The sequence below is a fragment of the Nocardia sp. BMG111209 genome (genome assembly GCF_000381925.1).
In the GTDB taxonomy this organism is placed as follows: domain Bacteria; phylum Actinomycetota; class Actinomycetes; order Mycobacteriales; family Mycobacteriaceae; genus Nocardia.
Map to the genome: position 1 here is coordinate 55826 of NZ_KB907310.1, position 57444 is coordinate 113269.

At 69.6% G+C, this 57444-nt stretch carries 53 protein-coding genes (2 of these 53 only partly in view); 32 read left to right on the forward strand and 21 right to left on the reverse strand.

Features of this window, described 5'->3' with window-relative positions:
• The 3 genes from G361_RS50605 to mtnK all read left to right on the forward strand — a co-directional run.
• Nucleotides 1–1671, forward strand: partial view of a sugar ABC transporter ATP-binding protein gene (locus G361_RS50605; protein ID WP_019932497.1) — the 3' portion only. 162 nt of this gene lie to the left of the window's left edge; only the last 1671 of its 1833 coding nucleotides appear in the window; its start codon lies off the left edge, out of view; its stop codon occupies nucleotides 1669–1671.
• A 64-nt stretch (nucleotides 1672–1735) separates the two neighbouring features.
• Nucleotides 1736–2767: an ABC transporter permease gene (locus G361_RS0138570; RefSeq protein WP_026344029.1), complete on the forward strand. Its 1032-nt coding sequence runs from the start codon at nucleotides 1736–1738 to the stop codon at nucleotides 2765–2767.
• Nucleotides 2764–3951, forward strand: a complete 1188-nt coding sequence (gene mtnK, locus G361_RS0138575; RefSeq protein WP_019932499.1) for an S-methyl-5-thioribose kinase — start codon at nucleotides 2764–2766, stop codon at nucleotides 3949–3951. The genes G361_RS0138570 and mtnK overlap by 4 nt, the downstream gene beginning before the upstream one ends.
• Before the next feature lie 58 nt (nucleotides 3952–4009).
• Here mtnK and G361_RS0138580 read toward each other — a convergent pair whose 3' ends face one another.
• Entirely contained in the window at nucleotides 4010–4486 is a 477-nt protein-coding gene (locus tag G361_RS0138580) for a DUF1772 domain-containing protein (protein ID WP_019932500.1), read from the reverse strand.
• Between the two features lie 243 nt (nucleotides 4487–4729).
• On the opposite strand from G361_RS0138580, the gene G361_RS0138585 reads away from it, so the two are divergent.
• Nucleotides 4730–5611 (forward strand): xanthine dehydrogenase family protein subunit M, encoded by an 882-nt coding sequence (locus G361_RS0138585; RefSeq protein ID WP_026344030.1) that lies wholly within the window; start codon nucleotides 4730–4732, stop codon nucleotides 5609–5611.
• On the forward strand, nucleotides 5608–8322 hold the full coding sequence (locus tag G361_RS0138590) for a molybdopterin cofactor-binding domain-containing protein (RefSeq protein WP_019932502.1): 2715 nt from the start codon (nucleotides 5608–5610) through the stop codon (nucleotides 8320–8322). Before G361_RS0138585 ends, G361_RS0138590 begins: the two co-directional genes overlap by 4 nt.
• A 24-nt stretch (nucleotides 8323–8346) precedes the next feature.
• On the opposite strand, the gene G361_RS0138595 is transcribed toward G361_RS0138590, so the two are convergent.
• Complete coding sequence (locus G361_RS0138595; protein ID WP_019932503.1) at nucleotides 8347–9561, reverse strand: lipase family protein; 1215 nt, start codon at nucleotides 9559–9561, stop codon at nucleotides 8347–8349.
• A gap of 559 nt (nucleotides 9562–10120) precedes the next feature.
• Here G361_RS0138595 and aceA point away from each other — a divergent pair.
• The 6 genes from aceA to G361_RS0138630 all read left to right on the forward strand — a co-directional run bounded on the left by aceA (nucleotide 10121) and on the right by G361_RS0138630 (nucleotide 18602).
• Nucleotides 10121–11407, forward strand: coding sequence for an isocitrate lyase (aceA, locus tag G361_RS0138600; RefSeq protein ID WP_019932504.1), 1287 nt, complete (start codon nucleotides 10121–10123; stop codon nucleotides 11405–11407).
• 153 nt (nucleotides 11408–11560) lie between these two features.
• Nucleotides 11561–12433: a 3-hydroxybutyryl-CoA dehydrogenase gene (locus tag G361_RS0138605; RefSeq protein ID WP_019932505.1), complete on the forward strand. Its 873-nt coding sequence runs from the start codon at nucleotides 11561–11563 to the stop codon at nucleotides 12431–12433.
• A gap of 46 nt (nucleotides 12434–12479) precedes the next feature.
• On the forward strand, nucleotides 12480–14795 hold the full coding sequence (metE, locus tag G361_RS0138610) for a 5-methyltetrahydropteroyltriglutamate--homocysteine S-methyltransferase (RefSeq protein WP_019932506.1): 2316 nt from the start codon (nucleotides 12480–12482) through the stop codon (nucleotides 14793–14795).
• Between the two features lie 202 nt (nucleotides 14796–14997).
• Entirely contained in the window at nucleotides 14998–15849 is an 852-nt protein-coding gene (locus G361_RS0138620; RefSeq protein ID WP_019932508.1) for an inositol monophosphatase family protein, read from the forward strand.
• Entirely contained in the window at nucleotides 15849–17108 is a 1260-nt protein-coding gene (locus tag G361_RS0138625) for a hypothetical protein (RefSeq protein WP_019932509.1), read from the forward strand. Before G361_RS0138620 ends, G361_RS0138625 begins: the two co-directional genes overlap by 1 nt.
• 114 nt (nucleotides 17109–17222) lie before the next feature.
• Entirely contained in the window at nucleotides 17223–18602 is a 1380-nt protein-coding gene (locus G361_RS0138630) for a glutamine synthetase family protein (protein WP_231387236.1), read from the forward strand.
• Between the two features lie 28 nt (nucleotides 18603–18630).
• Here G361_RS0138630 and G361_RS0138635 read toward each other — a convergent pair whose 3' ends face one another.
• The gene (locus G361_RS0138635) at nucleotides 18631–19683 is read right to left on the reverse strand and encodes an NAD(P)-dependent alcohol dehydrogenase (RefSeq protein ID WP_019932511.1); all 1053 of its coding nucleotides are present in this window, start codon (nucleotides 19681–19683) and stop codon (nucleotides 18631–18633) included.
• A 168-nt stretch (nucleotides 19684–19851) separates the two neighbouring features.
• On the opposite strand from G361_RS0138635, the gene G361_RS0138640 reads away from it, so the two are divergent.
• On the forward strand, nucleotides 19852–21291 hold the full coding sequence (locus tag G361_RS0138640) for a DUF1254 domain-containing protein (protein WP_019932512.1): 1440 nt from the start codon (nucleotides 19852–19854) through the stop codon (nucleotides 21289–21291).
• A gap of 131 nt (nucleotides 21292–21422) precedes the next feature.
• Nucleotides 21423–22544 carry a S1C family serine protease gene (locus G361_RS0138645; RefSeq protein WP_019932513.1) on the forward strand — a complete coding sequence of 374 codons (1122 nt, stop codon included), beginning with the start codon at nucleotides 21423–21425 and terminating at the stop codon, nucleotides 22542–22544.
• Nucleotides 22545–22551: 7 nt separating this feature from the next.
• Here G361_RS0138645 and G361_RS0138650 read toward each other — a convergent pair whose 3' ends face one another.
• From G361_RS0138650 to G361_RS0138690, 9 genes are all read right to left on the reverse strand, one after another.
• The gene (locus G361_RS0138650; protein WP_019932514.1) at nucleotides 22552–23127 is read right to left on the reverse strand and encodes a vitamin K epoxide reductase family protein; all 576 of its coding nucleotides are present in this window, start codon (nucleotides 23125–23127) and stop codon (nucleotides 22552–22554) included.
• A 3-nt stretch (nucleotides 23128–23130) separates the two neighbouring features.
• Nucleotides 23131–23913: a thioredoxin domain-containing protein gene (locus tag G361_RS0138655; protein ID WP_231387237.1), complete on the reverse strand. Its 783-nt coding sequence runs from the start codon at nucleotides 23911–23913 to the stop codon at nucleotides 23131–23133.
• Nucleotides 23914–24098: 185 nt separating this feature from the next.
• Entirely contained in the window at nucleotides 24099–24962 is an 864-nt protein-coding gene (locus G361_RS0138660; RefSeq protein WP_026344032.1) for a PPK2 family polyphosphate kinase, read from the reverse strand.
• A 219-nt stretch (nucleotides 24963–25181) separates the two neighbouring features.
• The gene (locus G361_RS0138665) at nucleotides 25182–25907 is read right to left on the reverse strand and encodes an ESX secretion-associated protein EspG (protein ID WP_019932517.1); all 726 of its coding nucleotides are present in this window, start codon (nucleotides 25905–25907) and stop codon (nucleotides 25182–25184) included.
• Nucleotides 25904–26494, reverse strand: coding sequence for a hypothetical protein (locus tag G361_RS0138670; protein WP_019932518.1), 591 nt, complete (start codon nucleotides 26492–26494; stop codon nucleotides 25904–25906). The genes G361_RS0138665 and G361_RS0138670 overlap by 4 nt, the downstream gene beginning before the upstream one ends.
• Nucleotides 26495–26555: 61 nt before the next feature.
• The gene (locus G361_RS0138675; RefSeq protein WP_019932519.1) at nucleotides 26556–26951 is read right to left on the reverse strand and encodes a hypothetical protein; all 396 of its coding nucleotides are present in this window, start codon (nucleotides 26949–26951) and stop codon (nucleotides 26556–26558) included.
• A 113-nt stretch (nucleotides 26952–27064) separates the two neighbouring features.
• Entirely contained in the window at nucleotides 27065–28306 is a 1242-nt protein-coding gene (locus G361_RS0138680) for a trans-acting enoyl reductase family protein (RefSeq protein WP_019932520.1), read from the reverse strand.
• Between the two features lie 76 nt (nucleotides 28307–28382).
• A complete protein-coding gene (locus tag G361_RS0138685; protein WP_019932521.1) occupies nucleotides 28383–29798 on the reverse strand; it encodes an AarF/ABC1/UbiB kinase family protein in 1416 nt (471 codons plus the stop codon).
• A 106-nt stretch (nucleotides 29799–29904) separates the two neighbouring features.
• Nucleotides 29905–30606, reverse strand: coding sequence for a TetR/AcrR family transcriptional regulator (locus G361_RS0138690; protein ID WP_019932522.1), 702 nt, complete (start codon nucleotides 30604–30606; stop codon nucleotides 29905–29907).
• Nucleotides 30607–30780: 174 nt separating this feature from the next.
• Between G361_RS0138690 and G361_RS0138695 the strand changes: the two genes are divergently transcribed.
• The 5 genes from G361_RS0138695 (at nucleotide 30781) to G361_RS0138715 (ending at nucleotide 35060) form a co-directional block, all read left to right on the forward strand.
• A complete protein-coding gene (locus G361_RS0138695) occupies nucleotides 30781–32160 on the forward strand; it encodes a DUF445 family protein (protein ID WP_081635811.1) in 1380 nt (459 codons plus the stop codon).
• 101 nt (nucleotides 32161–32261) lie between these two features.
• Nucleotides 32262–32765, forward strand: coding sequence for a helix-turn-helix domain-containing protein (locus G361_RS0138700; RefSeq protein ID WP_019932524.1), 504 nt, complete (start codon nucleotides 32262–32264; stop codon nucleotides 32763–32765).
• Nucleotides 32762–33523, forward strand: coding sequence for a hypothetical protein (locus G361_RS0138705; RefSeq protein ID WP_019932525.1), 762 nt, complete (start codon nucleotides 32762–32764; stop codon nucleotides 33521–33523). Before G361_RS0138700 ends, G361_RS0138705 begins: the two co-directional genes overlap by 4 nt.
• Before the next feature lie 79 nt (nucleotides 33524–33602).
• Entirely contained in the window at nucleotides 33603–33896 is a 294-nt protein-coding gene (locus tag G361_RS0138710; RefSeq protein ID WP_019932526.1) for a DUF2516 family protein, read from the forward strand.
• Nucleotides 33897–34052: 156 nt separating this feature from the next.
• A complete protein-coding gene (locus G361_RS0138715; RefSeq protein ID WP_052173004.1) occupies nucleotides 34053–35060 on the forward strand; it encodes an alpha/beta fold hydrolase in 1008 nt (335 codons plus the stop codon).
• A 157-nt stretch (nucleotides 35061–35217) separates the two neighbouring features.
• Here G361_RS0138715 and purU read toward each other — a convergent pair whose 3' ends face one another.
• Nucleotides 35218–36108 carry a formyltetrahydrofolate deformylase gene (gene purU, locus G361_RS0138720; RefSeq protein WP_019932528.1) on the reverse strand — a complete coding sequence of 297 codons (891 nt, stop codon included), beginning with the start codon at nucleotides 36106–36108 and terminating at the stop codon, nucleotides 35218–35220.
• Between the two features lie 24 nt (nucleotides 36109–36132).
• Nucleotides 36133–36684: a GNAT family N-acetyltransferase gene (locus G361_RS0138725; RefSeq protein ID WP_019932529.1), complete on the reverse strand. Its 552-nt coding sequence runs from the start codon at nucleotides 36682–36684 to the stop codon at nucleotides 36133–36135.
• A 122-nt stretch (nucleotides 36685–36806) separates the two neighbouring features.
• On the opposite strand from G361_RS0138725, the gene deoC reads away from it, so the two are divergent.
• Nucleotides 36807–37469, forward strand: a complete 663-nt coding sequence (gene deoC / locus G361_RS0138730; RefSeq protein ID WP_369798059.1) for a deoxyribose-phosphate aldolase — start codon at nucleotides 36807–36809, stop codon at nucleotides 37467–37469.
• A 7-nt stretch (nucleotides 37470–37476) separates the two neighbouring features.
• Here deoC and G361_RS0138735 read toward each other — a convergent pair whose 3' ends face one another.
• Nucleotides 37477–38232, reverse strand: a complete 756-nt coding sequence (locus G361_RS0138735; RefSeq protein ID WP_231387238.1) for a DUF2993 domain-containing protein — start codon at nucleotides 38230–38232, stop codon at nucleotides 37477–37479.
• 121 nt (nucleotides 38233–38353) lie between these two features.
• On the opposite strand from G361_RS0138735, the gene G361_RS0138740 reads away from it, so the two are divergent.
• Nucleotides 38354–38962 carry a hypothetical protein gene (locus G361_RS0138740; protein ID WP_019932532.1) on the forward strand — a complete coding sequence of 203 codons (609 nt, stop codon included), beginning with the start codon at nucleotides 38354–38356 and terminating at the stop codon, nucleotides 38960–38962.
• On the opposite strand, the gene G361_RS0138745 is transcribed toward G361_RS0138740, so the two are convergent.
• The 3 genes from G361_RS0138745 to G361_RS0138755 all read right to left on the reverse strand — a co-directional run bounded on the left by G361_RS0138745 (nucleotide 38936) and on the right by G361_RS0138755 (nucleotide 40864).
• A complete protein-coding gene (locus G361_RS0138745) occupies nucleotides 38936–39760 on the reverse strand; it encodes a hypothetical protein (protein ID WP_052173028.1) in 825 nt (274 codons plus the stop codon). The two genes, G361_RS0138740 and G361_RS0138745, sit on opposite strands and share 27 nt — an antisense overlap.
• Nucleotides 39757–40275 carry a DUF2505 domain-containing protein gene (locus G361_RS0138750; protein ID WP_019932534.1) on the reverse strand — a complete coding sequence of 173 codons (519 nt, stop codon included), beginning with the start codon at nucleotides 40273–40275 and terminating at the stop codon, nucleotides 39757–39759. The genes G361_RS0138745 and G361_RS0138750 overlap by 4 nt, the downstream gene beginning before the upstream one ends.
• Nucleotides 40276–40372: 97 nt before the next feature.
• A complete protein-coding gene (locus G361_RS0138755) occupies nucleotides 40373–40864 on the reverse strand; it encodes a DUF2505 domain-containing protein (RefSeq protein ID WP_019932535.1) in 492 nt (163 codons plus the stop codon).
• Nucleotides 40865–40905: 41 nt separating this feature from the next.
• On the opposite strand from G361_RS0138755, the gene G361_RS0138760 reads away from it, so the two are divergent.
• Both G361_RS0138760 and G361_RS46205 read left to right on the forward strand, forming a co-directional pair.
• Nucleotides 40906–41997, forward strand: a complete 1092-nt coding sequence (locus G361_RS0138760; protein ID WP_019932536.1) for a UDP-N-acetylmuramate dehydrogenase — start codon at nucleotides 40906–40908, stop codon at nucleotides 41995–41997.
• Between the two features lie 65 nt (nucleotides 41998–42062).
• On the forward strand, nucleotides 42063–43316 hold the full coding sequence (locus G361_RS46205) for an Ig-like domain-containing protein (protein WP_036496580.1): 1254 nt from the start codon (nucleotides 42063–42065) through the stop codon (nucleotides 43314–43316).
• A 58-nt stretch (nucleotides 43317–43374) separates the two neighbouring features.
• Here the strand turns inward: G361_RS46205 and G361_RS0138770 are convergent, their stop codons facing one another.
• The gene (locus G361_RS0138770) at nucleotides 43375–44223 is read right to left on the reverse strand and encodes an LLM class flavin-dependent oxidoreductase (RefSeq protein WP_019932538.1); all 849 of its coding nucleotides are present in this window, start codon (nucleotides 44221–44223) and stop codon (nucleotides 43375–43377) included.
• A 58-nt stretch (nucleotides 44224–44281) separates the two neighbouring features.
• A complete protein-coding gene (locus tag G361_RS0138775; RefSeq protein ID WP_019932539.1) occupies nucleotides 44282–45016 on the reverse strand; it encodes an SDR family NAD(P)-dependent oxidoreductase in 735 nt (244 codons plus the stop codon).
• 83 nt (nucleotides 45017–45099) lie between these two features.
• On the opposite strand from G361_RS0138775, the gene G361_RS0138780 reads away from it, so the two are divergent.
• The 10 genes from G361_RS0138780 (at nucleotide 45100) to G361_RS0138825 (ending at nucleotide 56768) form a co-directional block, all read left to right on the forward strand.
• Nucleotides 45100–45930, forward strand: coding sequence for an alpha/beta fold hydrolase (locus G361_RS0138780; protein WP_019932540.1), 831 nt, complete (start codon nucleotides 45100–45102; stop codon nucleotides 45928–45930).
• A 525-nt stretch (nucleotides 45931–46455) separates the two neighbouring features.
• Nucleotides 46456–47802: a D-inositol-3-phosphate glycosyltransferase gene (gene mshA / locus G361_RS0138785; protein ID WP_026344039.1), complete on the forward strand. Its 1347-nt coding sequence runs from the start codon at nucleotides 46456–46458 to the stop codon at nucleotides 47800–47802.
• Nucleotides 47802–48323, forward strand: coding sequence for a YbjN domain-containing protein (locus tag G361_RS0138790; RefSeq protein WP_019932542.1), 522 nt, complete (start codon nucleotides 47802–47804; stop codon nucleotides 48321–48323). The genes mshA and G361_RS0138790 overlap by 1 nt, the downstream gene beginning before the upstream one ends.
• Nucleotides 48324–48362: 39 nt before the next feature.
• A complete protein-coding gene (locus G361_RS0138795) occupies nucleotides 48363–49034 on the forward strand; it encodes a nitroreductase family protein (protein WP_019932543.1) in 672 nt (223 codons plus the stop codon).
• 122 nt (nucleotides 49035–49156) lie between these two features.
• Nucleotides 49157–50044: an ROK family protein gene (locus G361_RS0138800; protein ID WP_019932544.1), complete on the forward strand. Its 888-nt coding sequence runs from the start codon at nucleotides 49157–49159 to the stop codon at nucleotides 50042–50044.
• Between the two features lie 259 nt (nucleotides 50045–50303).
• Complete coding sequence (locus tag G361_RS0138805; protein ID WP_019932545.1) at nucleotides 50304–51041, forward strand: phosphoglyceromutase; 738 nt, start codon at nucleotides 50304–50306, stop codon at nucleotides 51039–51041.
• A 258-nt stretch (nucleotides 51042–51299) separates the two neighbouring features.
• A complete protein-coding gene (locus tag G361_RS0138810; protein WP_231387239.1) occupies nucleotides 51300–52046 on the forward strand; it encodes a S1 family peptidase in 747 nt (248 codons plus the stop codon).
• A gap of 266 nt (nucleotides 52047–52312) precedes the next feature.
• Complete coding sequence (locus tag G361_RS0138815) at nucleotides 52313–54379, forward strand: CocE/NonD family hydrolase (protein WP_026344041.1); 2067 nt, start codon at nucleotides 52313–52315, stop codon at nucleotides 54377–54379.
• Nucleotides 54380–54825: 446 nt separating this feature from the next.
• Nucleotides 54826–56082, forward strand: a complete 1257-nt coding sequence (locus G361_RS0138820) for a cell wall metabolism sensor histidine kinase WalK (protein ID WP_019932548.1) — start codon at nucleotides 54826–54828, stop codon at nucleotides 56080–56082.
• Entirely contained in the window at nucleotides 56079–56768 is a 690-nt protein-coding gene (locus tag G361_RS0138825; protein ID WP_019932549.1) for a response regulator transcription factor, read from the forward strand. The genes G361_RS0138820 and G361_RS0138825 overlap by 4 nt, the downstream gene beginning before the upstream one ends.
• 127 nt (nucleotides 56769–56895) lie before the next feature.
• On the opposite strand, the gene G361_RS0138830 is transcribed toward G361_RS0138825, so the two are convergent.
• Nucleotides 56896–57444, reverse strand: the 3' portion of a protein-coding gene (locus tag G361_RS0138830; RefSeq protein WP_019932550.1) for an NADPH-dependent FMN reductase. Its footprint extends 9 nt past the window's final position; the window shows 549 of its 558 coding nt (coding positions 10–558); its start codon lies beyond the right edge, outside the window — the gene reads right to left on this strand; its stop codon occupies nucleotides 56896–56898.

The window sequence follows — 57444 nt, forward strand, 5'->3', positions numbered from 1 at the left end:
TCCGGGGTGTATCCGGAACACACCGGGCAGGTGGCGATCGACGGCGCGCCGGTCGAACTGCGCAGTCCCGCGGCGGCCCGGAAGCTGGGTGTGCAGACCGTGCACCAGCACATCGCCGACGGTGTGGTGCCCGGCCTGTCGGTCGCCGAGAACCTGGTGTTCGAGCAGATCGCCGCCGGACGCGGCAACCCCTGGCTGGACACCCGCCGTGTGCTGCGCCGCGCCCGTGCGATCTCGGCCGTCCTCGATCTGGGCTGGGACGAGCGCACACTGCGCCGCGACGTCGCCGAGCTCGGCATCTCCGACCAGCAATTGCTGCTGCTGGCCCGCGCGTTGTCGACCCGGCCCCGGCTGCTGATCCTGGACGAGCCCACGGCCGCGTTGTCGGCGGCCGAGGCGCGGCGACTGTTCGCGATCGTCGACCGGATGCGCGCCGAAGGCATTGCGGTGCTGTATGTTTCGCACCGGCTCGGTGAACTCGACGCACTGGCCGACCGGCTGGTGGTGCTGCGCGACGGCCGTCTGGTCGCCGAGCAGCCCCGGCCGTTCGACTGGGACAGCGCACTGCGCGCGATGCTGGCGACTCGCGCGGTCGATCCGGAACACGGGGGCGAGTCGGCGGCCGCGAATTCGGCCGGAGCACCTGCGGTGGCGGCGGCCGGGTCGGCCGACTCTCGCGCGGAGTCGGCCTCGGCGCGGACCGCTGCGACCAGGTCCGCGGGTCGGGCGCGAACCGCTGCGGATGCTGCGAAAGAGGCTGCGGGACAGTCGGATTCGGGGCAGTCGGCTGCCGCGTCGACCGCCGGTGCCGGATCCGCGGATCGGCAGGATTCGGCGCGAGTATACGCGGAGCCGACCGCGGCGGAGACGGAAGCCGAAGCCGCACAGGTGGTTTCGCGGCTCGCCGAGGTGGTGCGGCCGGAATCGGCGGGGCCGGGTGGCGGGCCGGTGGTGGTGTCGTTGCGTGGGGTGCCGTTGTTGCCGGGGCGAGCACCACAGGATCTCGACCTTCGCGGGGGCGAGGTGACCGGTGTCGTCGGGTTGCTGGGGGCGGGGAAAACCGAGTTGGCGCGCGGGCTGTTCGGGGCGGACCCGTTCGGTGCGGGGACGCTGGAGTTGGCCGGAAAGCGTTATCGGCCAAGGCATCCCGCCGACGCCATCGCGCGTGGTGTCCATCTGGTGCCGGAGGATCGGCATGTCGATGCGCTGATCCCGGATTGGTCGATCGCGGAGAATCTTTCGCTGCCGTTCCTGCGGGCGTTGTCCGATGTGTTCGGGCTGATCCGGCGGGGACGGGAGCGGGAGCTCGGCAGCCGGACCATCGCGCGGCTCGGCATCGTGGCGCCTGGGGAGGCGAGTCTCATCGAGGAGTTGTCCGGGGGTAATCAGCAGAAGGTGGTGGTCGGCCGCTGGCTGGCGCATCCGCCGCGGGTGCTGATCCTGGACGAACCGTTCCGCGGGGTCGACATCGGCGCGCGGCGCGACATCGGACGGCAGGCCCGGCAATTGGCCGCCGGCGGTGCGGCGGTGCTGTTGCTGTCCGCCGATGTGGACGAGGTGCTGGAGGTGGCCGATCGGGTGATCGTGCTGGCCGACGGCGAGATCCGTTCCGACGGTTACGACATCGCCGGCGAACAGGTGATCGCCGCACTCGCGGGGTCCGCCGTGTGAGTGAGACATGCTGCCGCGCAGCCGAATCCGTGCCACCATCCGCCATCCACCCGAAAGTTCCGCGATGACCGCCACCGAACTCCCCGTACCCGCCACCACCGCCGCGCCGGCGCCGGGACGGATGCGCGACCTGGTGATCAAGTACGGCTTCATCGTGGTGACGCTGGCGCTGTTCGCCTATTTCAGCGCCAGCGAACCGGCCTTCCGGAATTCGGCGACACTGCTGGACATCCTGCGCTACGTCTCGGTCGCCGCGCTGCTCGGACTCGGCGTGACCGTGACGCTGGCCGTGGGCGGTATGGACATGTCGGTCGGCGCGGTCGCCGGGCTCGCGGTCTCGGTCGCGGCGAAGATGATGGTGGTCTACAACCAGGTCGGCGCGATCGCGATTCTGGTCGTGCTGGCCGCGGGTGCGCTTGCCGGACTGGGCAATGCGCTGCTGATCGTGGCGCTGAAGGTGCCGGACATGCTGGCCACGCTCGGCACCATGTTCGTCATCCAGGGCCTGAAACTCATTGTGGTGGACGGGCAGTCGATCTCGCCGGGCATGACGCTGCCCGGCGGCCGCACCGCGCCGGGTCGGTTCACCGCCGGCTTCCTGAAGATCGATCGGGGCAGCGTCGCCGGAATTCCGGTGTCGGTGCTGATCTTCCTGGTGCTGACCGTCGCGGCCTGGGTGTTCCTGGCCCGGACGCGATGGGGGCGGGTGCTGTACGCGATCGGCGCGAATCCGAAGGCGGCGCGGCTGGCCGGAATTCGGGTCGGCCTGTATCGGTCGCTGGCGTATGTGCTGTCCGGGGTGCTGGCCTCGATCGGCGGGCTGATCCTGGCCGCCCGGATCGGGCAGGGTGACGTGTCCGCCGGTACCTCACAGCTGCTGGAGGCGGTGGCGGTCGCGCTGGTCGGCACCTCGGTGCTCGGTCGCGGCAAGCCGAACGCGTGGGGTACGGCGCTCGGCGCGGTGCTGATCGGCATCATCTCCTCGGGGCTCACCATCGCCGGATTGCCCTACTACACCCAGGATGTCGTCGAGGGCGCGGTGCTGATCATCGCGCTGGTGTTCAGTTTCACCCTGTCGCGAGGAAGACGCTCATGAGCCACCGCATTCTCGAAACCGCCGACATCCCCGGCTATCTGCGGGAGCGCGGACACTGGGACGGATCCGGCGCGGTCGCGGTGCACGAGGTGTCCGACGGCAATCTGAATCGGGTGTTCATCGCCACCGGCGCCGGTTGGAGTCTCGCGGTGAAACAGGCGCTGCCCTGGGTGCGGGTGGCCGGACCCTCGTGGCCGTTGAGCCCGGCGCGCGCCGACGCCGAGGCGCGCGCCTACCGCGCGGTGGCGGCGGTGGCGCCGGAGACGATCCCGGTGGTCCACGGCTACGATCCCGGCGACTACGTCCTGGTCATGGAGGACATGTCGGATCTGCGGGTGCTGCGTACCGTGCTCAACGCGGGCGGCGGCTACGGCGGCGCGTCCGATGCGATCGGCCTGTTCGTGGCCCGATTGTCCTTCGCCACCAGCGATTTCGGCATGTCGTCGGCGGAACGCAAAGCGCTGCTGGCGGAATCGGTGAATCCCGAACTCTGCAAGATCACCGAGGATGTGGTGCTGTCCGAGCCCTATCTCGAGCACGAGCACAACCATCGGCATCCCGACCTCGCCGATCTGGCCGCGGCCTACCGCGCCGATCCGGCGCTGCGCACCGAGATCGCCGACCTGCGTCACCTGTTCATGTCCGGTGCGCAGGCGCTGCTGCACGGCGATCTGCACACCGGCAGCATCATGGTCGGCAGCCGGGCCGGTGCGGAGGTGGTCCGGGTGTTCGATCCGGAGTTCTCCTACGTCGGCCCGATCGGCTTCGATCTCGGGTTGTACTGGGGAAATCTGGTGGCGGCGGAATTCCGTGCCCGGTACCTCGGCGCCGTCGGCGACCATGCCGGGCAGTTGGCCCGCAGCTGGGACGCCTTCGAGACGGAGTTCCGCCGGCTGTGGCCGCAGCGCGCCGACACCTTCTTCGACGACGCCTACCTGGACCGGTTCCTGCGCCGGGTGTGGGCCGATTCGCTCGGGTTCGCCGGTGCGGAACTGATCCGCCGCATCATCGGTTACGCCCATCTCACCGACCTGGACACCCTGCCCGACGCGACCGCCGCACGGCACGCGCTGCTGGTCGGCCGGGAATTGGTCCTGCGCCGTACCGAACTCGGCACCCCGGCCGAGGTGCGGATCGTGCTCGACGACCTGGCCCCGAGCGTCATCGCCGCGACCCGGCCGTAACGATGTTCCGCTGGTCGTCGGCCCGGATTCCACTGCGGTTTCACGACTTCCGGTGATTTCAGAGCAGGGCCAGGGCGGCGAGGAGACCGGCCAGGGCGATGGCTTGCAGGCCGACCCGGAAACCGAGGATGCTGTCCCACTTGTCCTGCAGGGCACGGGCATTCGCGGGAATGACGCCGGTGCGCGCCGCCTCCTTCTGGACGGTGTTGACCGGCTTGGCCACGCGAGCGTAGAACGCCAGCCAGGACAGCAGCGCGACGAGCGCGATACCGGCGCCGATCGCCGCACCGGTGTGCCCGGCGGCGATCGCCAGTACGAGGGTGACCGCGGTGCCGACGACGCCGCCGATACCGAACGGTGGCATCCGGCGGTCGCCGTAGTAGTGGCCCCAACCGGCCACCCGGGTCAGGGTGGCATCGTCGAGTTTCCGGTACGACGAGCGCATGATCAGCGCCGCGCAGGCATCGGTGCCGTAGATGACGGCATTCGCGAGGACGGCGACGGAAGCGGCGATCTGGCCGAGGGTGGTGAGCATGTGCGTCTCCCTTTATGCTCGTATATCTAGCAGCGCTAGTTGATATAGCGACTGTAGGCCAGGATCGTCGCGATGTCTAGCGCTGCTAGCTTTTCGCGCCGGGCAGGTAACGCCGACGCAACGTGCCGGGGTGTTCCGCAACCTCGGCGCAACTAACGCCTTCTAAGGTGGGAATCGGTACCGGGCCGGTCGAACCGGCCGATGGCCGAATCGGTCGTGGTTGCGGCGGAAGCGGGTGGTCACATGGATCTCGATACGATCCGCGAGGTGATCGTGGCCCGGGAGCGCGCCGATCTCGAAGCGCTGGGCCCGAATTCGGCCGTGCTGGCCGGCGGCACCTGGCTGTTCTCGGAGCCACAGGATCGGCTGGACCGGCTGGTGGACATCACCGCCCTGGACTGGCCCGCCCTCGTCGTCACTCCCGCCGGCCTGGAAATCGCGGCGACCTGCACGCTCGCCGAATTCGACGCGGCGGCCGGCGTGCGGGAGGCGACTCCGGCGATGTCGGGGGTTGTGGGTGGTGCCGGGTCGGTGGCGTTGCCTGCGGAATGGGTTGCGGTTCGGTTGTTTTCGCAGGCTTGCCGGGCGTTGGTGGCGTCGTACAAGATTCGGCGTGCGGCGACGGTCGGGGGCAATGTGTGCTTGGGGTTGCCCGCCGGCGCGGTGCTGGCCGCGCTGGTGGCGCTGGACGGGACCGCGGTGGTGTGGCTGCCGGACGGTGGGGAGCGTTCGATTCCGCTGGCGCGGTTCGTCATCGGGCCGGGGCGGACGGTGTTGCGGCCGGGGGAGGTGGTGCGGTCGATTCGGCTCGACGACGCGAAACTGCGCTCTCGCACGGCCTTCCGGAAGGTGGCGCTCGCGCCGCTGGGCCGTTCCGGTGCGGTGGTGATGGGGCGCCGGGATGCGGACGGTCGCTGCGCGATCACGCTCAGTGCGGCGACGGTCCGGCCGACGGTGCTGGAATTCGGTGCGGTGCCGGAGGATAGCGAATTGGTGGCTACTGTGCTCGGGCTGGATCGCGGTGTCTGGTTCGACGATCCGCACGGGACGCCCGCCTGGCGGCGGCACGTCTGCACGGTGCTCGGTCGCGAGGTGCTGGCCGAATTGCGGGAGGTGCGGTCGTGAAGTTCGAGGTGGACGGTCACGCGATCGACGCACAGCCGCGACCCGGGCAGTGCCTGCGCACGCTGTTGCGCGAGCACGGGCGGTTCGCGGTCAAGAAGGGTTGCGACGCGGGCGATTGCGGTGCGTGCACGGTGCTCGTCGACGGAACGGCGATGCACGCCTGCCTGTATCCCGCGTACCGGGTCGAGGGGCGGGTCGTGACGACCGCCGCGGGGCTCGGAACGGTGGCGGATCCGCATCCGGTGCAGCGCCGGTTCGCCGAGGCGGGGGCGTTCCAGTGCGGATTCTGCACCGCCGGGATGGTGGTCACCGCAAGCGAACTCGATCGCGACGGGGTCACCGCGGCGGAGTTGCCGGATCGGCTCAAGGGAAATCTGTGCCGCTGCACGGGATATCGGCCGATCGCCGCGGCCGTGCTGGGTGTGGACGACGAACCGGCGCAGCCGGCCGGGCCCCGGGCGCTGCGGATCGTCACGGGCACCGAGCCGTTCACGTTGGACACCGAGCCGGCCGCGCCGGAGCCGGGACCGGATCACGATGTGGACGGGCCGCCGGCGGCGGTCCTGCATCTGGCGGTGCGCACCAGCCCGTATCCACACGCCCGGATCGTCTCGATCGATACCGCGGCGGCCGAGGCGATTCCGGGCGTGTGCGCGGTGCTCACCGCCGACGACAGTCCCGCCTTCACCTTCTCGACCGCGCGGCACCAATTGCGGGAGGACGATCCGGACGACACCGTGATCCTCGATCGGGTGGTGCGTTTCGCCGGGCAGCGGGTGGCGGCCGTGGTGGCCGAGACGCTCGATATCGCCCGCGCCGCCTGCCGTGCGCTGCGGATCGAGTACGAGCAGTTGCCCGCGGTCTTCGATCCCGAGGCGGCGTTGCGCGCGGAGGCGCCGAAACTGCACGGGGACAAGCCCGTTGCGTCCCGCATCGCCGATACCGGCCGCAATCTGGTCGCGGAGGTGCACGGCCGCACGGGCGATCTCGAGGCCGGGTCGGCCGCGGCCGCGGCGGTGGTCACGGGGGTGTGGCGGACCCCGCGGGTGCAGCACGTCCATCTGGAGACGCACGGCAGTATCGGCTGGATCGACGACACCGGCCGGCTGGTGATCCGCACCAGTACCCAGGTGCCGTTCCTGGTGCGCGACGAACTGTGCCGGGTGTTCGCGTTGCCCCGCAACCGGATCCGGGTGCTGGCCGCGCGCGTCGGTGGTGGTTTCGGCGCCAAACAGGAGATGCTGACCGAGGATCTGGTGGCGCTGGCGGTGCTGCGCACCGGAGCGCCGGTGCAGTACGAGTTCACCCGATCCGATCAGTTCACTTCCGCGCCCTGCCGGCATCCGATGCGGGTGGCGGTGACGGCCGGGGCCGACGCCGACGGCCGGTTGACCGCGCTCGCGGTCGACGTCCTCTCCGATGCCGGGGCCTACGGAAATCACAGTGCCGGAGTGCTTTTCCATTCGGTCAGTGAATCGGTCGCGCTGTATCGCTGCCCCAACAAGCGCATCGACGGGCGGGCGGTCTACACCAACAATCTGCCGTCGGGCGCGTTCCGGGGTTACGGCCTGGGTCAGGTCGGCTTCGCGCTGGAATCCGCGATGGACGAACTGGCGCGGCGGCTGGGCATCGATCCGTTCGAATTCCGCCGGCGCAACGTGGTCGTGCCCGGTGACGACCTGATCGGCGGATTCTGCACGCCGGACGACGATCTCGGTTTCGGCAGTTACGGTCTGGACCAGTGCCTGGATCTGGCCGAGGCGGCGCTGCGCCGGGGCAACGGGGTACGGCCGCCGGCCGGACGCTGGCGGATCGGCGAGGGGATGGCCGCCGCCATGATCGCCACCATCCCGCCGCGCGGGCACCGGGCCACCGCCGAGGCGGTGCTGCTCTGCGACGGCGATTACGAGATCCGGGTGGGCACAGCCGAATTCGGCAACGGCAGCACCACCGTACATGCTCGGCTGGCCGCCGCCGCGCTGCACACCGACGTGTCCCGGATCCGGTTGCGGCACGCCGACACCGATGTCACCGAACACGACACCGGCGCCTTCGGTTCCACCGGAATCGTGGTGGCGGGCAAGGCGGTGCACACCGCGTGCACCCGCCTGGAGCGGCAGATCCTCGCCCGCGCGGCCGCTCTCAGCGACCGGGACGGCACCCTCGCGGCCGAGGGGGTGTACTGCGGGGATCGGCTGCTCACCGCGGGTGAGCTTCTCGCTGCCGGACCGTTGCGCGCCACCGCGGAACACGACGGCAGTCCGCGCTCGGTGTCGTTCAATGTGCACGCCGTGCGGGTCGCGGTGCACGCCGACACCGGTGTGGTCCGGATCCTGCAATCCGTGCAGGCCGCCGACGCGGGCACCGTCCTCGATGCGCGGCAGTGCCGCGGTCAGGTCGAAGGTGGTGCGGCGCAGGCGATCGGCAGCGCGCTGTACGAGGACATGCGGGTGGAGAACGGGGTGGTCGGCGCGAAGACGTTGCGCCACTACCACATTCCGCAGCTCGCGGACCTGCCGATCACCGAGGTGCTGTTCGCCGACACCACCGACGCGCTCGGCCCGCTCGGCGCCAAGTCGATGAGCGAATCCCCCTACAACCCGGTCGCTCCCGCACTGGCCAACGCCGTGCGGGACGCGATCGGGGTGCGGCCGTACGAACTACCGATGACCGCGGACCGGATCTGGTCGCTGCTCGACGAGAAGGCTTGACGCACAAGCAATCCGAGTCGCCGCTCAGCGGAACAGGTTGCGCACGAACGGAACCGAGTCGACCAGGGAGGCGTTGACGGTACCGCTGTGATCGGTCGGATAGGTCCTGGCCGTGACCGGCTGGCCGTTGGCGGTCAGCACGGCGATGAAGCGCAGGGTCTCCGGGGTCAGCACGTCGGTGTCCTGCAGGCCCTGACCCAGGAACAGCGGCCGGTCGTAACCGGTTTCGGGCAGGCCCAGATAGTCGTGCAGCAGGTTGTGCGCGTCGGGGAGATCGGCGAGGGGGCGAGCGAGGAGGTCGCCGCCGATCACCTTGCGGTCGTGCAGTTCCTGCTCCAGCGGGAGCAGGCATTCGTCGTGCGCGCGGTCGACCCAGTACCGGCCGGTGTCCGAGAGGTACGAGTCGATGTTCAGGTTCGGGAAGCTGGTGCGCAGGCCGTTGAGGATGTAGAGCGCGTAGGCGGTGATCCCGGCGGGCAGCGCCACCGGCGGCACGCCGGGGCCGAGCGCGGTCACCACGTCCTCGATGTAGGCCGGGGTGCCGGTCGCGACCGCGCCGCGGTAGTCGAGTCCGGGGCCGCCGTACTCGGTGGCGTAGCGCGCCGTGGTCACGGCCGCGCCGGCGCCCTGGGACTGGCCGACGACCACCCAGCGGTGCGACAGCGTGTCCCATGCACCGGTCGCGGCCTGTACCGCGTCGACCACGTTGTGGGCCTCGACCCGGCCGTTGAGGTACGGATGGTCGCCCCCGGTGCCGAGCCCGGCGTAGTCGGCGGCCACGATCGCGTAGCCCTGCTTCAGCCAGGCGCCGAGATAGGCCCAGTCCCGGTCCACCGCACCCGGCCCGGCGATGCTGTAGGCGCATTCGTCGGCCAGGCCGATGGTCCCGTGCGCCCAGGCGATCACCGGCCAGCCGCCGGCCGGGGCCTCGCCGGGCGGGAAGTAGATCGCCGCGCTCGCCACGGTCGGCGCGTCACCCGCGGTGGTGGTGCGGTAGAGGAAGCGATGCGCGTCGACCGAACCCGGCAGGGTCGCCGCGGCCGACAACGGCAGGATCTCGGTCAGCGTGCCGGTGTCGGCTGCCGCCGGTGTCCCGGTGGCAGCGGCCGACAGCGCTCCGGTGCCGGCCGCCGAAGCGGTGCCCGGGTCGGCCACGGCCGTGGGCGGCAGCGTCGAGACTCCGGTGGCCAGCAGCGCCGCGGCCGCGAGCGCGGTCGCGGCGGTCGACAGTTTCCGCATCGTTCTCCTTCGTGCACGGGTTTCCGGCTCAGTATCGCCTGCCGCGCGGCAGAACCGGACCAATCGGTCCCCCGTGCCGCCGGAGGGGCTTGCGCACCGGGTTAGAATTGTGCGCAGAGCACAATCCAGGGGAGATCAATCGTGGCGTGGCGCACAGTCCGAATGGAACGAACAGCCTGTGAACGTCCTCACATCGCCGATCCGCGACGTCGAAAAACGGCCACCGCGGACGGTCACGAAAACAGTACGACCGTTACGCAAAACCGCACGTCAGGGCTACCGGCGGGTAGATTTGAGGCGGGCAAGCATTCCGCAAATTTCACAGAATTGGCAATCGGGCCGTCAAAGCTAGCTCGTATTCACACTTGTAACAGGTAGACGGCCATTTTTTCCTGTGCCATCGTGTGGAAGTACAACAGAAGGGCCTAGCAAGCCTGCAAATTGCCGCTCCAGCAGAGTCCGGACCCAGGGCAGCGCCGCCGCGCCGACCGCCCAGCAACCGCATCGTTCGGCGGTCGTGAGATTCGGACATGGGGCACGACGAGAAGTAGGAGTCACGATGTCGAACGTCGGCACCCCCAAGACCGCTGCGGAAATCCAGAAGGATTGGGACACCAACCCGCGGTGGAAGGGCATCACCCGCAACTACACGCCCGAACAGGTCGTGAAGCTGCAGGGTTCGGTCGTCGAGGAGCACACATTGGCTCGCCGCGGCGCCGAGATCCTGTGGGAGCAGGTCAACAACGAGGACTACATCAACGCGCTCGGTGCACTCACCGGCAATATGGCCGTGCAGCAGGTGCGCGCCGGCCTGAAGGCCATCTACCTCTCGGGCTGGCAGGTCGCCGGTGACGCGAACCTGTCCGGTCACACCTACCCGGACCAGTCCCTGTACCCGGCCAACTCGGTGCCCTCCGTGGTCCGCCGGATCAACAACGCGCTGCTGCGCGCCGACGAGATCGCCCGCGTCGAGGGCGACAACTCGGTCGACAACTGGCTGGTCCCGATCGTGGCCGACGGTGAGGCCGGTTTCGGTGGCGCGCTGAACGTCTACGAGCTGCAGAAGGCCATGATCGCCGCGGGCGCCGCCGGCACCCACTGGGAGGATCAGCTGGCCTCGGAGAAGAAGTGCGGCCACCTCGGTGGCAAGGTGCTGATCCCGACCTCGCAGCACATCCGCACCCTGACTTCCGCCCGCCTGGCCGCGGACGTGGCCGGCACCCCGACCGTGGTGATCGCCCGTACCGACGCCGAGGCGGCGACCCTGATCACCTCCGATGTGGACGAGCGCGACCAGGAGTTCATCTCCGGCGAGCGTACCGCGGAGGGCTTCTACCACCTGCGCAACGGCATCGAGCCCTGCATCGCCCGCGCCAAGGCCTACGCGCCGTACTCCGACCTGATCTGGATGGAGACCGGCACCCCGGACCTGGAGCTGGCCCGCAAGTTCGCCGAGTCGGTCAAGAGCGAGTTCCCCGATCAGCTGCTGTCCTACAACTGCTCGCCGTCGTTCAACTGGAAGCAGCACCTGGACGACGCGACCATCGCGAAGTTCCAGCGTGAGCTGGGCGCCATGGGCTTCAAGTTCCAGTTCATCACCCTGGCCGGCTTCCACGCGCTGAACTACAGCATGTTCGACCTGGCCTACGGCTACGCCCGCGAGGGCATGTCCGCCTACGTCGAGCTGCAGGAGCGCGAGTTCGCCGCCGAGGAGCGCGGGTACACCGCCACCAAGCATCAGCGTGAGGTCGGCGCCGGGTACTTCGACACCATCGCCACCACCGTGGATCCGAACACCTCGACCGCGGCGCTGAAGGGCTCGACCGAAGAAGGCCAGTTCCACTGAGAATGCGGTTGTCCCGTTTCGCATCCGGGATATCCGCGGTCGCCCCTCGCGGGCGGCAGGCTCGGGCCGGGATCCAGCTGCACACCTGGATCCCGGCCCTTGCCACTACCACCGAAAACCGCCGCCACCAATGAGAATCACCCAGGAGCGGACATGAGCGAGAAGATTCAGCGCGTCGGCATCGTCGGCGCCGGACAGATGGGCGCCGGCATCGCGGAGGTCTGCGCCCGGGCGCACGTGGATGTGCTCGTGTTCGAACCCACCCGGGAACTGGCCGCCGCGGGCCGGGCCCGGATCCTGCGGTCGCTGGACCGCGGGGTGTCCAGCGGCAAGATCACCGAGCGGGAGCGCGAGCAGACCGCCTGGCGGCTGCGTTTCACCTCCGATATCGGCGACTTCGCCGACCGCCAGCTGGTGGTCGAGGCGGTCGTGGAGAACGAGGAGGTGAAGACCTCGATCTTCGCCCAGCTGGACAAGGTGGTGACCGATCCGGACGCGGTGCTCGCGTCCAACACCTCCTCGATCCCGATCATGAAGATCGCGGTGGCCACCGCCAACCCCGAGCGCGTGGTCGGCATGCACTTCTTCAATCCCGTGCCGGTGCTGCCCCTGGTCGAGCTGGTCACCACGCTGAAGACCAGTGCCGCCGTGTCGGAGCGCGCGGAAGCGTTCGCCGCCACCGTGCTCGGCAAGCAGGTGGTGCGCTCGGCCGACCGGTCCGGATTCGTGGTGAACGCGCTGCTGGTGCCGTACCTGCTGTCGGCGATCCGGATGGTCGAATCCGGCTTCGCCACCAAGGAGGACGTCGACAAGGCCATGGTGCTCGGCTGTGCCCATCCGATGGGCCCGCTGGCGCTGACCGATCTGGTCGGCCTCGACACCGTGAAATCCATCGCCGACTCGATGTATGCCGAGTTCAAGGAACCGCTGTACTCGGCGCCGCCGCTGCTCATGCGCATGGTCGAGGCGGGACTGCTCGGCAAGAAGGCCGGCGCCGGCTTCTACCAGTACTCGAACAACCGCTAGTCGCTGTATCGGGCTGAAACCCGCTGCCGGAGAAGGAGTTCCGCTCATGGTCAACGTCGCGGACGGGTTCGGGTCCAGCATCCTCGGTTATCCGAGGATCGGGCCGCACCGGGAACTCAAGCGCGCGCTGGAGGCGTACTGGCACGGCGAACTGTCGCGGGAGAAGCTGCTGGCGACCGGCCGGGAGATCCAGGACACGCAGTTCGCGGAACTGCACGCGGCCGGGCTCACCCAGGTGCCGGGCAATACGTTCTCCTTCTACGACCATGTGCTCGACAACGCGCTGTTGTTCGGCGCGGTGCCGAAGCGGTTCGAACCGTACCGTGACGATCTGCATCCGCTGGACTTCTACTTCCTGATGGCGCGCGGCCGGCCCGATCTGCCGCCGCTGGAACTGGTCCGGCTGTTCGACTCCACGTACCACTACCGGCAGCCGGAGCTGGACGCCGACACCGAGTTCTCGCTGCATCCCGAGGCGCTGCTCGACGAATTCGATCGGGCCATGGCCCAGGGCATCGAATTGCGGCCGGTGGTACTGGGACCGGTGTCGCTGCTGCTGCTGTCGAAGGCGGGCCGGGTGCCCGGCGAGACCGAATTCGACCGGCTGGCGCTGCTGGACCGGCTGCTACCGGTCTACGAACAGCTGCTGGAGATCCTGGCCAAGCGCGGATCGACCTGTGTGCAGCTGGACGAGCCCTGCTTCACCAGCGACCGCACCCCGGCCGAACTCACGGCGTTCGAGGCTGCGTACCAACGACTTTCGACTGCGCCGCTACGGCCGCGGATCCTGGTCACCGGTCAGTACGGCGATTTCGGTGAGGCGGTGCGCATCCTGGCCGGAACCTCGGTGGAGGCCATCGGTCTCGATCTCGCGGCGCACCGGATCCGGCCGGAGGAGCTGGCCCGGATTCCCGGGATCCGGCGGAAGCGGTTGTACGCGGGCGTGATCAGCGGCACCAACGTGTGGCGCGCGGATCGCTATGTCACCCTGCAGTATCTGCACGAGCTGTCCCAGGTGTGCCCGGATCTGGTGGTGTCCACCGGATCCACGCTGTTGCACGTGCCCTACGACCTGCTCGTCGAATACGATATCGACGGCCATGTGGCCGATCGCCTGGCCTTCGCGAAACAAAAAGTGCTGGAAGTGGTTTCGCTTGCAAAGGCGCTGACCGAGGGCCCGTCGCAGGGCTGGCGGCAGCGGCCGCGCGAGGTGCACTTCAAGCAGAAACACGCTGTGCGGCAACGGGTCTACGCGGTCACCCCGCAGATGCGCGAGCGTGAACCGTACGAGCAGCGCCGTCTCGCGCAGCGCGAACGCCTCGACCTGCCGCTGGTGCCCGCCACCACGCTCGGCTCCTTCCCGCAGACCGATACGATCCGGCAGGCCCGCTACGAACTGGGCGAAGGCCGGTTGTCGCTGGAGGAGTACCGCAAGCGGATCGAGGCCGAGATCGAATCGACCATCCGGTTGCAGGAGGACATCGGCCTGGACGTCCTCGTGCACGGCGAGCACGAGCGCAACGACATGGTCCAGTATTTCGCGGAACTGCTGGACGGCTTCGCCACCACCCACTTCGGCTGGGTGCAGGTGTACGGCTCGCGCTGCGTGCGCCCGCCGATCCTGTTCGGCGATGTGGCCAGGCCGCAGCCGATGACCGTGGACTGGATCACCTACGCGCAGTCGCTGACCGCCAAACCGGTGAAGGGCATCGTGACCGGCCCGGTGACGATGGTGGCCCGCTCGTTCGTGCGGCAGGACCAGCCGCTGCACGAGACCGCCGACCAGGTGGCCCTGGCCATCCGCGACGAACTGGCCGATCTGGAACGAGCCGGTGTGGCGATCATCCAGGTCGACGAGCCGTCGATCCGGGAACTGCTGCCCCTGCGCACCGGCGGCCGCCACGAATACCTGCGCTGGGCGGTGAACGCCTTCCGCCTCGCCACCTCCGGCGTGCGCGCGGACACCCAGATCCACACGCACATCGCCTATTCCGGCCGCGCCGAGATCGTCCGCGCGATCGAGGAACTCGACGCCGACGTCACCGCGATCGTCGCCACCCGCTCCATCGAATGGGTGCTGAACGCCTTGAACGACGATGCCGCCGGCGGCCACGGCCTCTCCCACGGCGTGGGACCCGGTGTGTACGAAAGCCGTTCGGCCCGCATCCCCGACATCGACGAACTCGACGAACTCCTCACCGCCGCCGCCGCGGCCATCACCCCCCACCGCCTCTGGGCCAACCCCGACGGCGGCCTGAAAACCCGCCACTACTGGCAACTGGAACCCTCCCTCCGCAACCTGGTCGCCGCCGCCCGCCGCGTCCGCCGCCGCACCGAACAAACGAATCCCGCCACGGTCTGAAACCCCGCCCCGGACAAATCGGATTCATGCGGCGGCGCATCGCATTCGAACATTCCGGTCGGTTCGAATGCGATTTCCGGATCGACGTGTCATCGGTAATGGGCTGCCTCCCGGCGTTGTGATGTAATCGTCGCGGGGCTGCGTCACAGGTCGGTGTTGTGGCTCCGGCTGTCCGCGCATTGCTGATCGCAGGAGGGGTGGCATGACCGACACCGAGGCGCTGTGGGACATGCTGGACGACCGGCTGCTGCCGTTGTTCCGGCAATATCGTCGGAATTTGTCCGATCTGCGTGTCGACACCAAAGCCGACGACACGCTTCTCTCCGAAGCGGATATCGCGGTGCAAACGGCGATCATCGATACGATTTCGCACCTTTTCCCGGGTTCCGAGTTCGTCGCCGAGGAAGACGATTGGACGGCGCCGACCAGTGGCGACCCGACCTGGATCGTCGACCCGATCGATGGCACAGCGGAATTCGTGGTACCCGGGCGGCGCGAGTTCTGCAGCGTCGTGTGCCGGGTCGACCGCGGAATACCTTCTGCCGCATATGTGCTCGCCCCCGAGCTCGGTACCGGAGGAACGCCGATCTCGATCCACTGGGCGGAGGGGGTGACCGTCGACGGGCAACCGGCGCCGCCGCTTCCGGCTGCAGACCGGCCGGGCCGGGCATCCGTCACTCGCAGTGCCGATGTGCCCGCGCGTCGCTTCGAGAGCGAACTCGCGGACATCGGCTGCCGGATGAAGGTGCGCACCACATCCCAGACGCTCGACATGGTGCGTACCTGCATAGATCTCACCGCCTGGACCGGGGAGTCGCAGGAGCGGTTCGACCTGTTCTACCGAACCGACCAGAAGATCTGGGACGGTGCGGCAGGCATCGGCCTGAGTCTCGCCATGGGGCGATCGGCCACGGACGGTCGCGGTGCGGCCCTCGTGCCTCTGAGCGAGGAATTCTTGAATCTCCGGGAACCGGTGCTCGCCGAAACCGTCTCGGGCGCCGAGGGTTGCGTCCGGTGGTTCACCGAGCTACTCGCGGAGTCCCGGAGTATCTGATGCCGCACAGCGTCATGGTGGATGTCACGACATTCATCAGTGCAGAAGAATTCCTGTTGTCGCAGAATCGGAGTCGGGGCATTCGGCCGCGCGACCCCTTCTCCGAGCAGTGTTACGCGGAATTGGTGCAATCCCTCATCTATTTCGACGAGGTTCTCGTTCCGCATCCGACCCTGCTGAATCCGGTACCTGCGGACTACGGTGAGCAGCCCCGTATTCTGCGGCACCTCTTCGATCTGTACATCGCCAGGCCACTGGTGATCGGTGACAGCGACAAACCGTTGCTCGCCGAAGCCGAGGCGTCCGCGGTGGAGACGTTGCAGACGAACGGCGTCCAAACGCTGTTGCAGTTCGTGGATCGCACCCGGCGTGCCGACCTCGAGATACAGCAGTACGGCGGCGGTCAGCGGCTGCTGCCCAAGATCGTGAAATGGTCCGACTACCAAGCCGGAAACATTCGGAGCCGGACTCACCACGGTGCGCGGATCAGCGGTCCCGACGGAGTCGAAGACGATCTCTTCGGGAAATGGGCACGAGCTTCGTCCTTCGCACTCGAGGGCCGGTTGCGGAGTCTCATACCGGACAGCGAGCAACAGTTGTGGTTCATCGCGACCCTGGTGCGGTCGCTGCGCTACTCGGCGCGGGCCAAGGTGAAAAATGTGGCGTACACGCCGCATCCGCTGCGCCGGGACTTCTCGGTGATGTTCGACCTGTTCGATGACGGCGCTCCGGAGAACACCATCGAGGACGTCATCTCGGCGATACGCGGCATCCCGGGTGAGATAAACCGGGTGGCCGACGCACGTCCGGATCGTCCGCTGCAACTTCGTGTCCAGGAGTTGCCGCTCCTGGGCGGCAGATTGTGGAGCCAGGCGGAGCGCGAACGATACGACGACGAACGTTGGCTGCAGTTGATATGTGGCCGGATCGATGAATACCGTTCTCGCGCAGCAGATTTCCGGAGCGTGCTGTCGATGGCCGACTCCGAGGAGGATATCCGCCGGCTCGAGATCGACGTTCTCGGTGTGCGCAACCAACTGCTGCGGAAGCTGGGTCTCGAGTCTGCGCAGGTGAACGAGACCGAGACGGCGTTGCTGGATACGACCGCTTCGATCGCCAAGGCCGGATTCGGGATGCCCACCGAGGTGCCGGTGACGCAATTGCTGAAGCTCGCGTACGTTGCGCTGCGGCGATACAAGGGGTCGTTGGGCACCCCGCATCAAAAATTCCTGTATCGCGAATTCGTTCGCGGCGTGTAGCCGCACCTCTCCGCGAAAGTTCTTCCCGCTGTCGTGGGTCTCGGCGACGAATGCTGTGTGTCCGGGATCAGGTAGCGATGTGGAGGCGGCGGGTTGAACGGGATGGGGCAGGGGTTGACCGCGGGGGGTCGGGAGCGGTGGCGGCGGCGGGCCGAGGGGGTCGTGGGGGAGTTGCGGGAGCGGGGGGTGGTGGCGGTGGCGGTGACGTGGGTCGATACCGGGGGGATCGTTCGGGTGAAAACTGTTCCGGTGCAGCGGTTTCCGCATGTGGCGGCGTGGGGGATCGGGGCCTCGCCGGTGTTCGATGTATTTCTGGCCGATGACAGCATCGTGGCGGGGCGGTATGCGGGTGGGCCGGTGGGGGATCTGCGGTTGCATCCGGATCCGGATCGGGTGGTGACGTTGGCGGCGATGCCGGGGTGGGCGTGGGCGCCGGCGGATCGGTACGACCAGGACGGGGGTGCGCATCCGCACGATGCGCGGTTGTTGTTGCGGCGGCTGGTGGCGGAGCTGGCGGAGGAGGGGTGGTCGGTGCGGGCGGGGTTCGAGGTGGAGTGGGTGCTGGGGCGGCCTGCCGCCGACGATCGGTTCGTGCCGGTGACGACCGCGCCGGCGTACGGGATGGCTCGGGTGGTGGGGCTGGCGGATTATCTGCGGGATGTGATGGCCGCGCTGGGGGACAGTGGGGTATCCGTGGATCAGGTGCATCCGGAGTATTCGGCGGGGCAGTTCGAATTGTCCTTTGCCGCAACGGATCCGGTGGAGGCCGCGGATACCCTGGTGGTGGCGCGGGAGACGGTGCGGGCGGTGAGTGCGGCGTACGATATGCGGGTTTCGTTCGCGCCCAAGGTGGTTCACGATGCGGTCGGGAACGGTGGGCATGTGCACCTGAGTCTGTGGCGAGGTGGGATCAATGCCATGTCGGGGGGTGCGGGGCCGTTCGGGCTGACCGAGGCGGGGGAGTGCTTCACCGGTGGTGTGCTCGGGCATCTGCCTGCGCTCATGGCGGTCGGATGTTCTTCTGTCGCAAGTTATCTGCGGTTGGAGCCGTCGCACTGGGCCGGGATGTTCGCGTGCTGGGGGCGGGAGAATCGGGAGGCGGCGGTGCGGTATGTCGGTGGGTGCCCGGGTGAGCGGGAGCGGGCGGCGAATGTCGAGGTCAAATGCTTCGATGCCACGGCCAATCCGTATCTGATGCTGGCCGGAGTGCTCGCCGCCGGTGCGGCGGGGCTGCGGGATGCGGTGCGGTTGCCCGCGCCGGTCGACATCGATCCCGGCGCGCTGACCCCGGCGCAGCGCGCCGCCGCCGGGATCGACGCGCTGCCGGGCACTCTCGCCGAGGCCGTTGCCGCCTTCGAGGCGGATGCCGTGCTGGGCAAGGCCTTCGGGGCGGGGCTCGTCGACACCATCGCCACGGTGCGCCGCGGTGAGATCGCCGCCCTCGCGGGCCTCGGTCCGGCGGAGATCATCGCTCGCACCCGGTGGCGATATTGAGCGCGGGCCGAATCCGCCGGCGTGGAGGTCAGAAAGTGGCCGCGTCGATGACGAAGCGGTAGCGGACGTCGCTGGCGACCACCCGGTCGTAGGCCTCGTCGATGCGGTCGGCGGAGATGGTCTCGATTTCGGCGCCGATGCCGTGTTCGGCGCAGAAGTTCAGCATCTCCTGGGTTTCCGCGATGCTGCCGATCGTGGATCCGGCCAGGGAGCGGCGATTGTTGGAGAGGGTGAACGGCTGAACCGTGAGGTCGCTGTCGGGCAGGCCGAGCACGACCAGGGTGCCGTCGGTCTTCAGCAGGCGCATGTAGTTGTTGATCGGCAGGTCGGCGGCGACCGTGTTCAGGATCAGGTCGAAGTGGTTGCGCAGGTCCCTGAAGGTCCGCCGCTCGCTGGTCGCGTAGTAGTGCTGCGCGCCGAAGCGGCGGCCGTCCTCCTGTTTGCGCAGCGATTGGCTGAGCACGGTGACCTCGGCGCCCATCGCCGCCGCGAGTTTCACGCCGACGTGGCCGAGGCCGCCCATACCGACCACGGCGACCCGCGTGCCGGGACCGGCATTCCAGTGCCGCAGTGGCGAATACAGGGTGATGCCGGCGCACAGCAGGGGTGCGGCCACGTCCAGGCCGAGCTTGTCCGGGATCGTGACCACGAAGTTCTCGGTCACCACCACCTGGGAGGAGTAGCCGCCGAGGGTGTGGCCGCCGGCCTGCAGTTCCTCGGGGACGGCGCCGTTGTAGGTCATGGTGTTGCCGTTGGCGCAGTACTGTTCCTCGCCGGCGAGGCAGAATTCGCAGCGGCCGCAGGAGTCGACCATGACGCCGACGCCGACCCGGTCGCCCACCTGGTGCCGGGTGACCGCCGAGCCGACCGCGGCGACGATGCCGGCGATCTCGTGGCCGGGTACACAGGGGTAGCGGGTGCCGTGCCATTCGTTGCGCGCGGTGTGGATATCGGAGTGACAGACGCCGGAGTACCGGATATCGATGAGTACATCGTGCGGGAGCAGGTCCCGGCGCTGGATCGTCGTCTTCTCGAAGCGACCGTCGGATGAGCCGACGGCGTACGCGGCAGCAGTACTCATGGCACCATGCCTACCGCCGCGGGAATTCGGACGCAAGTGCCACAACGGCCACGAATCGGGGCCGGTGATGTTGCCGGTCGCCGCGCTGCGTCGGTGCCGGATCGGGCCCCCGGTTTCCGGTTAGCTGTACGGTGGCGGCCGCGGGGCCGGGATCCGGGAGGAGCAGGCATGCAGCACAGTGGTTTCGGCTCGGCGCTGTCGCGCCGTTCGTTGTTCGGCGTCGGCGCGGTCCTGGCGGCAGGTGCGGGACTCGCCGCCTGCGGGGATGCCGAGAAGAAGAACGCACCCCTCATGACCGGCAACAGTTCCGCCGCCGCGACCGGCGCCCCCACCGCCGCCGATCCGGTGTCCGTCGCGGCCGACGCCTATATCTTCGGCTATCCGCTGGTGCTGATGGATGTCACCCGCGAGCAGAGCGGCACCCCGAACGCCCTCTTCCACGCCCGTACCCTGCCGACCGCCGCCGATCACGCGGTGGTGCGGATGAACCTGGACACCCTCTACACCAGCGCGTGGCTGGATCTCCGGCCGGAGCCGATGATGTTGCAGGTGCCGGACATGGGCCCGGACCGGTACTGGCTGATGCAGCTGATGGATGCCTGGACCAATACCGTGCACAATCCGAGCAACCTGAAACCGCAAGTGCGGCAAGGACAATCGTCGTTCACCTATGCCATCGTCGGGCCCGGCTGGTCGGGTGTGCTGCCGGCCGACGTGACTCGGCTGGACATGCCCACGGCCACCGCTTGGCTGATCGGCCGCACCCAGGTGAACGGCCCGGACGATCTCGACGCCGTGCACGCCCTGCAGGATCGGATCGTGCTGGCGCCCGCGAGCGCCTGGACCGCGGGCCGGGTCGTGCCCGCCACCGGCGCCCTCATGGCCGCCGGTACACCGCCGCCGAAGGTGGTGGCGGGTATGAACAGTCGCACCTTCTTCGATCGGATGTGCACGGTGCTCGCCGCGAATCCGCCTGCGGCAGCGGACGATGTCGTGATGAAGCGGTTCGCCGCGATCGGCGTCCGCCCGGGCGGCACGGTCGCGGGTCAGCCGGTCGACGCTCTCGATCAGGGCGTCGCGGCGGCGCAGAAACGGTTGCAGGAGTTCCACGATCCGAAGGGCAAGAACGAGAACGGCTGGATCTTCGCCACCGATGTGGGCAGCTACGGCACCGATTACGACCTGCGGGCCCATACCGCGAAGGTCGGCCTCGGCGCCAACCTGGCCGAGGATGCGGTGTACCCCAGCACATTCGGCGTCGCCGACGCCAACGGCACCCCGCGGCGCTACCGGATCCGGTTCGACCGGGACCAGTTGCCGCCGGTGGATGCGTTCTGGTCGGTCACCGCCTACGGATCCGACAACTATCTGGTGAACAATCCGGCCGGGATCTATGCCGTCGGCCATCTGATTCCGGTCGCACCCGGCCCGGACGGGCGGGTGACCATCGCGGTGCAGCACGAGGATCCGGGTCCGGACGTCGCGCCGGGGCACTGGCTGCCGATCCCGGCGGCCGGTACCTTCTCGCTCAGCATGCGCCTGTACGCGCCGAAATCCGCAGCGCTGGACGGAAGCTGGCAACCGCCCGCGCTCACGCCGGTGAACTGACCGCCGCCGGTCGTGCGGCAAATCGGCGTAACACAGCAGTAAACAGTATTGCGCGAACGGCCGGACTCGGGGCACGTTGGAAGGTACATCCATTCGCCGAGCCCGACCGGCGCAGACCCGCGGGAGTGGCCATGTACCAGCCACGGTACGACGAGCGACGGTTCACCGGTGAATCCGAGCGGGTGGGCCGCACGGCCCGGACCGCCGCCGCGCTGCTGGTCGTGGTGCTGGCGCTGGCCGCATTTCTCGGTTATCGCGGAGAGTTTCCGAGCTGGGCCGGTCAGTCCCGGGGCGCCTCCGCCGCGCTGTACGGGCCGCCGTTGCCGCCGATGGACGCCACCGCCGTCGCGCACACCGTCGAACCGGAACTGGTGAACGTCGATGTGCAACTGCGGCCCAGCGGGGTCGCCGCGGCGGGGACCGGCATCGTGCTCACCGACGACGGGCAGGTCCTGACCAGCCATCACGTGGTCAAGGGCGCCGACAGCATCACCGTCGGCGATCTGGGTACCGGCACCGAGTTCCCGGCCACCGTGATCGGCTACGACTCCGACGCCGATATCGCGCTGCTGTCGCTGACCGGCGCGCACGGGCTGCCGGTGGCCCGGATCGGCAGTTCCGGGGTGCTGCGGCTCGGTGACGAACTGGTGGCGATCGGCAACGCGGGCGGCACCGGGAGCCCGACCGCGTTCCCGGGTTCGGTCACCGCGCTGGACTCCTCGATCGTGGCGCGCAACGCCACCGATATGTCCCGCAAGGCGCTGACCGGCCTGATCGAGGTGGCGGCGCCGGTGATGGCCGGGCAGTCCGGCGGCGCGCTGGTCGACCGCTACGGCGCGGTGGTGGGGGTGGTGACCGCGGCCTCCGGGGAACTGTCCCGGGTCTCCGGCCGGGGTAGCGGCTACGCGGTGCCGATCGATACGGCCATGAACGTGGTGCGGCAGATCCGGTCGGGCACGCCCACCGACGCGGTCCACGTCGGCCCGACCGCGACGCTGGGCGTGGTCACCTCGGACAGTCCGGCCGGGGCCCGCGTCGACGTCAGCCTGTACGGGCAGCCGGCCTTCGCCGCCGGGGTGTCCGAGGGCGAGGTGATCACCGGGATCGACGGCCGGGTGGTGGGTTCGGTGCAGGCGCTGCGGGCGGCGCTGAACATGTGCCGACCGGCCGATACCGTGCATCTGGATCTGACCGGGCCCACCGGCGCCCGCCGGACGGTGGCCGTCGTGCTGGCCGCGGGCCCGCCCAGCTGAGCCGGGATCAGAACAACGAGGTCCAGTAGTCCTGGAAGCGCAGGAACACCAGCAGCAGCACCACGGCGTAGAACACCACCACGACCGTCCAGCGCCATTCGGCGATGATCCGCAGCGGGCCCCGGGCATCACCCCAGAGCTGGTCCGTGACCACCGCGAGCAGCGCCGGGGTCACCACCCAGACCACCATGCAGTACGGGCACAGCGCGTTGATGCGGTAGAGGCTCTGGAAGATGAGCCAGCAGATGAAGCCGACGCCGAGCGCCAGGCCGATCCACAGCCCGCCCCAGATCCAGCTCGGCAGGCCCAGTCCGGCGACCGCGAGTACCGCGAGGGTGACCGCCACCGAGAATCCCACCACGCCGATCAGCGGGTTCGGGAAGCCGAAGGCCGCGGCCTGATGGGTGGCCATCACCGAACCGCAGGACAGGATCGGATTGATACTGCACGACGGCTTGTAGCTCGGATCCATGAACAGTTTGAATCGCTCGTACGTCAGGGTGACGGCGGCGATCCAGCCCAGTAACGAGCCGATCAGCAGAATCCACGCGGATCGCGTGGGTGCGGCGACAGTGCCGGCCATCGCTTACTTGGCCGCCGCTTCGATGGTGGCCCGCAGGCCGCCGTTCTGCATCAACTCGGCCGAGGTGCCGATCTGCTTGTCGTTCACGAAGACCGTGGGCGTGGCCTGGATGCCGCTGTTCAGTACGTCCTTGGTGATCTTCTGTACGTAGGCGTCGAACTTGTGGTCGGTGATGCACTGCGCGGTGGCCGGATCGGTGTAGCCGGCGTCCTGCGCGATCTGGACCAGGGTTTCGTCGGTGAGGCCGGTGCCGTTCTCCGGCGGCTGCTTCTGGTACATCGTGATCAGCCAGGGCAGGAACTTCGAGGGATCGGCGTCGGCCAGGCAGTAGGCGGTACTGGCCGCGCGCGAGGAGTACCGGGTGCCGGAGGACATCTTGTCGAGGAAGGCGATGATGTTGTACTCGACGGCCGCGGTGCCGTTGTTCACCTCGTCCTCGATCACCTGACCGTTGGCCGCCTCGAACGCCTTGCACGCCGGGCACTGCAGATCGGCGACCACGCGCACGGTGACCTTGGCGCCGGGCTTGCCGATCCGGATGGAGCCGTTGTCGGTGATCGCGCCGCCGATGCCGCCGGCGGACTGCGGGGCGGTGACCGCGGGGGTGGGACCGGCGTCGTTGCTCTTCGACTTGTGCATCGCGATGCCGATGCCGATACCGGCGATGAGCGCGATCAGCACGACCGCGACCGCCACCTGGACGGCGATGGTGCGTGAACGGTTGGGCCCCCGCACTGCCGCCAGCGAGTTCTTCCCACGCGGATTGTTGCTCACCGTTGCGTTCACCACGCCTTCCTGTGCTCACCGGACCACTGGGTAGCGCCCGGGCCGATCCTACGGGCTCGGCATCGGTTGGTCGCGGACGCGCCCCGGGCACATCATGGTTGCCCAACCTGAGAGAACACGCAGAACAGACCCGGAGACGGGTGAGTGTGGCGGCCCGCGCCGCAGCGGATCCGGCGGGGCCCGAATCAGCTCTTGCGCAGGCGCTTGCGCTGCTCCTCGACGTCGAAGTGGGCGGCGGGCCAGTCGAGCTTCAGCGTCTGCAGGGCGTCGATGAGCAGTTCGGTGACCGCCAGCCGGGCGTACCACTTGCTGTCGGCCGGTATCGCGTACCAGGGCGCGTACTCGGTATCGGTGAGATCGAAGACCTCCTGGTACGCCTCCTGATAGGCGGCCACGTGGGCGCGTTCGTCGATATCGCTCGGGCTGAACTTCCAGTGCTTCTCGGGCCGGTCCAGCCGCTGTTCGAGCCGCCTGCGCTGTTCCTCGAGCGAGATCAGCAGTGCGACCTTCACGATCGTGGTGCCGCTCTCGGCGGCCTTGCGCTCGAAGGCGTTGATCTCGGCGAAGCGCTTGCGCCACATATCCGGCGGCACCAGGTCGTGCACCCGGACGACCAGCACATCCTCGTAGTGCGAGCGATCGAACACGCCGAGCTGTCCGGGCCGGGGCAACTGCCGGCGAACTCGCCAGAGGTAGTGGTGGCGGCGCTCCTCGGCGGTGGGTACGCCGAAGGCGGCGTGATCGACGCCCTGCGGATCGACCGAACCGATCACGTGCCGGACGATACCGCCCTTGCCGGAGGTGTCCATCCCCTGCAACACCAGCAGCACGCTGCGCGGATCACCGCTGCGGCCGTTGGCGTACAACTTCTCCTGCAGATCGGCCAGCACCGGGCGGCGCTGGTCGATCAGCAACTCCGCGGACTTCTTCGCACCCAGCTTCTTGTCGGGGCGGAAACCCGGGGTGGCGCTGGTGTCGAACTCGGCGACCGGCACGCCCGCGGCCCGCAGCGCCTCGGTCACCGGAACTGACCAGTTAGTTTTTGCCATGGGGGCAGTATGAACGGAAGAAGGCGATATCGGAACATGCACGTGACGGATCGGTATCGACCGGGGGTGCGGATATCAATCGACCGGGCCGGAACGCAGGACGCCCCCGGCCCGAAGGGGATTCGGGGCCGGGGGCGAGTCTCCCACTGAGCTGGGAGGCGAAGCAACAGCAACTATATCGGCCCGTCCCGGCGGCCGTAGGGGTTTCGGGCGGCCGGCTCAGAGATAGGGCTGGGAGGCGGATTCGATGCCGGACAGGCGCAGCAACTGTTCGGCGAAGTCGAGATCGGAGACCGGGGTCAGCGTGAGATCGGCGGCGGTGGTCAGCAGATAGCGGCCGTCGCCGGTGAAATCGAGCCAGGTGCGATGCCGGGTCGGCGGCGACATCGGATCGTCGGGAGCGATGGTGACGGTGAGGAATCCGCGCGCGTCGACCGGGGCCCGCAGCTTACGGCGGAAGTGCGCGGCGGTGCCCTGGTCGGGACTGCCGTCGGGGGCGAGGCCGTCGGAGCCGAGCACGGCGTCCTGCGGTTCCCGCAGCGGGCCCTGCACCCCGGCCGGCGCCGAGCCGATCACCGACACCAGGCGTTCGCCCACCGCGCGGGCGTGGCAGACCGAGACGGAGACGGTATCGGTGCGGGCCACCAGGATTCCGGCGTGGTTGTGCACCACGGCGGCGAAGGCCAGGATCCGTTCCGGATCGTCGGAGCGCTCACCGGTGACGGTGATCGTGGTGGCGTCGGCGCGGGCGCACAGCATGAGCGCGGCGGTCAGGTCCGCATCGGTGTTGCGAGCGTATCGGGAGCGCAGACCCAGTGCGGCATACTCGGATTCGGTGCGCACGGTGGCGGCGGGGATCATGTTCACGGGGTACGGCCGGCGATCCCGCCCGGTCTCCGAGGCCCAGACGTGGGTGAATTCGTCCGGAGTCAGCGTCCATCTCACCGTTGCGGCCCTTCGCCGGGGCCGGAGTCCGGGGGCAGTGGCGCGAAGCGGGGCACGCCGTCGCCGGACGCGGGCAGCGTCGGGTTGTACCGGTAGGTCATGACGTCGCGTACGTCGGCCAGCGTGGTGGCGTTCCGCAGGTCGTATTCGGCGCGGCGGCGGGCGCCGTGCACGGCCTCGGCGGCCGGATCCGCCAGCGGCAGATAGGGTGGCGGCGGTGGGGCGATCGCGTCCCGGATCGTCTGTGCCGCTTCGGAATCGGCGGCCAGCAGGCGGTGCAGCGCGGCGCAGGCGTCGGCCGCGGCCAGGCCGTGGCTCAGCAGCTGACGGGTGGCCTCCAGGGCGGCTTGGCGGGTGCGGCCGGACCAGCGCGCCAGTCCGGCGTCGGTGGCGGCCGCGAAGGTGTGGAACGCCTCGTCGATCAGTTCGCCGCGGCGCTGCCAGACCTCGGCCACCTGGCCGATCGCACCGGGATCGAGTCGCTCGTGCACGAGTTCCCAGATCTCGCGGTGGCTGTAGCCGCCGAATATCTCTCGGTCGGGGACGTACGGTGTGTCCGTGTTCTCCGCTGGTCCGTCCGGACGCATCGCCGATGTCCTTGTCTGCCGGTGGGTTTCGTCGGTGATCCGCGCCGCCGGTCGGCGGTGGTCAGCGGCGTGCCTCGTCGTCGCCGGCCACCAGGCGCAATGCGGCGTGGTTCGCCGCCTCGGCCTCCGCGAACTGCTTGCCCGCGGCCAGGAATGCGGCCTCGAGCAACAGTGCGGCCTGCTGGAACGCGGTCACGGTGTCGGTGAATTCGCTTGCCTTGCCGGAGAAACCGCGGGCCAGCGCGCGGCCGGAGGGTAGCGCGCCGAAGCCCGGGCCGAAGGTGTCGGTCCGGCCGTCGAGGCGGGCGGCCTGCAGATCGTCGACCAGGCGGGAACAGGCCGAGGCCAGGTCCCGCGCCACGTCCGGGGCGATCTCGAGGATCGCCTCGCCGTTGGATTCCAATGCCGCGGAATACAGTTCGCGTGCCGCTCGCTGCCCGATCTCCGGAATTGCCACCGTGTGGTCCCCTTCCCGACCGCCGATGGTCCGGCACCCTACCGCAGCGCAGCCGGTCTCGGGAACCCCCGGGGTTCCCGATCGGCCCCGAAGTGCCCGGCGGACCGGGTATTTCAGGCCCGTTCCACCCCGATGGTCATCCCGGCCGCGCGCAGTCGTTCGGTGAGCGCGTCGCCCATCGCCGCCGCCGGGGTCAGGATGCCGGTCTGCGGCGGCAGCGCGTCGTAGGCCAGGCACAGTCCGGACTCGCCGAGCAGGACGGATGTCGCCTGATATCCGGGATCGCCGGTGCCCGCGAAGGTGGCCACGTACTTGGCGCCGGAAGTGGTGTGCGCGAACGTCTTCATGGTGAACCAGCCGGTGCGGCGGGCCTTCTCGCTCGGACCGGTGCCGGGTGCGGGCAGGACCCGGTCCAGCAGCCGCCGTCCGGCCGACACCCGCGACAGCACGGCGCCGGCGGCGGTGGCGGCCACGATGCCGCCGGCCATCCCGGCGGCGACCAGCGGCGCGGTCCGCGATCGGCCCGCGCTCATCACCTCGCGGTAGCGGAAGTTCTTGCCGTACACCCAGCCCAGCAGCCCGTTGCTGCGGCGCACGATCTTGGTGTTGTGCGCGGCCATCACGAAGGTCGACACCCAGCCGTCGAGACTGCCGTCGATCGCCGAGGCCCGTTGCAGCGCTTGATCGGTCTGCCGGCCCACCTCCGGATCCAGCGCCGGGTCGGGGGACAGTGAATACGGATGCGACAGCACCCGGGCCTTGCCCGGATCCGCGGCGACCGCCTCCATCATGGCGCGCGCGGAATCGATGGTGCCGCCGCTCATTCCGCCCTTCAGCCACGCCACCAGGGTGGTGTCGGTGAGTTCGCCGGTGTTGTCGGCGACTGTGCGGCGGTACAGCTGATACACGCTCAGATCCGACGGAATCGAGTCGTAGCCACAGGAATTCACGATTCGCGCGCCGGTTGCCACGGCCGTTTCCTGCGCCTGATCGATACAGTCGCGGACGAACAGCGGCTCGCCGGTGAGATCGGCGTAGTGGGTGCCGGCCTGTGCGCAGGCCCGCACCAGCGGCAGCCCGTAACGGAGGTACGGCCCGACCGTGCTGACCACCACGCGGGTGCGCGCGGCCAGATCGTCGAGGCTGCGCTGATCCGTCGAATCCGCTTGCAGCAGCGGCCATTCCGCGGCGACGCCGCCCAGTTCGGCTCGCACCCGGGCCAGCTTGTCCGGCGACCGGCCGGCCAGCGCGATCCGCGCGCCCGCCGGCGCCGCCCCGGCCAGATATGCGGCGGTCAGCGCGCCCACGAAACCCGTCGCGCCGAACAGCACGAGGTCGAATTCCCGGTCTGTCATGAATTTCCCATCCGGTCGCCAGATGCGGCCCGCGATCGAGATCCGAGCCGTCGTTGTCCGGTACCTACCGTATCGGCTATCGGGACGGGCCGGGCCCTCCGCCTCGCCGCTCCAGCCAGGCGCAGTGGGCCTTGCCCAGCTCGGTGACCGGCGGATCGCCGTAGAGCCACTCCCGCGCGATGCGATGCCAGTTGGCGGTGGCGCCGAGCTGGCCGAGCACCCCGAAGGTGAGGAAGTCGGCCCGCCGCGAGAACAGATGTTCGGCGGGCAGATTCTGCAACCGCATCCCCGAGTACTCGCCGACCCGCGGATCCACCGCGAGCAGGAAGGCGCCGCTGGCGAGCTCCGGGGTGATGGTGAGCTCCTCGTCGATCGCCACCCATTCCGACGCCGACAGCACATATTCCAGGGCCTGTTCGGCGGTGACCTCCGCCGGGGTCTCGATGACGCCGCGCTCGATCAGCAACTGCCGCAGATCCTCGGCGCGGTCCTCGGCGGCGGCCCGGATGCCCTCGGCCTCGAATCCGACATCGCGCGGATTCATCCGGTTGAACAGCCCGAAGTCCAGGAAGGCGACCCGGCCGTCCTCGCCGAGCAGCAGATTGCCCGGATGCGGGTCGCCGCAGAATTCGAAGAAGGTGAACAGCGAGCCGACGTAGAACCGGTAGACGATCTCGCCGACCCGGTCGCGCTCGGCGGCGGGCAGCTGCTGGATCTGCCCGAAATCGCGACCGGGGAAATACTCGCTGACCAGCACGTGGGCGCTGGACAGTTCGGGCAGCGCGCGGGGTACCACGATGAACGGGTGGCCGGTGTAGAGCTCGGCGATGGCGGCCTGGGTGCGCGCCTCGGCGACGTAGTCGAGTTCGCTCTCCAGATTCAGCCGCAACTCGTCCAGTACCGCCGGGGTGATCCACGGCATCGCCGTCTGCAGCACCCGCCGGAACATGGTCAGGTTCCGCAGATCCGCGCGGACCGCGCGATCGATCCCGGGGTACTGCACCTTGACCGCGACCTCGCGGCCGTCGTGCAGCCGGGCCCGGTAGACCTGGCCGATCGAGGCGGCGGCGACCGGTTCCGGTTCGAATTCGGCGAACAGTTCGGTCAGCGGCCGGCCGGCATCCTCCTCGATCACCGCGCGCATGGTGTCGAAGGACACCTCGGGGGCGCTGTCGCGCAGCACCGCCAGCCGGCGCTGGAAGCGTTCGCGATGCTCCGGCGGCACCAGATCCAGATCCAGCACGGACAGCATCTGCCCGAGCTTCATCGCGACACCCTTCATGGTGCCGAGGACCAGGACCATCTGCTCGGTGGAGCGCAGCATCGACTCCTCGGCCATGCGGGCCCGCACCTCCTCGGACCGGCCGCGCATCGACCGCCGGGCACGCTGGGCACGAATCACGTTGCCCGCGACCACCGCTCCGAGTTTCGTACCGCGCGCCAAACGGGACGTGGGAACCGCGTCGGCGGCCCGCTTCCCTGCGTCCTTCACCGTCGGTCTCCCCGCGTCCTGGGCCGGAATCCGGCAGATTCACCGACCATCAGGGTAACGAGATCGGCGCTTCGCGGACAGCTGCGGGATACGGTCGGGTGAACAGTCAGGGCAGCTGCTCGTCGGGGCCGGGCAGGTGGTGCGGGACCGCGTTGAACCGCTCGGGTGAACCGCCCGCGCGGACCATCCCCTCGATGGCGCTCCACGCCATCATGGTGAGGTGGTCGAGCATCGCGTCCTTGGACATGGTGCGGTTGGTGATCCACCAGTCCACCGCCAGCTGGACGCCGCCGACCAGCACGTGCGCCCACAGCATGACGCCCTCGGTGGAGACGCCGCGATCGAACGCCTTGTCCTGCAGGACCGCCGCCACCACATCGGCGAACAGCCGCTCGAAATCGGCCAGCGTGGTCTTGTCGGTGCTGGAGGTGTTGCCCATGATGAAGCGGTACACGTCCGGATCGGCGTCCACGGTGTGCACATAGGCGGCCAGGGTGTTGCGGACCAGTTCGTACTCCTCCTGGTCGTCGCTGATCGCCTCGTAGATCCGCGGCATCAGGGTGGTCTCGATGAACCGCTCCATGGTCGCGCGGGTGAGATCGTTCTTATCGGAGAAGTACCGATAGAGGACCGTTTTGGAGACGCCGATCTCGGCGGCGATCTCGTCCATGCCGAGGTCGCCGCCGCGCTTGCGGATCGCCGACAGGGTGCCGTCGACCAGTTCCTCGCGGCGGTCGATCTTGTGCTGGTGCCAGCGCCGCTTGCGGCCGTCCACCCGGCCGCCGCGCGCCGGCGGGGTGCGCGTCACGTCGACGAGTTCTTCGGTGGACAGGACGGGCTCCTATCGTCGATGGGAGGCTCGAGGGCATCTGGGGCATACCCAGCTTAAGTCCTCGGCCTCGCCGCCGTTCGCCTTCCCGTCCGGTGGTCCGCTCCGGTGTCCATCCGGCGGGCCGCCCGCGCGACCTATCAGAATGGAATCATGGAGCACTCAGCCGGTAGCAGCCCCGTCCTGGTGGAGCCCGGCGCTGTCGCCGGGCCGCCGCCACGCGCCGCGGCCGGGGGGCCGCCGCGCCGACCGTCCCCGCCACCGGATTCCTTCGCCGGGCTGCTCGACGAGGCCGGCAAGCGCCGCGATCTGCGTCGGATGAAGACCGTCGCGACCGGCTTCCTGGTCGCGGCGACCGTGGTCTATCTGCTGTGCAGCTGGCTGAGCGCGCACGGCGCCGGAGCCTGGGTGGGCTATGTGCGGGCGGCCTCCGAGGCCGGCATGGTCGGCGCGCTGGCCGACTGGTTCGCGGTGACGGCGCTGTTCCGGCATCCGCTCGGGCTCCCTATTCCGCACACCGCGATCATCCGGAAGAAGAAGGATCAACTCGGCGAGGGGCTCGGCGATTTCGTGCGCGCGAATTTCCTCTCGCCCGAAACGGTCGCGGCGAAGGTGAATTCCGCGCAGATCTCGCTGCGGCTGGGCCGGTGGATGGCCGATCCGCAACACGCCGCGCGCGTTTCGCAGGAATCGTCCACGATTCTGCGCGCGGTGGTCGGCGCGCTGCGCGACGAGGATGTCGAGCAGATCATCGACCAGACCATCGTCAAGCGCATCGCGGAACCGGAATGGGGTCCGCCGATCGGCCGCGTGCTCGCGGAACTGCTCGCCGACAACCGCCAGGCCGCCCTGTTGGACCTGCTCGCCGAGCGCGCGCACCAATGGGCGCTGGGCAGTCAGGAGACCATCGACCGCATCGTCATGCGGGACGCGCCGAGCTGGGCGCCGAAATTCGTCAACGTGCTGTTGTCGGAACGGATCTACCGGGAATTGGTGGAATTCACCTGGAAGATCCGGTCGCAGCCCGATCACGAGGTGCGGGTCGCGGTGAATCGCTTCCTCGAGGAATTCGCGCACGATCTGCAGTTCGACCCGGCGATGATCAAGAAGGCGGAGCGGGTCAAGGCGGAGATCATGGGCCGCGAGGAGATCACCGGCATGGCCCGCGCGACCTGGCGCGCGGCCAAGCGGATGATCCTGGAATCGGCCGACGATCCGAACAGCACGCTGCGCCGCAAGATCACCGAGAACGTGCAGCAACTCGGCGATCGGCTGGCCGACGATTCGGAGCTGCGCGACCGGGTGGACTCCTGGGTCGAACGCGGGGTGCGCTACCTCGTGGTCACCTACGGCGCCGAGATCGCGACCCTGATCAGCGATACCGTCGCCCGCTGGGACGCCGACGAGGCGAGCAGCAAGATCGAGTTGCAGGCCGGGCGGGATCTGCAGTTCATCCGGATCAACGGCACGGTGGTCGGCTCCCTGGCCGGATTGGTCATCTACACCCTCTCGCATCTCGTGTTCGCCGTCTGATCGGGCACGCGACACCCCATGTCACGGGGTGCTAACTAGGGTGCTTGCAAGAGCTAGCACCCTGTCCTAGAATCGGCGGCACAACCGCCGGAAGGTGAGTCATGGCACAGGAGCCCGAGGTTTCCGACCAGACGACCGGGGAGTCCGCGGAACAGTCCGCAATCGCCGGAGATCGGGTGGGCCGCGTAGCCAACGCGGCACACGACATCGGAGGCTTCATCCGGGCGCAGCGAGAGGCCGCTCAGGTGTCGCTGCGTCAGCTCGCGCAGCTGGCGGGGGTGAGCAATCCGTATCTCAGCCAGATCGAGCGTGGATTGCGCAATCCGTCCGCCGAGGTACTCGCGCAGATCGCGAAGGGTCTGCGGGTGTCCTCGGAGGTCTTGTACATGCGGGCCGGTTTCCTCGAGCAGAGGTCGCACGGTCCGGTCCGGGACGCCCTGCTGACCGACACCGCGATCACCGAACGGCAGAAGCAGGTCCTGCTGGACATCTACGAATCGTTCCGCCGGGAGAACTCCGGCGGTGGCGCCGCCTCCGGGAGCCCCGACGGCGGCGCCGCCGTCGAGAGCCCTGGCCCCATCAGCCAGGAGAACGAAAAACCATGACCGAGACCATCACCCCCAGCGTCACCAAATCGCTGTATGCCACCGTCGGCGCCGGTGACGCGCTGTACGCCGTCGTCACCGAGGTCGTCGACAAGGTGCGCGGGCGCGCCGGTGGCACCGATGTGAGCGGCCGGGTCGGCGAGGCCCGCGAGCGGCTGTCCACGCTGCCGGCCGACGTCCAGGAGCAGATCGAGGCGCTGCGGCACCGGCTGCCGGACGACATCGCCGAACTGCGCGAGAAGTACAACCCGGCCAAGCTGAGCTCGGCGGAGACCCGCAGCAAGCTGACCGCCGAGCTCAACGACCGGTTCGGTCCGGACGAGCTGCGCAAGCTGGCCGATCAGTACTACCAGCAGCTGCTCGGCGTCTACGCGGAACTCGCCGAGCGCGGCGAGGTCACGGTGGGCCGGCTGCGTGCCACCCCGGGTGTCGAGGAGCGCATCGACCAGGTCGAGGGCGTCTACAACGATGTCGTCCACCGCGCCGAGGGCGTGCTCGGCAAGGTGTCCGAGCAGGTCGGCGGCCTGCTCGGCAGTAAGGCCGGCCAGGCCGGGGACGTCGATCGGGGCGAGGACGTCGTGCCGGTCGTCGACGGCGAGGTGGTCGAGGTGACCACCGAGACCGAGACCCTCGCCGAACAGGCTGCCGCCGAGCAGACCGTGGCCGACGAGGCCGCCGCCGTGCAGGCCGCCGCGGAGCGGGCCGCCAAGAAGTCTCCGGCGAAGAAGGCCGCACCGCGGAAGCCCGTCGCCGAGTAGTCCCGCACTCCGCTCGATTCAGCCGCCTCCGCGCATCTCCCTGTGCGGAGGCGGTTGTCATTTCGCGCCGGCTCCTATCATGGATCCCGTGTCCCTGACTCATGGCGTTCTCACCCTGATCTGGCTCGCCGCCGTAGGGGCGACCATCTTCGCGCTGATCCATGCCGTCCGGCAGCGGTCCGACGCGTTCACCGCGGTCGACAAGCTGACCAAGCCCATCTGGCTGACCATCCTCGGGGTGGCGCTGGTGTTCCTGGTGCTGGCCGAGACGGCGATCGGGCTGCTCGGCCTGGCCGCGGTGGTGGCCACCGGTGTGTATCTGGCCGATGTGCGGCCCAAGGTCGACGAGGTGCAGCGCGGCCCGCGCTGGTAAGGGGACTTGTCGTATTTCCCATGAGCCCGCCGGTTGCGTTGTGCGGGCTCACTGATCTGCCGTTTGCTCTGGTCGGCTCTGCCCCGGCAAGTTACTGTGTCAGTAAGTTACTGTTGTATTAGGTAACACACAGTTCTTGCACAAGGGAGTGTTCGGATGCCGGCGGTGTTCTCGCCGATCCAGGATCGGGTTCGTGATCTGTTGCGCGGACATCGCGCGAGCCTGCGCACGCGGCGCTACGCGACCGCGGCGTTCAACCCGCCCGCGGTGGCGGCGGAGGCGATCGAGGTGACCGGGGCCGACGGGACCCGGCTGCGGGTGCACGCCTACGGGCCCGCCGACGGTCCGGTGGTGGTGCTGGTGCACGGCTGGACCTGCTGCCTCGAGTACTGGAATCCCCAGATCAACGCGTTCGCCGGGGACTATCGCGTGGTCGCCTACGATCTGCGCGGGCACGGCGGCAGCGATCTCGGTCCCGTCCCGCCGACGCCGGACCTGCTGGCCGACGATCTCGGCGCCGTACTGGCCGCGGTGCTGCGGCCGGGGCAGCGGGCGGTCCTGGTCGGGCACAGCCTGGGCGGGATGACCATCCAGGCGTGGGCGGCGCGGCATCCCGGGCAGGTGACCGAGCGGGCGGCGGCGGTGGTGCTGACCAATACCGCTCCCGGGAATCTGATCGCCGAGACCACGGTGCTGCCGGTCTTCAACCGCGGGACGGTGTCGTTGCCGCACGGGCTGGGCCGCTGGGGTCTGGCCGCGCAGCTGCTGTTCCCGCCGATTCCGCCGGTGCGCTGGGTCTTCCGCCGTCAGGTGATGACGCTGGCATCCACCGGGGACGTGGCCGATTTCGCGTTGTCGATCGTGCGGTCGTGCCCGGCGGCGGTGCGCGGGATGTTCGGACTGCTGCTGGGTGATCTCGCGCTCGGGCGGGCCGCCGAGAATCTGACCGTGCCCACCACCGTCATCGCCGGTGATCGCGACGATCTGACGCCGCCGGTGCATTCCCGCCGACTGGTCGAAATGCTCACGCGGACAGGCTCTCTCGATACCTACCGGGTGTTGCGGACCGGCCATCTCGGCAATGTCGAGGCATATGCGGAGTTCAACGCCGAGCTGGCCCGGGTGCTGGTCGCGGCGCACCACAGCGCGGAGGCCACCGCCTGACGCGAATCGCCGGTACGAACCGCATCGGGTCGTGCCCGGAGCAGGTTCCCGCACCCGTCTGGCGCGGAACAGGGTGCGGGACCCTGCCCCGGATACGAAACGTCGTGGGGCGGAACGGAATTCGGGTCGTGACCGGCCGCCGGCGCGGTCCGGCGGCTCAGTCGAAGACGACCGTGCGGCGGCCGTGGACCAGTACCCGGCCCTCCAGATGCCAGCGCAGCCCCCGGGCCAGCACCACCCGCTCGATGTCGCGGCCCTGCCGCACCATGTCGCGGGCGGTGTCGGCGTGGTCGATGCGGGTGACGTCCTGTTCGATGATCGGGCCCGCGTCCAGTTCCGGCGTCACGTAGTGGCAGGTGGCGCCGATCAGCTTCACCCCGCGCGCGAAGGCCTGGTGGTAGGGCCGCGCGCCGACGAACGAGGGCAGGAAGCTGTGATGGATGTTGATCGCCCGGCCGGCCCAGTGTTCGCACAGCTCGGCGGGTAGCACCTGCATGAACCGGGCGAGCACCACCGCATCCGGTTCGTGGGCGTCGACCAGCGCGCGGACCTGCTCGAAGGCCGGGCCGCGCTCGGCCGGGTCGCGGGGGAAGGGCACGTGGTGGAACTTCACGCCGTGCGCGCTGGTCATCTCGGCCAGATCGGGATGGTTGCCGACGACCGCCTCGATGGTGGCCGGCAGTTCGCCGCTGGCGGCCCGGCCCAGCAGATCGTGCAGGCAGTGGCCGTCCTTGCTGACCAGCAGCACCGCCCGCCGCCGCTGCGCGGAATCCAGTACCTGCCAGTCCGTCTCCGGGCTCAGCCCCGCCGCCACCGCGCCGAACCGCGTGCGCAACTCGCCGAGCGGGAACGGCACCGTCGGCGCGAGGATGGCCTGGCGGGTGAAGAACCAGCCGGACTCCCGGTCGGAGTGATATCCGGCCTCCACGATCGACCCACCGAACTCGGCGATGAACGAGGTGATCCGGGCGATGATGCCCGGACGATCCGGGCAGCCGAGGGTCAGCACGTAACGCCGGTCGTCGGGGCGGGCGGGGGTGGAGCTCATCGCTCCATCCTCGCAGGATGACGATTACGGCCGATAGAAGGGTTCGGCGTAGCGGAACTCGCCCGTCATCCCCGGCTCGTGCGCGGTCAGCGGCCGCACCTGGAAATGCGAGACCCAGGCCGGTTCGTCGGGCAGGATGCCCAGCCGCGCGCCGGGCAGGAAGCCGAAGCGCGGGTAGTAGTCGAGGCTGCCCAGCAGGCCCACCAGCGGTTCGTCCAGTGCGTCGGCGGCGCCCAGCGCGGCGTGCATCAGCGCCGATCCGATGCCCTCGCCCTGGCGCTGCGGCAGCACCCCGATCGGGCCCAGCGCCAGCACCGGGAATCGGCCCACCCCGGCACGGGTGAGGCAGACGTGCCCGACGACGTGCTGGGCCAGCTCCGCCACCAGCGACAGGGTCGGCATCCAGCCGGCATCGCTGCGCAGCCGGTGGACCAGGTGCACCTCCGCCGGATCGGCCGCGCCCGCAGGCGTCGCGGCCGGACCGCCGCCGTCGCCGGGATGTTCGCGGGCGAACGCGGCCCGGTGCACGGCGTCGATGGAGAGGATGTCGTCGGCCCGCTCGCGCCGGATCAGCACGATGACCTCTCCTTCCGCCCGGACGGGGCAGCCGTCGGCTTGTTGCTTCGAGTGTGCGCGCCGGGACCGGCGGCCCGCAACGTCGCGGCCCGCGTGTGCCAGACTGCACAATCGTGGCTGACATCCCCCTCGCACTCACCCGGCGGGAGGTGGCGGCGCTGATCGACCACACCCTGCTCGCCCCCGAGGCCACCCCGGCCGATGTGACCGCGACCGTGGCCGAGGCCCGCGCACTCGGGGTCTTCGCGGTATGCCTGTCGCCGTCGATGCTGCCCGTGCGCGAACCCGGCCTGGCGGTCGCGACCGTCGCCGGATTTCCCTCCGGTAAGCATCACGCGCTGGTCAAGGGCTCCGAGGCGCGGCTCGCGGTGGAACAGGGCGCCGACGAGGTCGACATGGTCATCGACGTGGGCGCCGCGGTGGCGGGCGACTACGACGCGGTGCTGGCCGAGATCATCACCGTGCGCGAGGCGATCGGCGATCGGGCGCTGTTGAAGGTGATCATCGAATCGGCGGCGCTGTCGGATGCCGCGATCGTCGCGGTGTGCCGGGCCGCGCGGCGCGCGGGCGCCGATTTCGTGAAGACCTCCACCGGATTCCATCCCGCCGGCGGTGCGTCGGTGCACGCGGTGCGGCTGATGGCCGAGGCGGTCGGCGGCCGGCTGGGGGTCAAGGCCAGCGGCGGGATCCGGACCGCGGCCGCGGCGGCGGAGCTGATCGCCGCGGGCGCCACCCGGCTCGGGCTGTCCCGCTCGCGCGAGGTGCTGGCCGGATTCCCGGAGTAGCGGCCGGTCAGCAGCGGATATCGGTGTTCTCGTTCGCCTGCAGCTGCGACGCGCCGCCGGTCAGCTGCACCGACAGGCCGTTGTCGGTGACGTGCACCGCCGTCGGATGCATGTCCAGCGGGTAGGTCTGCAGGCTCTGGGTCATCACGTCGACGATGCCGGAGACCAGATCGGTGGGCAGGCCGATGCCGAGCAGCGAGGCCGAGGCCGTGGTGACCTGGATCTGGTTGCCGACGATCTGCGGTTTCAGCTGCAGGTCGGCCAGGCCGCCGAGCACCTTGACCGTCAGCGTGCCGGCCGACGCGTCGGATTTCACGTCGGACACCATGCCCTTCAGGGTCTGCTGGATGCCGTCGTCGCTCCAGGTGACGTCGGCGCTGCTGCTGCCCACGTCCGCGCCGCGACCGGCCATGCGGACGTCGTTGATCTTCGCGTGCACCTTCATGCCGACCGCCGGGCCGAACTTGGCGTCGTCGCTGTCGACCGTCACCGAGCCGACCTTGTGATCGATCGCGGTGAGCAGCAACGGTTTCGCGCCGAAATGCACCGAAACCTTGGAGCCGAGGTCGTGTTCCGCCTGGGTGGCGATGCAGTCGGCGTAGTGCTTGCGGTAATAGGTCTCCGCGCCGACCAGCGCGGCGATCGCGACGAGCACGACCACCAGCCCGGCGATCAGGAGATTACGACGCAGGTTGCCGGTGCCACCGGGACGCGCGCCCATGGCGACTGTGGTATCAGTGCCGTAGTCGGGGTGCGAACTCATATCCGCGATTCTTCCCGCTCATTCATGAGCGGCCCCTGTGGCGCGGCTGAGAGCACGGCCAAATTCTCGATCCGGGCCGATTACGGCTTGTCGCGATGGGCCCGAGCGTAACCTGAATCACATGTCCGGGGATGCTGCTATCGACGAGGATCGCGATCCGGACTCGGATTGGTGGGCCTTGCGACAGCTGGCCCGGCGGCACGCCGGATACTTCACCACCCGCCTGGTGTGGCGCACCCGATGCGAGGCCAGGATCCGCACCGGACTCGACGACGGTTCGGTGATCCGGGTCGGGGTGGGCCTGTTGCGGATGACGGATTGGCCGCAGGGCCCGCTGGACGAGTACGCGATGTGGTCGGCGTGGTTCGACGGCGCCGCCGCGGTCTCCCATCACAGCGCCGCCGAACTGCACGGCCTGGGCCGGTTGCGACCGCGATTCGTGCACATGTCGGCCGGTGACGGCCGGTTGCCCAGCGCACCCGGGCTGGTGGTGCTGCGCCGGGTGCTGCACGGCCGGGACGTGGAATCGGCGGGCACCTTCCTGGTCACCACCCCGGTGCGGACCGTACTCGACCTCGCCGAGGCCGGTATCGGACAGGACGCGCTGACCGAGGTGGTCGCCGACGCCCTCGCGATCCGGCGCTGCGCCGGGGCCGAGATCCGGCACGCGGCGGCGATCCTGCCGCCGCAGACGGCCGCCCGCTTACGCCGGGCCCTGGCCCGGTCCTGACGGCGCGACCGCGGGCCACGGTACCGAGAGTACGCAGTCGCGCATCCGGCGGCGATAGTGCCGAATCGGAAAACCGTTCTCGCGCAACAGTTCCGCGGCCGCACGCCAGCGGGCCCGCGGCCCGTAGGGCGCCAGCGGCGCGGCGCGGGCCCAGGCCCGGTCGGCCGCGGCGAGCAGTGCGTGCACCGGTTCGCCGGGGATGTTGCGGTGGATCAGCGCCTTCGGCAGCCGTTCCGCCAGATCGGAGGGGCGCTCCACGGTGAACGGGTCCCAGGCCAGCGTCAGCGACAGCGGACCGGAGCCGTCCAGCAGTACCCAGGCGCAGCGGCGGCCCAGTTCGTCGCAGGTGCCGTCGACCAGCAGCCCGCCGGGGGCGAGGTTGCCGAGGACGGTCGCCCAGGCTCCGGCGACCGCCTCCTCCGGATACTGCCGCAGCACGTTGAACGCGCGGACCAGCACCGGCCGCAGGCCGGCCAGTTCGAATCCGCCACGCGCGAACCGGACCCCGTCCCGGCCGGGTACCACCCGCTCGGGATCGATCTCCAGGCCGATCACCCGCACCTCGGCGCGCACCCGCCGCAGCCGACCGGCCAGTTCCAGCGTGGTCACCGGGCTGGCACCGTAGCCGAGGTCGACGACCAGCGGATCCCGCGCCTGCCGCAGCCGCGCGGTCACCAGATCGTCGTGGATCAGCCAGCGGTCGCTGCGGCGCAGGCGGTTCACCCCGGTCGTGCCGCGGGTGATGCTGCCGACCGGCTTGCGCCCGGCGCCGGATCGGGCGGGGTCGGGGTCGCTCAGGTGAGCGGGTTGTGCTCGTCCAGCCACTGCTTGGTGAACTCCGCTTCGGCTCGCAGCAGATCCACCAGACTGACCAGCATCAGCTGTTCCAGCCTGGCGCCCAGGAACGGGATCTGCACGGTGGCGATATTGGTGATCCGCAGCGTGCACCCGGTGTCGGTGGCGAACAGGTGCATGCTGCCGCCCAGCCCGCCCGGCGGACCGGACGGGATCTCGGCGACGTATTCGCCGAACACCTCGGGCCCGAACGGGCCGTAGACCTCGCGGCGGGTGATCACCATGTCCCGCCGCATGATCGACTGGGCCAGATCCGGCAGCATGACCCGCGGCAGCACCTGCTCCAGCACGACCGTGACCCCGCTGTCGCCCGCGTCGAGGGCGACCACCTCGTTGGGGGAGTACTTGCGCATCTCCTCCATCCGCGCATCCCAGTAGGCGCGGTCCGACAGCAGCGCGTACACCTCTTTGGTGGTGCGCAGCGGGAAGCGGGCTGAGTAGTTCAGTCGGCGGGTCATGGGCGTTGAGGCTACTTGGTGTGACTCACGACTCTTCCGCCGCGGCCGTATTATGACCGCGGCAGCAACACGACTCGAAGGTGTCGGCGGTGTGCGATCAGTGCTGGGAGACCCAGGTATCGGTGAAGGCGGCCTCGGAAGCCAGCAGTTCCAGCAGCTTTTCGGCAACCACGGCCTCGATCTTCTTGCCGAACAACGGGACCGCGACGTGCACCGAACCCTCGACGGTGGCGACCGTGCCGGATCCGTTCTCGGTCAGGGTGACCGTCCCGTTGACCTCCGCGGGTGCGCCGTCCACATGGGCCTCGAAGGTGCCGGTGTTCGAACCGGCGGTGTAGACCTCGGTCCGCGGGATGATCATGTCGCCGGGCCGGACCGAGGTGATCGAGCTCGGCAGCTCCGACGCGGCGATGGTCTGCACCATGCGGATCGTCAGTACCTCGCCGGCCGGTTCGAACGATTCGAGCCGGGCGCCGGGCCCGCCCACCTCGGCGAGCCGGTCCTTCCAGTACTGCTCCGAGGCGATTGCCGCACGGACCGCGTCGGCCGAATGCGAGTAGGTAGCGGTGAACGCCAGGGGTGTCGCCATGGGGCAACACGCTACCGTCTGTGGTCGTGAGTACACATCAGGTGGTGTCGTCACAACACGTCAGCGCGTTGTTGGCGGCAACCGGTGCGCGGCTGCGCGATTCGGTGCCGCTGGCCGAGCTGACCACGTTGCGGGTGGGCGGTCCGGCGACGGTCGCGGAGTGCACCACGACCGAATCGCTGGCGGCGACCGTGCGCACGCTCGACGCCGCCGGGATTCCGGTGCTGCTGGTGGCCGGCGGCTCCAATCTGCTCATCGGCGACGGCGGATTCGGCGGGGTGGTGGTGCGGATCGCCACCACCGACGTGCGGATCGGCGCCGACCACGTCCTGGCCGAGGCCGGCGCCGACTGGGATGCCGTGGTGGCCGCGACCGTCGAGGCCGGGCTCGGCGGCCTGGAATGCCTGTCCGGGATTCCCGGCTCCGCGGGGGCGACGCCGGTGCAGAACGTCGGCGCCTACGGCGTCGAGGTGGAACAGACCATCCGGCGGGTGCGGCTGCTCGACCGCGCGACCGGCGACATCCGCTGGGCCGAGCCCGCGGAACTGGGATTCGGCTACCGCACCTCGGTGCTCAAGCACAGTTCCGCCGCGGTGGTGCTGGCGGTGGAATTCGCGCTGCGGGCCGACGGGACGAGCGCGCCGCTGCGCTACGGCGAACTGGCCCGCGCGCTCGGCGCGGCCGAGGGGGAGACCCGGCCGGCCGCCGACGTCCGGGCGGCGGTGCTGCGGCTGCGGGCCGGTAAGGGCATGGTTCTGGATCCGGCCGATCACGACACCTGGAGTGCGGGCTCGTTCTTCACCAACCCGGTGGTGCCGCACGCGGGGGAGCGGCGGATTCTGGACGCGATTGCCGCATATGTGGGGGAAGTCACAGTTCCGTCGTACCCCGCGCCGGACGGTGTGAAGTTCTCCGCGGGCTGGTTGATCGAGCGCGCGGGCTTCGCGAAGGGCTTCCCCGGCCCCGGCGCGCCCGCGCGATTGTCCACGAAACACACGCTGGCGCTGACCAATCGGGGGGCCGCCACCGCCGCCGATCTGGTCGAACTCGCGCGGACGGTACGCGACGGTGTGGAGCAGCGCTTCGGCGTCCGGCTGGAGCCCGAACCGGTGACCGTCGGCGTTACAGTCTGAGAGCGTGGTGTTCGCCACGGTGTCGACCACCGGGGTGGCGATTTTTTCGCGGTAGATTCGAGAAAATGAACGCCCGAGCAGCTGTGAGTCGCCGTGCCCTGTTGATGGGGGCAGCCGGCGTCGCGACGGCCGCGGTGGCTGCGGCGTGCTCGAACGGTAAGACCACATCCGGCACCGCAGCGCCCGCCACCACCGCCGGACCGACGGTCAAGGTGAAGCTGGAACCCGGTGACGGCAGCGCCAACATCAACCCGGTCGCGCCGGTCACCGCCACCGTGTCCCAGGGGCACATCGACAAGATCGCATTGACCAATGCCGCCGGTAAGGAGGTCACCGGCGAGCTGTCCGCGGATCGCGTCAGTTACAAGATCAGCGAGCCGCTCGGCTACAACGCCGCCTACACCTGGAGTGGTACCGCGGTCGGCACGGACGGGAAGTCCGTCCCGATCTCCGGCAAATTCACCACGCTGGCGCCGAAACAGTCCGTGCCCGCGACGATCAACATCGGTGACGGCCAGGAGGTCGGCATCGCGGCGCCGCTGATCCTCCAGTTCAAGAGTCACGTCGTGAACAAGGCGGCGGTGGAGAAGGCGCTCAGCGTCACCACCACGCCCGAGACCGAGGGCGGCTGGGCCTGGCTGCCCGACGAGAACGGCGGTTCGCGCGCGCACTGGCGGCCGCACAACTACTGGCAGCCCGGCACCGCGGTGACCTTCGGCGCCAAGCTGTACGGGCTGGACCTCGGCGACGGCGCCTACGGCTACGGCGACCTCACCTCGCAGTTCAAGATCGGCCGCAGCCAGATCGTGAAGGGCACCGCCGCCAGTCACCGGGTGCAGGTGATCCGGGACGGCTCGGTCGTCTTCGACTTCGCGTGCAGTTACGGCGAGGGCAACGAGGCGCGCAACGTGACGCGCTCCGGCATCCATGTGGTGACGGAGAAGTACGAGGACTTCATGATGTCGAATCCGCCGTTCTACACCAACGTTCGCGAGCGCTGGGCCGTACGCATCTCCAACAACGGCGAATTCATTCACGCCAACCCGGAATCGGCCTCCGCGCAAGGTAATTCGAACGTCACCAACGGCTGCATCAACCTCAGTACCGAGGATGCGCAGAAGTACTTCCCGACCGCGCTCTACGGCGACCCGGTCGAGGTGACCGGGACCTCGATCGCGCTGTCGGCCGCCGACGGCGACCTCTACGACTGGACCATCGACTGGGATACCTGGAAGACGTTGTCCGCCTTGAACGGTGAGCCGAGCGGGGCGGTGTCGGCTACACCACTGCCGCCGCAGGCCGTGGGCGGCGGGCACTAGCCACCGGTGATCCCGCGGGCCGAATGATGTTCGGCCGCTTCGTGTTACCGAGCGCCGGTCAGCGGGGCGGGCCCGCCTCGATGCGGTCCAGGGCCGCGTCGTACTCGCCCGCGCCGGGGCGGAAGCCCTCGATCCACCAGGTCGCGCCCGCGGCCGCGACGGCGCCGACGGTGTCGCGGGCCGCATCCGGCTCGGCGGCCGGGGTGCGGCCGGTGATCACGACGTCGAACGGGTCGTCGCCGGTGCGTAGTTCACCGGTCGCCGCGACCAGGTCGGCGACCGCGGCGGGGGTGGGCCGCCAGGAGCCGTCGGCCGGGTCGACCATCGTCGGCGCGATACCGTCCCAGCGCACCGCGCGGCGCAACGGCCGGCGGTTCGGCCAGTCGCAGCCGATCCAGATCGGCGGACGGGGTTGCTGGATCGGGGCCGGGCGGAAGGTGACGTCGGCGGCGGTCAGGTGCTCGCCGTGGAAGTCCACCCGCTCGCCGGACCAGAGTTCGGCGAGCAGCGCCAGGCCCTCGTCCAGCCGGTCGGCCACCGTGCGCGGCTCGGTCGGCTCGCCCCAGGTGCCGAATTCGGCGGGCAGGGTGAATCCGAGGCCCGCGCCGAGGACGAGACGTCCGCCGGACAATCGGTCCAGGGTGGTCGTCCGGCGGGCCAGCGGGCCCGGCCGGTAGCGCGCGACGGGAGTGACCATGGGGCCGAACCGGATTCGCGTGGTGGACGCGGCGACCAGGGTCAGCAGCACCCAGGGGTCGGCGGTCTCGAGCGGTCCGTAGGCGAAGACCACGTGATCCCAGACGAAGAAGCCGTCCCAGCCCGCGTCCTCGGCGCGGCGGGCCAGTTCGGCGACCCGCCGCGGATCGGTGAACTCGCCCAGGTTCGGCACGGACAACCCGAATCGCACGATCCGGATGCTACCGAGATCGGGCCGGAAAGGACACGACCAGAACGGTTTTCGCCGGTCAGCCGCGGCGGGCGAACCGGGTGGCGCCGGCCTGGTCGCGCGGCTTCACGATGATCTGGTCGAGGTTCACATGCGCGGGCCGGTCGGCGACGAAGCCGATGATCTCGGCGATGTCCTGCGCCACCAGCGGATCGATGCCCTGGTAGACCTTGGCGGCCCGGTCGGCGTCGCCCTGGAACCGGACCAGCGAGAATTCGGTCTCGACGGCGCCGGGGGCGATTTCGGTCAGCCGCACCGGCTGCCCCACCAGCTCGTCGCGCAGCGTGCGGTGCAGGACGCCCTGGGCATGTTTGGCGGAGGTGTAGCCGGCGCCGTTCTCGTAGACGGTCAGCGCGGCGATCGAGGTGACCGTGACGATCAGGGCGTCGCCGGAGGCGATCAGCTTCGGCAGCAGCGCCTTGGTGATCCGCAGCGTGCCGAGCACGTTGGTCTCCCACATCCAGCGCCAGTCGTCGAGGTCGGCCTCGGCGATCGGGGCCAGTCCGTGCGCGCCGCCCGCATTGTTGACCAGTACGTCGACCCGGTCGACCGCCTCGGTGAAGGTACGCACCGACTCGTCGTCGGTCACGTCCAGCGGCAGCGCCGTCGCGCCGATCTCGTCGGCGAGCCGCTGCAGCCGGTCCTGCCGCCGGGCGCCGACGACCACGTGATAGCCCTGCGCGGCGAGCTGTCGTGCGGTGGCTTCCCCGATTCCGGAACTGGCGCCGGTGACGACGGCGGTACGAGAGGTCATGCGCAGAGCTTAGGACCCGGGCGCCGGGATCGGTCCGATCGGCGGCGGTGATCACCGCCACGACCGGCCGCTAGCCTGACCCCATGTCGATTCGGGAAGTCGTGAGCGAGGACGGGACCGCGATCGTGTACCGGGTGACCGGTCCCGCGGCCGCGCGGCCGCTGGTCCTGCTGCACGGGTGGTCGGGCAACCTGCAGTGCTGGGGGCGGGCCGCTGACGTGCTGGCCGCGCGCTTCCGGGTGATCGCGGTCGACCTGCGCGGCCACGGCTACTCCGGCGCCCCCGAGACGGGCTACGACGATCCGCGCAATTGGGCCGCCGACGTGGCGGCCGTGCTGGCCGGTGAACGGATCGAGACCGGTGCGGTGCTGCTCGGCTGGTCCTACGGCGGCATCGTGCTCACCGACTACCTGGCTCGCTACGGGACGGGCGCGGTGGCGGGGGCCGTGTACAGCGGCTCGCAGGCCGGGATCGGACGCGGGGTGCCGGGCTCGGAGCCCGGTCCGGCGATGCGCAAGGCGATCCCGGACGTGTTCGAGGAGAGCGCGGGCCGGGCCATGCGCGGATTCGCGGCGTTCGGCAACGCCAACACCGGTCCCGGCCGGGACAAGGGCGCCGACGCCCAGCGCCTGTTCGGCGGCAGCCTGTCCACGCCGCCGCGGGTCCGCAAGGCGCTGATGTATCGCACTGTGGACAACACCGCCACCCTGCGCACCCTCGACATCCCGGTCCTGGTCCTGCACGGCACCGCCGATCCGGTGGTGCCGGTGGAGAACGGCCGCTACACCGCCGCGGCCGTGCCGGACGCCGAGACCTCGTTCTGGGAGGGCGCGCAGCACGGCCTGTTCCTCGAGGATCCCGACCGCTTCGCCGCCGAGGTGGGGGCGTTCGTCGACGGGTTACCCGGCCTCTGATCGCCGGAGTGCGCGATTCCCGACCTGGGGGACGAAACCGGCCTGGTCCGCGATTTCCCTGCTCCTGGAAACGGCCCGGCGTCCGCGATTCGCCTGCTCCGGGGACGAACGGCCTGGAGCCTGCGATTCTCCCGGATCCCGGGGCGAGACGCCGCACGCACCAGCCGGAGTGCCCCACGTGAGTCATCGGCTGCGACAGTTCGAGAGCCGGATGATATGTCCTGCTTCACCTTTACCGGCGTGCCGGTCGAAAGTTGTTCCGATGCAGCTGTTTCCGGATGGTTCCGGGCTTGCGAGGTTGCCCGGTCGTTGTGTGCCAACGGTTTTCGCGTATCCGGGGTTTCGGGGCCGGCCGGCCGGGTATCGCGGCCACATGTGTCGAACCGGAGGGTCGCGGGGACCGTTGTCAGAGGTGTGGGTGAGCACACAGGATCGGGTGCGGCGGACGGGTGTGCGCTTGTGACGGCAGTCACTCGATGGCGGAGCGCGCGATACGGGCGGGAATCGGCCGTGCACACTGGAGGGGTGAGTCAACGCCCGGACCTACGGCCCCATCGGATCGCCGTGTTGTCGGTGCACACCTCACCTCTTGCTCAGCCGGGCACCGGCGACGCGGGCGGGATGAACGTCTACGTGCTGCAGACGGCTCTCCAGCTGGCCCGGCGCGGCGTCGAAGTGGAGATCTTCACCCGGGCCACCTCGTCGAACGACGAGCCGGTCGTGGAGGCCGCGCCGGGGGTGCTGGTGCGACATGTGGTCGCCGGACCCTTCGAGGGGCTGGACAAACACGATCTGCCCACCCAGCTGTGCCCGTTCGCCGCGGAGGTGCTGCGGCAGGAGGCGCGCCATCTGCCGGGTCACTACGACCTGATCCACTCGCACTACTGGCTGTCCGGCCAGGTCGGATGGCTGGCGCGGGATCGCTGGCGGGTGCCGCTGGTGCACACCGCGCACACCCTGGCCGCGGTCAAGAACGCCTATCTCGCCGAGGGGGACACGCCGGAGCCGGTGGCCCGGGAGATCGGCGAGAAGCAGGTCATCGCCGAGGCCGATCGGCTGGTGGTGAACACCGCCGACGAGGCCCGGCAACTGGTGGATCGGTACGGCGCCGATCCGGGTCGCATCGATGTCGTGCTGCCGGGCGCCGATCTGACCCGCTACCGGCCCGGTGATGCCGCGGCCGCGCGGGCCGAACTGGGTATCCGGCGCGACGAGCAGGTGGTGGCGTTCATCGGGCGGATCCAGCCGCTGAAGGCGCCGGATGTGCTGGTCCGGGCCGCCGCCGAGGTGTTGCGTACCGAACCGGATCGGCGGCTGCGGGTGCTGATCGTCGGCGGGCCGTCCGGGAGCGGGCTGGAACGGCCGGACGCGCTGATCGAACTGGCCGCCACCCTCGGCATCGCGGATCGGGTGACCTTCCTGCCGCCGCAACCGCCGCAGCGGCTGGTACAGGTGTACCGGGCCGCCGATGTGGTGGCCGTGCCGAGTTACAACGAATCCTTCGGCCTGGTGGCGATCGAGGCCCAGGCCAGCGGCACCCCGGTGCTCGCCGCACGGGTCGGCGGGCTGGGGACCGCGGTGCGCGACGAGGTGTCCGGGCTGCTGGTGCCGGGGCACGGCGCGCCGGAGTGGGCCGCCGCGCTGCGCCGGCTGCTGGACGATCCGGCACGGTTGCGGCACATGGGTGCGGCGGCCGTGGCGCATGCCGCGAACTTCTCCTGGGAGCACACCGCCGAAAGCCTGCTCGACAGCTATGCGCACGCCTTGCAGGACTTCCGTGGCATGCCGTCGCGGCTGGCGGCCGGCTCGGCGGCGGACAATCCGGCCAGATCGCGCACCGTGTGGCGCCGCCGGATCGGGGTGATGCGCTGATGTCCGTCGAGCAGACCGCGCAGCTCATCGAGGACACGCTGCGCGACCACGAGATCGAATACAGCCGGGACACCCCGGAGACGTTCGTCGCGATCCTGCCCGGCGAGCGCAAGTACCGCACGCCGGTCATGCTGACCGTCAGCGAGCCGGGGGTCCGGTTCGAATCCTTCGTCTGCCGCAAACCGGAGGAGAACGCCGACGGCGTGCACTCGTTCCTGCTGCGGCGCAACGCCCGGCTCTACGGGGTGGCCTACGCATTGGATCAGATGGGTGACATCTATCTGGTCGGCCGCATCGCCACCTCCGCGGTGAGCGCGGACGAGCTGGACCGCGTCCTCGGTCAGATCCTGCAGGCCACCGACGACGACTTCAACACGCTGCTGGAGCTCGGATTCGCGGGAGCCATTCGGCGGGAATGGGATTGGCGGGTCTCGCGGGGCGAGTCGCTGCACAATCTGCGGGCCTTCACCCATCTGGTGGACGACGACGACGCGCAGGCGCGCGTGGCCGAATCGGAGTAGCGGCCGCTCGCCGCCGGACCCGCTGGATACGCTCGGGGTATGGAGCTACGCGACGCGCTGCGGACGACGGGGGCGATCCGGGACTTCACCGGCGAACCGGTGCCCGACGAGACCCTCTACCAGATTCTCGACACCGCCCGCTTCGCACCCAGCGGCGGCAACCGGCAGGGCTGGCGGGCGATCGTCGTCCGTGATCCGCAGGTGCGGGCCGCGCTGCGTGACCTCTACCTGGTCGGCTGGTACGACTACCTGGCGCTCGGCCGCGCCGGGCTGGTGGCCTGGGCCCCGCTCACCGATCGCGAGGCCGAGACCCGCGCGCTGGCCGAGCCGCGCCCGCCCGCCCGCGCGGGGTTCGCGGAACAGTTGCACGAGGTGCCCGCGCTGCTGGTGGTGCTGGCCGATCAGCGCGCGCTCGCGGCGATGGACCGGGATTTCGACCGCTACACCTTCGCCGGGGGCGCCTCGGTCTACCCGTTCGTGTGGAGTGTGCTGCTCGCCGCCCGCGAATTCGGGCTCGGCGGCGTGATCACCACCATGCTGGTCCGGTCCGAGCCGCAGGTGAAGGCGCTGCTCGGCGTTCCGGACGAATTCGCGGTGGCGGCCGTGGTCGCGCTCGGGCATCCGGTCCGGCAGCCGTCGCGGTTGCGGCGGGCCACGGTCGAGGATTTCACCACGGTCGACCGGTTCGACGGCGCGGAGTTCACCCGCTGATCGGCGGATGGTCGGTGCCGGTGGGAATTCCGCCCGCTGATGCACCGGACACGCAGGCGCACAAGGCGTATCGAGCGCGGGCCCGGCACGGCGGGGTCCGCGAGGTGTGAGGAGAAGGTGACGTGACGGTGCTGGCGCTGGACATCGGTGCGACGAAGTTCGCGGCCGGTGTGGTGCGGGGCGGGACGGTCGAAGCGGTACGGCAGGTGCCGGTGCCGGCCGAGCGGGTGTGGGACGCCTGCCGGGAACTGCTGCGCGGGGTGGCCGGTGGGGAGGTCGTGACCGCGGTCGGCATCGGGTCGGCCGGGCCGGTGCGGGTGTCCGACGGGATCGTCGCACCGCTGAACATTCCGGAGTGGCACAACGGATTTCCGGTCGTGGCGACGGTCGGCGAGCTCTTCCCCGGGGCGGTGGTCCGGCTCGCGGTGGACGGCGCCTGCCTGGCGCTGGCCGAACTGCACGTCGGCGGGTTGCGCGGGCTGCGCAACGGGATGGCCATGACGGTCTCGTCCGGGATCGGCGGCGGCATCGTGATCGACGGCCGGGTCGCGGTGGGTAACACCGGTAATGCCGGGCACGTCGGCCACATCGTGGTGCCCGGGTTCGACGATCCGTGCGGGTGTGGCGGTCGCGGCTGCGTGGAGGCGGTCGCCAGCGGGATGTCCTCGGTGCGGTGGGCCCGGTCGCAGGGGTGGACCGGGAATTCGGGGGTGGAACTGGCGCGCGCGGCCCATGCGGGTGAGGCGGTGGCGGTGGCGGCGTTGCGGCGCGCGGGAACCGCACTGGGCACGGCGATCTCGTCGGCCGCCGCACTGCTGGACATCGACCGGGTGGTGATCGGTGGCGGGTTCGCGGAATCCGGTGCGCCACTGTGGGATCCGATGCGGGCTGCGATTCGCGAACATGCCCGGCTGGTGTTCACCCGGGAACTGCGGGTGGTCGCGTCCGAGATCTCCGGCGGCGCCACACTGTTCGGCGCGGGCGTACTGGCCAGTGGCGCGGCCGAATAGTGGTTGCCGCGGTGGCGCGTCGGCGGTGGCCGGTGCGGCACAGCGGTGGCCGGTGCGGTACAGCGGTGGTGGCCGGTGCGGCACAGCGGTGGTGGCGGGTGCGGTGTAGCGACGGTGGCCGGCGCATCGGCTCGGCGGTGGGGCGGCGCATCGGCTCGGCGGTGGAGCGGCGGATCGGCTCGGCGGTGGGGCGGCAGGTCGGCTCGGCGGTGGGCGGTTCGGCTCGGCGGCCGGAAACCGCTCGTGGGAGGATGGCGCCATGACCTACACCCTCGTGCTGCTGCGCCACGGCGAGAGCGAATGGAATGCCCTGAACCTGTTCACCGGCTGGGTGGACGTGCGCCTGACCGAGAAGGGCATCGCCGAGGGGAAGCGGGCCGGTGAGCTGTTGCGGGAGAAGGGCATCCTGCCCGATATCGTCTACACCTCGCTGCTGCGGCGGGCGATCAGCACCGCGAATTTCGCGCTCGACGCCGCGGATCGGCACTGGATTCCCGTGGTGCGCGACTGGCGACTGAACGAGCGGCACTACGGCGCGTTGCAGGGCAAGAACAAGGCGCAGGTGCGCGATCAGTACGGCGAGGACCAGTTCATGTTGTGGCGGCGCAGCTACGACACCCCGCCGCCGCCGATCGAATCCGGTTCGGAGTACAGCCAGGACGGTGACCCGCGTTACGCCGGCATCGACCTGCCCGCGACCGAATGCCTGAAGGACGTCGTCGCCCGGATGATCCCGTACTGGGAGGAGACCATCTCCCGGGATCTGGTGGCCGGGAAGACCGTTCTGGTTGCGGCGCACGGCAATTCGCTGCGCGCGCTGGTGAAGCACCTCGAGGACATCTCCGACGACGACATCGCCGGCCTGAACATCCCCACCGGCATCCCGCTGCGCTACGAACTCGACGAGAACCTGCGGCCGATCGGCGCGGGCGAGTACCTGGATCCGGCGGCCGCCGCGGCCGGCGCCGCCGCGGTCGCCAATCAGGGTGCCAAATAGCACTTCTCCCGACGCGCGCCCCGGACGTCCCCAGCGGACATCCGGGGCGTGTTCGCATTCCGGTCACGTGTACGAAACGCGTACTGGTCGGATCGGTCGAGGGCTGGTAACGTTACGCCGTTCAGCGCTCGGCGACCGTTGAAATACTTTCTGCCAAGGGGGATTTCGCGCCGTCACGGCTTTCCGGCTGCCGGTGCGGTGGACGCGAGGGAATCCTTCCCGGTACGCGATCCGGGTGAGCAGAAAAGGGAATGACACATGGGTGCAGCAAGCCGGGCCCGATCGGTGCGTCGGGTCCTGGTGCTGATGGCCGCGTCGGTGAGCACGGGGGCGGCGGTGCTGGCGGGGGCCGGGACGGCCGCCGCGGACGGACCGGCCGTGGTCGGCGGCGGTTCGGGAGTTTTCGTCGAGCAACTCGACGATCCGAATTCGATCGGGGCGTGCACGGTCACCGCGGTCGGCTTCGACGCCGACAATCGGCTGGTGGGGCTGACCGCCGGACATTGCGGTGAGGTCGGCGCGCGGATCCTGGCCGAGGAGTCGGTGCATTCGGGCGTGATCGGCGTGATCGCCAACAAGAGCGCGGGCGGGGACTGGGGCGTGATCCAGTTCGATCCGGGTCGCGTGGCCCCCACCCGTCAGGTCGCCCAGTCGGTGATCAACGGGGTCGGCGCGCCGCCGCGGGTGGGCGATATCGCCTGCAAGAACGGCCGGACCACGGGTTACACCTGCGGACTGGTGTGGGAATCGAATCCGGTGTTCTTCCGCAGCCAGGTGTGCGCCAACCACGGCGACTCGGGTGCGCCGGTGCTGCTCGGTGATCGGCTGGTCGGCATGGTGATCGGCGCGGCCGACGTCGACGCCGGCCCGGTCAGTGTCGAGTTGCCGATGTGCGAGGGCGCGGGCGATCTGGTGCACGAGCCGGAGGTGGCGACCACCATCAGCGCCGTACTCGCCGATATCAACGCGCACGGTGGCGTGGGCGCGGGCTTCCGCACCTTCTGACACCGGATGGGCCGGGTGGCGTGGTCGCGCCGCCCGGCCCGTGCTGTGGTTCCGATCGCATCTCGGCCGGTATCGCTATGACCGGCCGGAAACCTGTGCGCGCGCTGTGCCAGCGGATTTGCCGCGGCGCCGGGAATCGGTCCGTTCGCGGTCGCATGAGGGGATGAGAGAATTTCCTTCCGATTGGCGTATCGGCGGTGTGCAACCTACTGGTCGGTAGATACACTCTCGATCGTCCGATTTCGGCGAGAGATGGATCACGTTCGATGAAGCATGCGTTGCGCGCCACAGTGGCGGCGACCGCCGCGGCGGTGGCGGTTCCGTTCCTCGCCACTGCGGTGACCCCGGCCACCGCGACCGCGTCGCCGGTCGCCGCGGGTCCGGACGGCGGCGCCGTCGGCGCCGGCTGGGCCGCCGCCGAGGACGGCGCGCAGGAGTATCCGAACATCCACATCGACTGGGACGTCCCGATCACCATGAGCGACGGCGTGGTGCTGAAGGCGAACGTGTACCGGCCCGCCGATGCCGCCGGCCGCCCGATCGGCGCGGCGACGCCGACGATCGTCAACCTGACGCCCTATACGAAACTGCTGTCGGCCGTCGCCGATCAGCTCCAATCCGTACCGGGCCTGTCGGATTCGCTGCTGGAGTTCTTCCGGAGCATCGATCTGGACGGCACCCCGATGTCGGGACTGGGCGATCTGCTCAACGCCGTCGGCAACGGCGAGATGCGCAACTTCGCCGTCGACCGCGACCTGATTCGCGGCGGCTACACCCAGGTGGTGGTGGACGTCCGCGGTACCGGTTTCTCCCAGGGCGACTGGGATATGCTGCGCGACCGCGAACAGCAGGACTCCGTCGAGGTGATCGACTGGGCCGCCGCGCAACCGTGGTCCGACGGCCGGATCGGGATGAACGGGATGTCCTATTCGGGCATCAACCAGTTGCAGGCCGCGCAGCGGCGACCGGCCGCGCTGCGCGCCATCTTCCCGGTGGTGCCCGGCAGCGATCTGGTCGACGACGTCCTCGCGCCCGGCGGTGGGTTCGGCTTCAACTTCATCCCGTTGTGGCTGAGCCTGGTCGACGGCCTGAAGCTGGTCCCGGACCTCTCGGCGCTGGCGAACGGCACCTTCGACACCCGATGGCTGGCCGACCGCGCGGCCGATCCGTTCACCTATATGGACGTGCTGCTCAGCGCCTACACCAGTACGCGCATCGAGGATCTGGATCCGCGGGTGCGCGCGATGCTCACCGATGTCACCTCGGAACGGCAAGCGTGGCTGGGTGATCCGAGCCGGGTCGAGGTGCCGACCTTCGTCGTCGGCGGCTGGCACGACCTGTTCACCTACTCGGAATCGAAGATCTACGAAGCGATTCCGCTGCCGCCCGGGCAGAAGCAACTGCTGATGGGCAACACCTATCACGTGAGTTCCGGCAGCGAGGCGGGGAAACCCGGTCTGCCGCCGCGCCTGGACGTACTGCAGCGCGCGTGGTTCGACAAGTGGCTGAAGGGAATCGACAACGGTATCGACGGGTACGGCCCGGTGACCCTGCGGCAGCAGGGCGGCGGCTGGGTGACCCAGGGTGGCTTCGGCCCCTCGGAACCCGCGGGCGAATCCGGCCGGTATCGGCGGATGTACTTGTCCGCCAACGGAAGTGGTACCGCGGCGAGCGCGTACGACGGTTCGCTGAGCGGCGCGGCCGTTCCGGCGGTGACCCAGCTGACCGTGGCGCCGGGCCTGACCATGGTGTGCTCCAACGACACCGCGCAGGCGACCATGGGCCTGCTGTCGGTGGTGGACGCCTGCGCACTGGATTCCCGGATCGCCGAGACGAATGCGCTCACCTTCACCAGCGATCCCGTCACCGGGCCGACCACGATCTCCGGGCCGATCGCGGCGCATCTGGAGACCGTGCAGGACGCCGCCGACGGGTACTGGGTGGTGACCGTGAACGACGTTGCGCCCGACGGCCGTTCGACCGTGCTGTCCTCCGGTCAGCTGCTGGCCTCGCTGCGGCAGGTCGACGAGGAGCACAGCTCCCGCTCGGACAGCGGCGACTACACCGACCCCCGCGCCTACACCTCGCTGGACAGGCGGCAGCCCACCGAACCGGGCGAGCCGACCACGCTCGACATCGCGCTGCCGGCCACCGACGCGGTCCTGCAGCCGGGACATCGGCTGCGGGTGGACGTGTTCGCGAGCAACTTCCCCAAGGGGCTGCCGATCACGCCGATGCTGCTCGACACCGGCCTGCGGCCCGAACACGTGCGGCTGGATCCGGATGCGCCCAGCTACGTGAACGTCTCGCTGCGCGGCGAGACCGGCTGGTGAGTTTCCGGCGCCGTCGCCGACGGCGCCGCGACCCGGTGTCCGGCCCGGCAGGGGCGGGCCGGACACGGGCTCGGACCGGGCCACCGGGCATTCGCGTGCCGGGTGGAATCCGGGGATCCGGGATACACAACGGCGTGTGTCCCGAATTCTCCCGGTCCGCTGCGTCGGAAATCACATTCGGGCCGGGCGGCGGCAGCACCCGATACCGTCGGTCACAATAGGGTGTCGTTCACGTCGGCGTCGCCCGGTCGTGAGATCCCCGGTGCCGGAACGAAAAGTGCCGGTGTCACCATTGTCGACGCGGGTAAGTCGGGAAATGCCGGAACCCGCGTTCGGGGAGAATTTTTCGTAAACGCCCGGCTAATGGCCGCATAAGTACCTGTGACCTGGGGGAAACTTCGCGGACCCCCGCTCGGGAAACGCATCGGCGACCGTACGATTCAATTGTGAGCGTTCCCGAGGCCGTGCTGATGGCAGTACTCGCGGCCGTTGTCGGCCTCGCGGTCGGCGGGCTGCTCATCCCCTATGTGAACGCCCGGCAGGCGCAGCGCCGCGAGGCGGATTCCGGGCTCACGATGTCCCAGGTTCTCGACCTGATCGTGCTCGCCTCCGAGAGCGGTATCGCGGTCGTCGACGAATATCGCGACGTGGTGCTGGTGAATCCGCGCGCCGAGGAACTGGGCCTGGTCCGTGACCGGTTGCTGGACGAACGCGCCTGGTCCGCGGTCGAGAAGGTGCTCGCCACCGGCGAGGATGTCGACTTCGACCTGACCGCGAAGAATCCGATGCCCGGCCGCAGCCGCATCGCGGTCCGCGGCGTGGCCCGCGCGCTGTCGCGCGAGGAGTCCAACTTCGTGGTCCTGTTCGGCGACGACGATTCCGAGCAGGCGCGGATGGAGGCGACCCGCCGTGACTTCGTCGCCAATGTGAGCCACGAGTTGAAGACCCCGGTCGGCGCGATGAGCCTGCTCGCGGAAGCGTTGCTGGAATCCGCGGACGATCCCGACTCCGTGCGGCACTTCGGCCAGCGCCTGCTCGCCGAATCCCGCCGGATGGGCAAGATGGTCACCGAGCTGATCGCGCTGTCGCGGCTGCAGGGGGCGGAGAAGCTGCCGGAACTGGAGGCCGTCGACGTGGACACCGTCGTCAACGCCGCCATCGAGCGCTCCCGCACCGCCGCCGAGGCCGCCGGCATCACCGTCAGCACCGACGCCAACAGCGGGCTCGAGATCCTCGGCGACGACACCCTGCTGGTCACCGCGCTGTCGAACCTGGTGGAGAACGCCATCAACTACTCGCCGAAGGGTTCGCACGTATCCGTGAGCCGGTCGCTGCGCGGGGGCTATGTGAACATCGCCGTCACCGACCGCGGCATCGGTATCGCCAAGGAGGATCAGGAGCGCGTGTTCGAGCGTTTCTTCCGGGCCGACAAGGCGCGGTCCCGGGCGACCGGCGGCACCGGACTCGGACTGGCTATCGTCAAGCACGTGGCCGCGAACCACAACGGCGAGATCGCCCTCTGGAGCAAACTGGGTACCGGCTCCACGTTCACGCTGCGTATCCCCGCTGTCGAGTCCGAAGACCAGGTCTCCACCGTCCCGGTGGAGAAGAAGAGTCCCGCCGCGATCCAGGCGGGAAAGAAGGAAACCGGCGCGCGCCCTGTGGCGCGGGCCAGACCCAACGGTGTGGAGGCAACCCGATGACGAGTGTGCTGATCGTCGAGGACGAAGAGTCGCTGGCCGATCCGCTCGCGTTCCTGCTGCGCAAGGAGGGGTTCGAAGTCACCGTGGTCGGCGACGGCCCGTCCGCCCTGGCGGAATTCGATCGGTCCGGGGCCGACATCGTGCTGCTCGACCTGATGCTGCCCGGGATGAGCGGTACCGACGTCTGCAAGCAGCTGCGCACCCGCAGCAGTGTGCCGGTGATCATGGTGACCGCGCGCGACAGCGAGATCGACAAGGTGGTCGGGCTGGAACTCGGCGCGGACGACTACGTCACCAAGCCGTACTCGTCGCGGGAGCTCATCGCCCGCATCCGCGCGGTGCTGCGCCGCGGCGCGGGCGAGGAGATGGACGGCACCAGCGAGAGCGGCGTGCTGGAGGCCGGGCCCGTGCGGATGGATGTGGACCGGCACACCGTGCAGGTCAACGGCAAGCCGGTCACGCTGCCGCTGAAGGAGTTCGACCTGCTCGAATACCTGTTGCGCAACTCCGGCCGCGTGCTGACCCGCGGGCAGCTCATCGACCGGGTGTGGGGTGCGGACTATGTCGGCGACACCAAGACCCTGGACGTGCACGTGAAGCGCCTGCGGTCGAAGATCGAGGCGGATCCGGCCAAGCCGGAACATCTGGTCACGGTCCGAGGCCTGGGCTACAAACTGGAAGCTTGAGCTGGGCTGAGCCGCCTCTCCGGGGTTTTTGGCCATACAAGTTGGAGCCTCGGGGGTTGGTTGCAGGTCTTGCGTGGGTGGCGCTCGGGTGGGAGTTTCCCGGGGAGTTACCCATGTGCTCGCGGGATCAGTGGGTTGCGTCGGGGAGCTTCGGTTGTGCGGGTAGGGCGGCGGCCAGGGTGGCGGCGGTTGTTGCCAGGTGGGTTCGGATGGCCGGGTCGTGGATCGTGCCGTCGTCTGCCACGTCGGCGCTGAGGATGGGGATTCGGGGGCAGGCGGGGGCGATGATGTCGGCGCCGACGTAGCCGAGGACGGTGCGCAGGGAGGCGGTGGCGCCGTCGCCGCGGCCGGGGGTGGCGACGGTGATCCAGGCGACCGGTTTGGTGTGGAGGTCGGCGGTGCCTACGGTCCACTCCAGGAGGTTCTTCAGGCTGCCCGGGATCAGGCCCGCGTATTCGGGGGTGCAGAAGAGGACGGCATCCGCGGCGGCCAGGTGTCGGCGCAAACGGGTCACCGGTGGCGGAGATGGGCCGTCGCCGGGGACGAAGGCGGGGAGGGTGGTCAGCTCGTCGTAGAGGTGGGTCGAAATACCTTGGGGGGCAACCTGTTGCAGGGTGCGCAGAGTCGCGGTGTTGGTCGAGCCGGTGCGAGTGCTGCCGGAGATCAGCAGGAGGTG

Coding starts and splice junctions, on each gene's coding strand:
- G361_RS0138570 (WP_026344029.1), top strand. CDS start 1,736: ATGACCGCCACCGAACTCCCCGTACCCGCCACCACCGCCGCGCCGGCG.
- mtnK (WP_019932499.1), top strand. CDS start 2,764: ATGAGCCACCGCATTCTCGAAACCGCCGACATCCCCGGCTATCTGCGG.
- G361_RS0138580 (WP_019932500.1), bottom strand. CDS start 4,486: ATGCTCACCACCCTCGGCCAGATCGCCGCTTCCGTCGCCGTCCTCGCG.
- G361_RS0138585 (WP_026344030.1), top strand. CDS start 4,730: ATGGATCTCGATACGATCCGCGAGGTGATCGTGGCCCGGGAGCGCGCC.
- G361_RS0138595 (WP_019932503.1), bottom strand. CDS start 9,561: ATGCGGAAACTGTCGACCGCCGCGACCGCGCTCGCGGCCGCGGCGCTG.
- aceA (WP_019932504.1), top strand. CDS start 10,121: ATGTCGAACGTCGGCACCCCCAAGACCGCTGCGGAAATCCAGAAGGAT.
- G361_RS0138605 (WP_019932505.1), top strand. CDS start 11,561: ATGAGCGAGAAGATTCAGCGCGTCGGCATCGTCGGCGCCGGACAGATG.
- metE (WP_019932506.1), top strand. CDS start 12,480: ATGGTCAACGTCGCGGACGGGTTCGGGTCCAGCATCCTCGGTTATCCG.
- G361_RS0138620 (WP_019932508.1), top strand. CDS start 14,998: ATGACCGACACCGAGGCGCTGTGGGACATGCTGGACGACCGGCTGCTG.
- G361_RS0138625 (WP_019932509.1), top strand. CDS start 15,849: ATGCCGCACAGCGTCATGGTGGATGTCACGACATTCATCAGTGCAGAA.
- G361_RS0138635 (WP_019932511.1), bottom strand. CDS start 19,683: ATGAGTACTGCTGCCGCGTACGCCGTCGGCTCATCCGACGGTCGCTTC.
- G361_RS0138640 (WP_019932512.1), top strand. CDS start 19,852: ATGCAGCACAGTGGTTTCGGCTCGGCGCTGTCGCGCCGTTCGTTGTTC.
- G361_RS0138645 (WP_019932513.1), top strand. CDS start 21,423: ATGTACCAGCCACGGTACGACGAGCGACGGTTCACCGGTGAATCCGAG.
- G361_RS0138650 (WP_019932514.1), bottom strand. CDS start 23,127: ATGGCCGGCACTGTCGCCGCACCCACGCGATCCGCGTGGATTCTGCTG.
- G361_RS0138660 (WP_026344032.1), bottom strand. CDS start 24,962: ATGGCAAAAACTAACTGGTCAGTTCCGGTGACCGAGGCGCTGCGGGCC.
- G361_RS0138670 (WP_019932518.1), bottom strand. CDS start 26,494: ATGCGTCCGGACGGACCAGCGGAGAACACGGACACACCGTACGTCCCC.
- G361_RS0138680 (WP_019932520.1), bottom strand. CDS start 28,306: ATGACAGACCGGGAATTCGACCTCGTGCTGTTCGGCGCGACGGGTTTC.
- G361_RS0138695 (WP_081635811.1), top strand. CDS start 30,781: ATGGAGCACTCAGCCGGTAGCAGCCCCGTCCTGGTGGAGCCCGGCGCT.
- G361_RS0138700 (WP_019932524.1), top strand. CDS start 32,262: ATGGCACAGGAGCCCGAGGTTTCCGACCAGACGACCGGGGAGTCCGCG.
- G361_RS0138705 (WP_019932525.1), top strand. CDS start 32,762: ATGACCGAGACCATCACCCCCAGCGTCACCAAATCGCTGTATGCCACC.
- G361_RS0138710 (WP_019932526.1), top strand. CDS start 33,603: ATGGATCCCGTGTCCCTGACTCATGGCGTTCTCACCCTGATCTGGCTC.
- G361_RS0138715 (WP_052173004.1), top strand. CDS start 34,053: ATGCCGGCGGTGTTCTCGCCGATCCAGGATCGGGTTCGTGATCTGTTG.
- purU (WP_019932528.1), bottom strand. CDS start 36,108: ATGAGCTCCACCCCCGCCCGCCCCGACGACCGGCGTTACGTGCTGACC.
- G361_RS0138735 (WP_231387238.1), bottom strand. CDS start 38,232: ATGAGTTCGCACCCCGACTACGGCACTGATACCACAGTCGCCATGGGC.
- G361_RS0138740 (WP_019932532.1), top strand. CDS start 38,354: ATGTCCGGGGATGCTGCTATCGACGAGGATCGCGATCCGGACTCGGAT.
- G361_RS0138750 (WP_019932534.1), bottom strand. CDS start 40,275: ATGACCCGCCGACTGAACTACTCAGCCCGCTTCCCGCTGCGCACCACC.
- G361_RS0138755 (WP_019932535.1), bottom strand. CDS start 40,864: ATGGCGACACCCCTGGCGTTCACCGCTACCTACTCGCATTCGGCCGAC.
- G361_RS46205 (WP_036496580.1), top strand. CDS start 42,063: ATGAACGCCCGAGCAGCTGTGAGTCGCCGTGCCCTGTTGATGGGGGCA.
- G361_RS0138775 (WP_019932539.1), bottom strand. CDS start 45,016: ATGACCTCTCGTACCGCCGTCGTCACCGGCGCCAGTTCCGGAATCGGG.
- G361_RS0138780 (WP_019932540.1), top strand. CDS start 45,100: ATGTCGATTCGGGAAGTCGTGAGCGAGGACGGGACCGCGATCGTGTAC.
- G361_RS0138790 (WP_019932542.1), top strand. CDS start 47,802: ATGTCCGTCGAGCAGACCGCGCAGCTCATCGAGGACACGCTGCGCGAC.
- G361_RS0138795 (WP_019932543.1), top strand. CDS start 48,363: ATGGAGCTACGCGACGCGCTGCGGACGACGGGGGCGATCCGGGACTTC.
- G361_RS0138805 (WP_019932545.1), top strand. CDS start 50,304: ATGACCTACACCCTCGTGCTGCTGCGCCACGGCGAGAGCGAATGGAAT.
- G361_RS0138810 (WP_231387239.1), top strand. CDS start 51,300: ATGGGTGCAGCAAGCCGGGCCCGATCGGTGCGTCGGGTCCTGGTGCTG.
- G361_RS0138815 (WP_026344041.1), top strand. CDS start 52,313: ATGAAGCATGCGTTGCGCGCCACAGTGGCGGCGACCGCCGCGGCGGTG.
- G361_RS0138825 (WP_019932549.1), top strand. CDS start 56,079: ATGACGAGTGTGCTGATCGTCGAGGACGAAGAGTCGCTGGCCGATCCG.